Here is a 51,464-nt window from a genome sequence, read left to right as displayed (position 1 = left end):
CCCCCCCCCCCCCCCCCCCCCCCCCCCCCCCCCCCCCCCCCCCCCCCCGGGGGGGCCCCCCCCCCGGGGGGGGCCCCCCCCCCCCCCCCCCCACGACCACGTGCCGGTCAGCTGGAGAGGGCCGCTTCGCGGACCGCTCGGATGGCCGCTGGGACCGCCGCGAGCAGGGCGGACGCCCCGATCGGTGCGCCCACTTCGCCCGGGGTGCGGCCGGGCGCGCCGTGGGCCGCGAGGTCGGCCGCGAGAGCGTGCACGTAGGCGGCGTAGCCGCAGGCCAGCCACGGCTCCACGTCGCTGGCCAGGAGCGCGCCGATCAGCCCGGTGAGCACGTCGCCGGAGCCTGCCGTGGCTGGCCAGGCGTGCCGCGAGTCGTTGACGAGCACTCGGCCGTCCGGCGCGGCGATGATCGTGGTGTTGCCCTTGAGCAGCACCACGGCGTCGAAGTGGGCGGCGACCTCGCGCGCCGCCGCTACCCGATCGGCGCCGAGCTCTTCGCGGGATAGCCGGGCGAACTCGCCCGCGTGCGGCGTCAGCACCAGCGGTGCATCCGGGTCCCGCGCATCCCACAGCGTCGCGTCGTTGGCCAGCAACGTGATCGAGTCGGCGTCCGCGCACACCGGCCGACCCAGTTCCAGCACGTGCTGCAGCACCTCCCGGCCGCTGGCGCCGATACCGATCCCCGGTCCCACCGCCCACGCCTGCACCCGCCCGGCGTCGGTGACCGAGCCGGTCACCACCACCTCCGGCCAGCGCGACCGCACCGCGTCCGCGGCCGGACCCGCGTAGCGCACCATGCCAGCGGTCGCCTGCACCGCGGCTCCGCTGGCGAGCACCGCCGCGCCGGGGTAGGTCGCCGACCCGGCGGCGACGCCGACCACGCCCTGGCTGTACTTGTCGTCGGCCGGTCCCGGCACCGGCCAGCCAGCGCCGATCTCGGCGGCTTGCAGCAGGTAGAGATCGGGATCGGGGAGGTCGTCGGTCAACCCGATGTCGATCACCTCGACATCCCCGGAATGCACCGCACCCGCGCCCAACACGTGGCACGGCTTGCGCCCGCCGAAGGTCACCGTGAGATCCGCCCGCACCGCCGGGCCGTCGACCGCGCCGGTGACCGGGTCGACGCCGCTGGGCAGGTCGACGGCGGTGATCGGCACGGTCACCCGGCGCACCAGTTCCGCCGCCGCCGGTCGCAGCGCACCGCGCGCGGACAGGCCCACGATCCCGTCGATCACGGCGTCGGCACGCTCGACCGCGTCGGCGGCCTCGGCCCCGATCCCCGCGGTGTCCGGACTCGGGCCCTCGGCCGGTACCGCTCGCCCCCCGGCGCGCCGCAACGCGGCGAGGCCCGCGGGGTGCGCCTTGTCCGGGGCTAGCAGCACTGCCGTGACGCCGACTCCGCGACGCCGGAGGAACGCCCCCGCCCACAGCGCGTCGCCACCGTTGTTGCCCGCGCCGACGAGCAACGCGACGCGCCGACCGGCAACGCCGCCGGTGAATTCGGCGAGCACGCGCGAGGTGTGGACGGACACGGCGTACGCGGCGCGCCGCATCACGGCCGGTTCGGGGGTCCGGGTGAACAGCCGCTGCTCAGCGGCGCGGATCTGATCCGGCGTCCACACTCCGTGCATAGCGTCCTCCCTCGGAACTGACGTCGAACTCGTGCTGCCCGGCGGTAGGGGTAGAGCCTGCCTTGCCCCTGTGCGGTGTCCCGGTGCGGGTCGCGGAACTGCCGATTTCCCGAAATCAGCGGTGGTCGAGCCCCGCACAACCGCTTCGACGAGCACCCATCACCGGTCGGCGGTTTCTGCACAGTCTGCCCGCTCCGCCGCGCCGATGATCGACGCCACCCGAGCCCGAGGCACGAGGCGGCAGCCCGCCAAAACCTCGCCTTCCGCCATCCGGAGTACGGGTGAGGGGCACCTGTGCCCAAGTAAGTTGGTCACAGGTGCCCCTCACCTGGAAAAGTTCACTCGACCGTGACGGATTTGGCGAGGTTCCGGGGTTTGTCGACGTCGTAGCCGCGGGTTCGGGCGATCTCCGCCGCCAGCACCTGCAACGGGACCGTGGACACCAGCGGCTGCAGCAGGGTCGGCACCGACGGGATGGTGACCAGTTCGTCGGCGAACGGGCGGACCTCGTCGTCGCCCTCCTCCGCGATGACGATCGTCCGGGCGCCGCGCGCCTGGATCTCGCGGATGTTGGAGACCATCTTGGCGTGCAGCAACGCCCGTCCGGTGGGCGAGGGCATGACCACGACCACCGGCAGGTCGTCCTCGATCAGCGCGATCGGCCCGTGCTTGAGCTCACCGGCGGCGAAGCCCTCGGCGTGCATGTAGGCGAGTTCCTTGAGCTTGAGCGCGCCCTCCAGCGCCACCGGATACCCGACGTGCCGCCCGAGGAACAGCACCGCCTTGGCGTCGGCCATTTCGCGCCCCAGCCGCCGTACCTGCTCCACCGTGGACAACGTCCGGCGGACCGCCTCGGGCATCGCGGCCAACTCGGCGAACTCCCGCGCCACCTCGTCGGAGTACTTCGTGCCGCGAGCCTGCGCCAGGGCCAGTCCGACCAGGTAGCTCGCCGCGATCTGGGCCAGGAAGGTCTTGGTCGCCGCGACTCCGATCTCCGGCCCGGCGTGGGTGTAGAGCACCGCGTCGGACTCGCGCGGGATCTGCGCGCCGTTGGTGTTGCAGATCGCCAGCACCCGCGCCCGCTGGGTACGCGCATGCCGCACCGCTTCCAGGGTGTCGGCGGTCTCGCCGGACTGCGAGATCGCCACCACCAGCGTGTCCCGCCCCAGAACCGGGTCGCGGTAGCGGAATTCGCTGGCCAGCTCCACCTCGACCGGCACCCGGCACCAGTGCTCGATGGCGTACTTGGCGAGCAGCCCCGAGTGGTATGCGGTGCCGCAGGCGACCACGAAGACCTTGTCCACATCGCGCAGGTCCTGCTCGGTGATCCGGAGTTCGTCGAGCACGATGCCACCATCGACGAAGTGCCCGCGCAGCGTGTTCTCCAGCGCTTCGGGCTGCTCGTCGATCTCCTTGAGCATGAAGTAGTCGTGGCCGCCCTTCTCGGCGGCCGACAGGTCCCAGTCAACGCTGAACGGCTTGGCCTCGACCTCCTCGGCGGCGAAGTCGGTCACCCGGTAACCGTCGCGGGTGATGGTGACCACCTGGTCCTGGCCGAGCTCCACGGCGTTGCGGGTGTGCTCGATGAACGCGGCGACATCCGAAGCGACGAAGTGCTCTCCGTCGCCAACCCCGACGACCAACGGCGACGAGCGCCGGGCGGCGACGATCTTGCCCGGCTCGGCGGCGTGCGTGACGACCAAGGTGAAGGCGCCCTCCAGGCGTCGGGCCACCGCGCACACGCTGGCGGTCAGGTCACCGGCGGTCGGACCGCTGGCGTAGGCGGCGGCGACCAGGTGCGCCGCGGTTTCGGTGTCGGTGTCGCTGGCCATCTCGACGCCCGCCGCTTCCAGTTCGGCGCGCAGCGCGGCGAAGTTCTCGATGATGCCGTTGTGCACCACCGCGACCTGTCCGCTGGCGTCGCGGTGCGGGTGGGCGTTGCGGTCGGTCGGCGCCCCGTGGGTTGCCCACCGGGTATGCCCCATACCGCTGTGTCCCGCGAACGCATCGCCGTCGACCTCGGCGAGCCGTTTCTCCAGGTTCGACAGCGCACCCGCGGCGCGCTCCACCGCGAGGCTGCCCGCACCGTCGAGCAGCGCGACCCCGGCCGAGTCGTAACCCCGGTACTCAAGTCGTCGAAGTCCGCCCAGCACGACTTCCAGCGCCTGGCGATGTCCTACGTAACCCACGATGCCGCACACCCGGAACAGCGTAGCTACTCCACATGGTCTGAACCTGTCGGCATTGGGTGGATCGGAAGCTCCCGCCCAGGCGGCTACCGCGCGCGCAGGCGCAGGTCCGCTACCGTTGCTGACCATGGCGCGCACTGCCAAGAAGGCCCCTTCCGCGAAGAACGCGTTCAACGAGTTGTCCCGACGCGGACCGCACGACGTGTTGCACGGTGACCTGGCCCTCGTCGGCCTGCCCGGCATCGTCTGCACCCCGCGCAGCGGCCTCGGGCTACCAGCGATCGCGTTCGGACACGGGTGGTTGCAGCCGCCTCGGCGCTACCTCGGTCTGCTCCGGCACCTCGCCTCGTGGGGCATCGTGGTTGCCGCACCCGCCACCCAGCGCGGGCCGCTCGCCTCGCACCGGCTGTTCAGCACAGATCTGCGGACCGCGCTGGACATCTGCGTCGGAGTCCGGCTCGGCGACGGAGAGATCAGCGTCGATCCGAAGCGGCTCGCGGTCGCCGGACACGCCATGGGCGGCGGCTGCGCGGTGCTGACAGCGGCTGAGGACGCCCGGATCCGTTCAGTCGCCACGCTGGCGGCGGCCGAGACCATGCCGTCGGCGTTCGACGCGGCGAGCCAGGTCAAGGTGCCCGGCCTGCACCTCGCCGCAGGCAACGACCTGCTGGCCCCAGCGGTGGCCAACGCCGAGCCGATCGCCCGAGCATGGGGTGGTCCGGTGCAGCTGCGAACCGTGAAGAAGGCGAGCCACCTCGGCTTCACGGAGGGGCAGCACTGGACGCGAATGGTGTTGCACGGCAAGTCCGAGTACGCAACGCAGCGCGTGGCCAAGGCGCTGCTGACCGCGTTCTTCCTCCGCACACTGACCGGAGACCGGCGCGGCGAAGCACTGCTGCGCACCGACATCGGCGGCAGCGCCATCGACCACGCACACACCCGCGGCGAGCTAGCCGCAGCGTGACTCACACCCCGACGCAATCTCCTTAGCGAACTTCTCGCCACCCGCGTCCGCCTCGTCGACCGGATCGCCGCAGAACTGGCCGCGATGAGCAGGGCGCGGCGTTTGAGCTCGCTGCGGCTGCATTGACACACGGCGGGAAGCAGCCCACGCACCCGGCCCGGTGCGACACAATCGGCAACTATGACCTCGCCGCAACCACCCTACGGCCAGCCCCAACAACCGGGACCGCCCGGCTACCCAGCACAACCGGGCTACCCCCAACAACCTCCGCCGCAACAGCCGATGCCGCCGCCCGGCTACCCACAACCAGGCTTCCAACAACAGCCGGGATATCCGCCGCAGCAGCCGGGATACCCGCAGCAGCCCGGTTATCCCCAGCAGCCGCAGAGCTCCGGAGCTTCCCCGATCTTCGCAATCATCGTCGGCGCCATCTCGATCATCGTCGGCTTGATCGTCTTCATCGACTTCGTCGACTCCTCACTGGTCAACCTGCTCCTCTGCGTCCCAGGTGCCTTGGCGTTGATCGCTGGCGGTGTCCTGCTGATCCTCCGACTCCGAGTCGCGCCGTGGGTGATCGTCGGCGCGACCGTGCTGTTCTTCGGCTATCTGGTGAAGGAAATGGTCTACGGCTACCTGAACATGGAGCCGGAGCGCGGCGAGACGCTAGCCGACGCGCTCTACTCCTGGTCGGGCATCGTGACGCTGGTCCCGGCCGCGATCCTCACCGGACTCGTATTCCTGCCGTTCGTTCGGAAGGGGCTCAAACCGAAATCCGGCAGCGTGCCACCGCCAGGCGCATACCCGGTCCAACCGGGCGGCTTTCCCCAGCGCTGACATTTCGGGCTGTGATCCGGCGGATCACAGCCCGAAATCTTTCACCGCAACCAGCTCTGGTTTTCGTAATCGTCGTCATCGTCGACCGCTGGCCGCCGCCGAGGGGCGGGCTTGGGCGGTGCCGGTGGTGGTGGCGGCGCGGCTGGCGGTGGGGTCGGCTGCTGGTTGCGGCGGCCGAACCGGCCAGCTTGGACGTTCCAACCGCTGTTCTGCTCCGGGGCGGGGCGGGCCGGTTCCGGCGGCGCGGCGGCGGGCTGGCCGAACCGCCCGCTGCGAGCCTGCCATTCCGGCTGTGCCGACTGCGCCGACTCTGCCGTGGTCGCCGCCGGTTCCTCCGCCGCGGCCTTGCTCTGCTGCTGCGCGTAGAGGTGCTGGGAGAAGCGCTCGACTTCGGGGTCGGCGTCTTCGGTCTCCGGTTCCTCGCCGACGGCGATTTCCTGGAGCTTGGCGCTCTCCTCGGCCTTGCGCATGTTCGCGGCGCGCTCGCGAATGCGCTCGACGAGTTTCTGCCCCTTCTCGGAGAGCTCCTTGGAGCTCTTGTCCGCGGCCTTGGCGGAGTCCTGCCAGCTCTCCTCGATCACGCGTCTGCTGGCCGCGTTCTCCCGGACCATGCCTTCCATGTGGTTCCGGAAAGCCTTGGCGTTCTCACTGACGGCGGTCACCGGCCCACCTCTTCATCGCCTCGCCTGGCATGTCTCACCGCTCGCGGTCCTCGCCGAGCACCGACCGGAACCGCACGTTCGACGCGTCGACGCCGTCGTCGAACAGCTGGCCCTGGGTGCGCCACGGGCTGGAGTTGGTGCGTTCCTGTTCACCGCCCTGCTGGCCGCCCTGACCTCCCATGGCACCCATGCCACCCATCATGCCGCCGCCCATCGCGGCGCTCTGGCTGCCCTGGCCCTGGCCGCCCGGACCGGGCTGAGCACCTTGACCCTGGCCGCCGCCGCTCGGGTCACCGAACGACGACAGGCCGGTGGCTCCCTGCGGGCTACCTGCTGCCGAGTCGTCCAGTGACGGAAGCCCGACCGAACCGTCGGGACCTGGCTGGCCGGGGCCACCGGGCGTGCCCGGCTGGTCCGGCCCGCCGACGCCGAGCAGCTGGCCGGAGGCGCTGCCGAATGAGTTCTGCACGCCCTCGCCCGTGCCGCTGAAAGCACCGAAACCTGCCGACTGCGGCGTGGTGGAGGCCGGTGCACCTGCCGCCGCGGGTTGGGTTTCCGGAACTCCGCCGCTGGTGTCGTAGGCGGGCATGGTGCCCATCGCGGGTGCGGACATCGGGCTGCCGATGTCCGCCGCTGGCATGGTGCCCGCGCCTGGTCCGGGCATCGGCGCACCCGCATCGGGTGCGGGCATGGTGCCAAACGGCGGTTCCGCGCGGAACGACTCGCGGAACTCGCCCGGCCTACCCCCTTCGGACGGCGGCACCGGCTCCGGCTGGCCCAGGTTCGGCGGCGGTGGCTGACGCAGGTCGTCACCGAAGTCGACCGTCTGGTTCAGCGGCGGCTGGCCACCACCGTTGTCGACGTTCACCTTGACCTGGCCGTCGGGCGTCCGTTCCAACGTGATGGTGCGATCGCCCTCGTGGATCACGGCTTTGCCGTCCTCACCCGGCTGCACCGGGATCGGCGGCGGGCCACCGGGCGCGACGAGTCCGCCCGGCGGCTGGCCCGGCGCGGGCATCGTCTGCATGCCGCCTTGGCCGGGCATCTGCCCCGGCATGGGCTGGCCGGGCATGGGCTGACCCGGTTGACCCGGTATCGGCTGGCCCGGGGCACCGCCACCAGGACCGAAGTCGACCGCATAGGTCTTGGGCTGGCCGTCCGGACCCATCACCTGGACCTGCATCTTGCCGTCGGCACCGGGCTCCTGGAGGGTGACCGCGTTCTGGCCCTCGCCGAGCGTCACCTTCTCCTGGTCGCCCGGCGCACCAGGGGCGCCCTCGCCGAGCTGCGGCATGCCGGGAACCTCGGGCATTTCCGGTGGTTTCGGCATCTCCGGCGGCTTCGGCATCTCCGCACCGCCGCCACCAGTGCCACCGCCACCACCGCCGGAGCCGGAGCCGCCACCACCCCCGCCGGAACCACCGCCGCCCTTGTCGCCGCCGCTCTTGTCGCCGCCGCCCTTCTTGTCGTCGCCCTCGTCCCTGCCGCCGGGGTTCTTGAAGGGGTTCTCCTCAGCCTTGCCGAGCTCGGTGTTGAGCTTCTTCCAGGCGTCGTCGATGTCCTTCTTGGTCTTGTCGCACAGGTCGGTGAAGCCCTTGCACTGGTCTTCAACCGTCTTGGCGAAGGTCTGGCGGACGCCCTTGCGGCATTCGTCCTGGATCTTCTGCTTCGCCTCGTCGCTGAGGTCGCCGCAATCCTCGTCGATCTCGACCTTCCAGATCGAGCATGCCTTGCGCAGCGTGGTGTCGTCGTCAGTGCCGTTGGCGACCTGGATCGTGGTGTCCCAGTCCTGGGGCGCCTTTTCGCCCAGCCGCTCGGCGTACTTGTCGAGTTCGAGCACCGCGGACGCCTTGCCGCGCACCATCTCGGCCACCGCTTTGACGGTGTCCTGGGTCATCGACGCCGCGTCGCTGACGGTGGTGATGACGCGTTCCTGCGCGGTCGGGGTGAACTTCGACGAGAAGAAGTCCTGCGAGGCGTCCGATGCGCCACCGGTCCAGCTCTTCCACAGCCCGCCGAGCTTGTCGGACATGGTCTGCAGCGACTCCCGCATGCCCTTCTCGCCAGCTTTGAGGTCGTCGATGTTCTTGGCGAACTTGTCGAAGTTCAGCTGGCGCTGCTCGTCGTAGCGCTCCTTGATCTTGTCGACCTTGAGGACCTTGCTCTTGTCGTTGTAGTCGTGCTCGATCTTCTCGTACAGCGGCACCCAGTTCTCGAAGAACAACAGGCCGGGCTTGCCGGCGTCGAGCAGTTCGTCCCCCGACTTGGCACCCGCGCCGCCGTTCTCCCCGTTCTCGGCCTTGCGCTTGCTGTCTTCGAGGGCGTTCTTGCCGTTCTTGACGTCCTGGTCGTGCTTCTTGTCCCGCTCGGCGCCCTTGTCGGCCTCACCCTTGGCGTTGTTGTAGGCGTCCTTGAGGTCCTGGTCGTTGTCTCCCCAACTGTTCGCGCCCTGGGTCTTCCAGTACCCGTCGTCGTACTTGTCGAGGTAGGGCTCGACCTCATCCCGAATACCGAAAGCGCTCCAGTCGTCTTCGCCCGCGTAGGCGACCGCAAGCTCGCGCTTCTTGTCGTCCGAGACGTTCGGGTCATCGAGAAGTTTCTTGATGTCTTCCCACTTCGGGTTTCCCTCGTCCGACATCAGTTACCCCCAGACTTGCCGACGGTCTCGGCGGCGTCGGCGTCGGACCAGTTGTAGCCGGAGCCGGTCTTCTCCAGCTTTTCGGCGAAGTCGTCCATCGCGTCGGCCATGCTGGCCACGCACTTGGAGATCTTCGTCATCGCCTCCTGGTAGGGCTGGAAGTTCGCCCCATGCGCCTTGCCGAAATCGGCCTGCCCCATGCCGAGCTCGCCGATCTTCTTGCTGTGGTCGTCCCGGACCGGGTCCGCAGCCCCCCGGACACTTCCCGCTGTGGAGACGAATTCACCGGCATTTGCCCCGAACCCGGACACCGTTCCCCCTCCTCGTCGCTGAACCGCCCGCAACCCGAACGGTCGCGTCGGCAATCGTTCCGACGCTCGTCAAGACCATCTGGTTCCTTATCTTGACAGGTTCCGTTTCGCGAAAGGCCGAGTTCGAAGAGGTACTTGCATCCGCGAAGGGATGCGCGGCTCACTGCGGCGGGTACGGCCCTTGCGGGGGCTGACCAAAACCCTGCTGGGGCGGATACTGCTGCGGCGGGTATTGCTGGGGCGATTGCGGCGCGAAGCCCTGCTGCGGGTATGCCGCCGGTTGCCGTGCGCCGCTCCTGCTCTTGACGATCAGCAGCGCTGTCAACGCACCCGCACCGCCGCCGAACAGCACGCTGATCACCAGCGTGATCAAGAGATTCACTGCTTCCTCCTGCTAAACCTGCGTCATCACTGCCGGTAGGGCGGCTGTCCGAAACCCTGCTGCGGTGGGTACTGCGGCAGGGGCGGTTGCGGTCTGTTCTTGGTCGCCAGGGTAGCGACGAGCGCGCCGCCACCCGCACCGGCGAGCACGCTCACCACGAGCGCGATAAGGATTACAAAGATCACCGGGCCTCCCGCTGTTCAAGAGCCGAACCTATCTGAGCGCGCCCGGAACGGACAGCAGCCCGGCGGCAGATCACCGCCAGCGAAGCAGGGGCTCGGGAGCACCCCGAACACCAGGCACGCCGAGGCCGCCAAACAACCGCGAGGACGGACCAAAAACCGATCGAGATCACGGCACGCCAGTATTCCGAGCCGGGCGGGAACGTGGCGTGGGATCAGCCGAAGATCGTATGCAGGCCCCAACCCTGCGCCATAACGACGGCGAGCACGAATGCGGCTAGGAGCATGCACGCCAATGGCACGATCAGAACCACCAGCAGGTCACCGAAGAACCGGCCGCGCATCTCGCACGCTCAGCTTCGCCGTCGGCGGTTCACGAACCAGGATCGACTCTCGTGCGCGGCGTTGACGGCCTTGAGGCCAGCCAGCGCGAGCGCGGAGAAGATCACAAGAGCGACGACGAGCCCGATAGCGACGAGACCCACGACCATGGCGACAACGATGGCACCCATGTGAGCAGGATCTCACAGATCGTCACGTTATGAGAGGGTGAAATCACCAACGATCATCGGATCGCGGCAACGATTTCCACCAACCGCTCGGCGACGGCCTGCGCGCTCTCCTCACTCGGCGCCTCGACCATCACTCGAACCAGTTGCTCGGTGCCGGATGGGCGCAGCAGGATCCGACCGGTGTCCCCGAGTTCCGCCTCGGCCGCCGCCACCGCCGAGGCCACCTCCGGCGCCGCGACCACCGCCGCCTTGTCCACCACCCGCACGTTGACCAGCACCTGCGGCAGTCGGCGCATGACCTTGGCCAACGACGCGAGCGGCGTGCCGGTCGCCGCCATCCGGCCCATCAGCCGCAGCGCGGTGAGCAGGCCGTCACCGGTAGTGGCATGGCCCGGCAGGACGACGTGACCGGACTGCTCGCCGCCGAGCGCGAAACCGCCGGAGCGCAGCTCCTCCAACACGTATCGGTCACCGACGGCCGTGGTGCGCAGCGCAACGCCGTGCTCGCGCATCGCCAGGTGCAGACCGAGGTTGCTCATCACGGTCGCGACCAGCGTGTTCTCCGTGAGCTCGCCAGCGTCGTGCATGGCCACCGCGAGGATCGCCATGATCTGGTCGCCGTCCACCACAGCTCCGCTGGCGTCCACCGCCAGGCAGCGGTCCGCGTCGCCGTCGTGCGCGATGCCGAGATCCGCGCCGTACTCGACCACTGCGGCCTGCAGCCCGTCGAGGTGCGTCGATCCGACGCCGTCGTTGATGTTGATGCCGTCCGGCTCGGCGTTGATCGCGATCACCTCGGCACCGGCCCGGCGATATGCCTCGGGCGCGGCAGCGGCAGCGGCGCCGTTGGCGCAGTCCAGGACGACCTTCAAGCCACCCAGCGACTGCGGGGCCGCCGCCAGCAAGTGAGCTACGTAACGCCGCGCCGCGTCGGGAACGTCGCGAACCCGGCCGACGTGCACCCCGGTGGGTCGGTCGACCTGTTCGTCGAGGCGCGCCTCGATCTCGTCCTCCACGGCGTCCGGCAGCTTGTGCCCGCCCGCCGCGAACAGCTTGATCCCGTTGTCCGGCATCGGGTTGTGCGACGCGGAGATCATCACCCCGAGGTCCGCGCCCAGCTCGGCGACCAAGTGCGCCACCGCCGGGGTGGGCAGCACACCGACCCGCAGCACGTCGGCACCGGCCGAGGTCAGGCCCGCCGTGACGGCCGCCTCCAACATCTCGCCGCTGGCCCGCGGATCGCGGCCCACCAGCGCCACCCGGCGCTGCGAATCGTCCCGGTCGTAGAGCACCCGCGCCGCCGCTGCGGCCACCGACATCGCCAGCTCCGGCGGCAGATCGGCATTGGCCAACCCGCGCACCCCGTCGGTGCCGAACAACCGAGCCATCAGCAGCACATCCTCCTTGTGTGAAGCGGAAAACTCCGCGGACGCGCGAGGCGGACGCACCGCGGGTGCTCGTCCTCGAAGCGGTGCAGCCGCTCAGCCCACCCACGCGAGATGACCACCTGCCACCGGGGAGAAACCTACGCGCACCTGTGTCAGGCACAAGTCCGGGGCCAGCCGGTGCATACGACTGCGGGAGCAGTCCCGTCCGCTGTGGACGAACGACTGCTCCCGCAGATCGGATGTAGTTCGGGTCAGCGCTTGCTGTACTGCGGCGCCTTGCGGGCCTTCTTGAGGCCGTACTTCTTGCGCTCCTTCTCCCGCGCGTCGCGGGTGAGCATGCCCGCCTTCTTCAGCGCCGGGCGGTCGTCCGCGTCGTAGGCGACCAGCGCACGGGCGATCGCCATGCGCAGCGCACCGGCCTGCCCGGAGGGGCCGCCGCCGCGCAGCGTGGCCAGCACGTCGAAGCTCTCCACGCGCTCGACGGTGACCAGCGGCTCCTTGATCAGCTGCTGGTGCACCTTGTTCGGGAAGTACTGCTCAAGGCTCTTGCCGTTGAGCTTGAAGCCACCGCTGCCCGGCACCAGCCGGACCCGGACCACGGCTTCCTTGCGGCGACCCACGGTCTGCACCGGGCGGCCGGTCGGCACCGGGATCGGGGCAGGGGCAGGGGTCTCGACGGCTGCCTCGACGGTCTCCTCCGCAGCCTGCTCCGCCGGAGCCTGCTCCTCCGCCGGGTTGCTCACTTGCTCTTCCTGCTGAAGTTCGTCAGTCACTTCTCGACCTTCGCGTTGATCTCGAACGGCTGCGGGTTCTGGGCCTGGTGCGGGTGCTCCGGACCGGCGTAGACCTTGAGCTTCTTGCCCATGGCCCGGCCGAGCTTGTTCTTCGGCAACATGCCCTTGATCGCCTTTTCGAGCAGCCGCTCGGGGTGCTTCTGCAGCACCTCACCGAAGGACTGCTTGCGCAGACCACCGGGGTAGCCGCTGTGCCGGTAGTGGAACGCCTGCTCGCGCTTGTTACCGGTGAGGGCCACCTTCTCGGCGTTGACGACGACGACGAAGTCGCCGGTGTCGATGTGCGGTGCGTAGGTCGGCTTGTGCTTGCCGCGCAGCAGCGTCGCGGCCTGAGTTGCCAACCGGCCGAGCACCACATCCTCGGCGTCGATCACATGCCAGGCGCGGGTCACCTCGCCGGGCTTCGGGCTGTACGTGCGCACGGGTCTACCTCGTCGTCGTTCGCGTCGGAATCGTCAGTGCGGAGCCCGTCTCGATCACGCCGGTCGGCCCCCTCGGGAACTCCCTGGGGACCGGCACGCCCGCCAGCACCGCCGCCAGGATCGCGATCCGATCCGCTGGCGCGAACTGCAGCCGCGCACCGCACAACAAAGAATCAGGGTACTTGGTGGTTCTTCGCCCGGTCAAAACGGGTCCTCGGTACTCGCTCGGACGTTTCTGACCTGGCATGTCGCCGCGAACAGAATAGCGAATGCCGAGTGCGGTACCCGCGCGCCCCCGGACAGCGCTGCGGCCCCGGCGATCGCCGGGGCCGCGGTCGGCTTTCAGCAGGTCGGCTCAGCCACCGAAACGGCCAGCGTTCTTCTTCTCACCGGCCTGGAAGGACTCGTTGGCGGCGCCAACGGCCATGCCCATCTTGGCGGCGGTCTCCTGCATCCGAGCCGCCTCCTCGTCCCAGGTCTTCTGCGCCTCCTGGTAGGCGGCCACGGCCTCGCCTTCCCAGGTGGCGACCAGCTTCTGGATCTTGCCCTCCAGGTCGTCCAGCTCGCCCTGGATCTTCTGGGCGGCGGACTGGAGGTCGTCGGAAGCCTGCTGCAGCTCCGCGAAGTTGACCTGAATCTCGCTCATTGCTTATCCCCTCGAATGCGTGGTGGTCCAGAATGTGGTTACTGCGATCAGTGACTGTCGGGTCAGCCTTCGAGCATGCTCGTGATCTTGGAGATCTCCTGCGCCTGCTCCTCCTGGACCTGGGCGTAGTCCTGACCGGAGCTCTGCACGTTCTGGCCCAGCTCGTCCAGCTTCTGCAGGATCTTCTTGCCGCTCTCCTCGTACTGCTCCATCAGCTTGCGGAAAACGTCCGCAGCCGCGCCCTTCCAGTTCGCGACCGGGCCCTCCAGCTGGCCGCTCAACTGCTGGAGCGCGGCCTCGACGGCGCTGCGCGCCTCGTCGATGTCGACCGACGCCTGCTGAATCGCCTCAGTGTCTGCACCAATTCCAGCCATCTGTGGATGACCCCCTTCAAACTCGTCATCAAGTTCGGATGAACCTGCGACGCAGACATTGCCATGTCCGGTTCCACGTTGTCCTGGATTTCCGCGCAACCCGTTGCTGATGTAAACGTTGCGCGCGGAACCCCCAGGTCACCGCATGATTCGCGCTTGCGAAAAGTCCAGATCGCTGCCATCAGAAGGCGTTTGCTCTTGCGATTTCCCGGCCGATGACTCGGGCCGCGCCGGATCCGCATTCGGTTCTGCCGCGGCGAACTCCTCGACTGCCAGTCCCATCCGGGTGCGGTAAGCAACCGCCATCTCCCGTTGTTGGGTGTTGGTGGCCGACTCCGACGGTTTGCTCTTGGCGAGTTCCTTTGTGTGCCTTTGGAAATCCTCCGCGCGGTGGTGCGCTTCGCCGCGCGCCCGGCGGCTGCGGCTGACCGCGTCGGCGAGTGCGGCCCGGAATCGTCGGACGGAATCTGCTCGATCTGCCATGCCAATGCCTCCTCGCCCGACAACCACGAGCGAAATCCATTCCGCAGCGGCGAATTCACCGCTGGTTCAACGCACCTTGACCGAACCGATGACCTGTTCGCAGGCGCGCACCACGTCTTCCTTGCCGACCGCGCCGTACTTGCAACCCACGCTGACCCGGAATTGTCCTTGGTGCAGCACGTACCACTCGACCGTCGCGTCCGGCAGTTGTTCCCGGTAGTACACCACGTCCCGACCGGCAAAACTGGTGGATCCGTTGAACAGCGAGAATTGTTCGCCTTGGTCGACACGTTTCTGGTACTCGGCGCGCAGTTGCTGCACTGCGCGGTTCCGATCGGTGTCGGTGTCGAAGTTGAGCTTTCCCTCTTCGACGGCGACCAGCGCGCCTTGCGTGTCGTCCTGCGGCCCGATCAGCGTCTGCCACTTCCGCGGGTCGCCGCCGATCTGCTTCCAGTCGGCGGGATAGGAGAACTCGTAGTCGTACTGCGCGATCCGGCGGGGCGGATCATCGGGCTGCGCTTGCGGCGCGCCGCTGTTGGCCACGACCAGCGCCACGACCACCCCCGCGGCGAGCACGACCGCCACCCCGGCCCCGATGAGCCACGGCAGCTTGCGCCTCCTGGGGCGGCTGCGCTGCGCGACCGGCTTGGTCTGGTCGCTACCGCCGATCACGATGGTGCGAGCCCGGCTCAACGAGTCACCAGCGGTCACGCTCGGGCCGGTGGGATAACCGCCGGAGGGCGGCGCGGCCACCGGGTAGGAACGCACCGTCGAGGCACCCGCCCAAGCCCCAGCGGGCGCAAGTCCGCCGCTGCGGTCTGGATCCAGCCGCACCGCGCGCAGCGCGCCGCGCGCCACCACGGTCTCCGGCTGGTCCAAAGTGGTCGGTACCACGCCGGTGCTTTCGTGGATCAGCCTTGCCACCAACGGAATCCGGCTCGAACCACCGACCAGGAACACCCCGGCCAGCTGCGGCCGGGTCACACCGCCCTCGCGCAGCGTGGTCAGCACCAGGTCGGCGGCCTTGGCCAGCGGCCGGGCGATCAGCGCTTCCAGGTCGACGCGGGTGACGTGCGCGTCGGAGAACGGCGGTGGCATCGGCACGTCGGTGTAGGTGTGCCGGGACAGGGTTTCCTTGGCACCGCGGACGTCCTGCCGCAGCACCCGGCGGCGACGGCGATCGGCCATGTCGCGGCCTTCGACGAGCTTGCGCCACGCCTCGGGATCGGTGCCGGAGACGAGCGCTCCGATGTGGTCCAGCAGCGCCTGGTCGATGTCCGCGCCACCGAAGTTCGGTTCGCCGCGGGTGGCCAGCACCTGGAACGACGAGCCCTGCTTGCGCACCACGCTGGCGTCCACGGTGCCGCCGCCGAGGTCCAACACAGCCAGCGCCCCGCCGTCCGGCAGACCGTGACCGGCCGAGTGGAACACGGCCGCCGCAACCGGTTCCGGCACCATGACCAGTTCCTTGCCCAACCCGGAGGCCGCCTGGCGCAACTCCGCGGTGCGCACCGTGCCCCAGTCCGCGGGATGCGTCAGGACCAGCAGGTCGACGGCGGCGCCACCGGCGAAGCGGCGGGCCTCGCTGACCGCGCGCTGCAGCACAGCGCGGATCACCTCGCCGACCTTGAGCACGCTGCTGCCCAGCAGCAGTTCGCCCTCGTCGATGCGGCGCTTGGGGTGCGGCTCGAAGCGAGCCGGGTCGACCGCAGCCTGCCGTTCGGCCTCGTGCCCGACGAACAGCGTGCCGTCCGGTGCGGCGAACACCGCCGAAGGCACCAACGGCTGCCCGTCGATGACCACCACCTGTGGCTCGGCGCCGCCGACGGACACCACCGTGCATGTGCTCGACGTGCCGAAGTCGATCGAGACGTGCAGGGACACCCAGTACTCCTTCACCGTCACCGAAGTGCGTTCCCCGGCGACGTACGTCGTCCGACCGCCGATCGCGCGGCGCGCCGACTCCCCCCGAGCACCCTAGAGGTTAAGGGTGCGAGCGCACCAACAGTCTGCCCCTGATCGGTCGATCGGCGCGAGAACCCACCACCGAATGTAGCCTGCCGCCCGCAATTCGTGAGCGGAAACCGCCGGTCCCCACTCACGACGACGAACCGGCGCGGACTTCGCCGATCCGGTTGTCCAGGCCCGCGCCGATCTCGACTGGCCCGAGCGGCTCGATCTACCGCACGAAAAAGCCTCCCCCGCCGGAGGGGGAGGCTTTTCGCGGTCAGGTCACTCCGGTTGGATGAACGCTGTTTGGATCATCTGCGGCCCGCCGCGCAGGCTGCGGCTGACCAGGGTGCCTCGGCCGGGTGGCAGCTGGCGGGACTTGATGTTCGCCACCAGCTGGCCGTCGTCCTTGTTCGCGCTCATCGCCAGACCTGGTGCCGAGGTCTCGCGCATCTTGCCGATGATCGGCTCGTACAGCGCTCGACCGGCGCCACCGGAGTTGCGGGCCAGGATGATGTGCAGGCCCACGTCGCTGGCCTGCGGCACGAACTCCGCCAGCGGCGCGAGCGGGTTGTTGCCCTGCGGCGCCACCAGGTCGTAGTCGTCGACGATGACGAACAGCTCCGGGCCCTTCCACCAGGAGCGGTTCTTCAACTGCTCCTGCGTGACGTCCGGGCCGGGCATCCGCTTCTTCAACGCCCCGGCGACGTCCTTGACGTTGCCCTTGAGCTGGTCCGCGCTGACGGCGTACTCCAGCAGGTGCCCCGTGTCGAGGAACCCGAGCATGGTGCGCCGGTAGTCGACCAGCAGGATCAGCGCTTCCTTGTTGGTGTACCGCTCGGTGATGCCGCGGACGATGGTGCGCAGCAGCGAGGTCTTGCCCGACTCCCGCTCACCGAACGCGTAGAAGTTCGGCTCCGCGGCGAAGTCCAGGTAGACCGGGTGCAGGCCGTCCTCGTTGATGCCGATCGGCACCAGCTTCGGGTTCGGCTGCTGCTCCGGACGCGGCAACTGGTTGTGCGGCAACAGCTCCGGCAGCAGCCGGACCTGCGGCGCCGGACGTCCCTTCCAAGAGCTCTTGACCCGGTTGATCAGGTCGGCGACGCCCTCGGACACGTCGTCGTTGTACAGCTCCCAGCCCATTCGCGGCGCGCGGCGCTCGTTCTCCGCAGCCTCCAGCTCGGCGCCCACCCGGTCGCCGATGTTCTCGCTGTCCACGCGGGGCAGCGCGGTCAGGAAGTGCAGCTTCGACGCGTGCATCCCGCGACCCGGTCGACCGCCTGGCACCTTCACCGCGAACTTGCGGTCGATCTCCGACTCGCTCGGGTCACCGAGCCGCAGCTCGATCCGGGTCTGCATCAGGTCCTTCAGCGCTGGCCGGATCTCCGCCCAGCGGGCTGCCGAGACGAACACGTGGATGCCGAAACCGAGACCGTTGGAGGCCAGGTTCAGCACGTCCGGTTCCAGCGCCTCGAACTCCTCGCGGAACGCCCGCCAGCCGTCGATCATCAGGAACACGTCGCCGTACGGGTCGTCGTCGAACTCCCCGCGCCGCTTGCGGTTCCGGTAGTCGTTCATGCCCTCGACGCCCAGCTGCTGGAAGCGGCCTTCGCGCTCCGCCAACAGCGTCTTGAGCTCGGCGATGGTCCGGCGCACGGTGTCCGGGTCGCGGCGGCTGCCGAAGCCGCCGAGGTGCGGCAGGCCGCGCAGCGCCGCCATCGAACCACCACCGAGGTCGACGCAGTAGAACTGCACTTCCTGCGGGGTGTGCGTCAACGCCATCGACGCGATCATCGCGCGCATCGCGTTGGACTTGCCGGAACCGACACCGCCGACGACCGCGCCGTGCCCGGCCTGCCCGCTGAGGTCCAGCATCATCGGGTCCTGGCGCTGGTGGTACGGCACGTCGATCAGACCCACCGGCACCTGCAACCGACCGCTGCCCGCATAACCGGCCGCGGTGTAACCCCGGTCGTCGGTCTGCTGCAGCGGCGGCAACAGGGTGTCCAATGTGGGCGGTGTGTCCAGCGGCGGTAGCCACACCGAGTGCGCCGGTGGCCCTTGGCCGCGGATCTTGTCGATGACGATCTGGAAGTCGGTCGGCGCGAGGTCGTCCTTCTCCTCCTTGACCTCCGCGACGACCGGCTGCTCCGGTTCCGGCGGCTTCTCGATGAAGTCCGGGATGAAGAACCTCGGCATCTTGTCACCGGTGACCGGGGACGCGCCGCCCTTCAGCGACGGCCGCCGCCCGCTGGTCTGGTGCAGGTGCCCGGAGACGAACGCGGCGCGGAACCGCTCCATCCCGTTGGGGTGCTTCAGATATCCGTGACCACCGGTGGCGGGCAGGTCGGCGGCGTCCGGAACACCGATCGCCGCACGGGATTCCGCCGCGTTGAAGGTCTTCAGACCGATCCGGTACGACAGGTGCGAGTCCAGGCCGCGCAGCTTGCCCTCTTCCAGCCGCTGGGAGGCCAGCAGCAGGTGGACCTGCAACGAACGACCCAGTCGACCGATCATCACGAACAGCTCGGCGAAATCCGGCTGCTGGGACAGCAGTTCGGAGAACTCGTCGATGACCACGAACAGCGCGGGCAGCGGCTCCTGGCAGCGCTCGTCGCCAGCCTCGCCCATCTTCCGGTAGTCCCAGACGTTCTTCGCGCCCGCCTTGTTCAGGACTTCCTGGCGGCGGTTCATCTCACCGGCCAGCGCGTCCTGCATGCGGTCGATCAGCGAGCCGTCGCCCTCCAGGTTCGAGATGCTCGCCGACACGTGCGGCGCGGGCTCGAACCCGTTGAACGTCGCACCACCCTTGAAGTCGACGACCACGAAGTTGAGCATCGACGACGAGTGGGTGGCCATCAGGCCGAGCACGATGGTGCGCAGGAACTCCGACTTACCGGAACCGGTCGCACCGATGCACAGCCCGTGCGGGCCCATCCCGCCGGAGGCGGTCTCCTTGATGTCCAGGTGCACGATCTCGCCCTGCTCACCAGGACCGATCGCGACCCGGTACAGGTCGCTGATGGGCTTGACCCGCCACGCCTCGTTGAGGTCGAAGGTGACCACGTCACCGGCCAACCCCAGCTGCTCGACGTAGTTCAGGGGCGTGGTCAGCGGCTCGTAGCCACCGGTGTCGGTGTCCGTCGAAACCCCGCCGGCCACCCGGTACGGGGCCAGCTGGCGGGCCAGCGAGGTGGCCTCCTCGATGGTCAGCGAGTCGGGCTTGCCGAACCACTCGACGCCGCTGCCGCCGCGGGCACCGATGCGGTCCTCCTCGACGACCATCCGCATGCCGCGGCGCGCGGTGAGCTGGCCGAGCAGGTCGGACAGGTCGATCATGGTGACCCCGGCCAGGCCGCCCTCGACGAAAAGCGTTTCCTCGCGGCTGATTTCGGCATCGTCGATGATGATCACGATGTGCGGCTGGCCGTCCGGCGGTGCCGCGTTGCGCTGGAAGCGCGGACGCTCGGCCAACTCCTCGGCCAGCATCTGCTCGACAGCGCTCAGCGATCCGGCCATCAGCCGCATCTGGCCGATGCCGTCGGTCTCGGTCGGGTGCTGGGCGTGCGGCAGCCACTTCACCCATTCCCACTCGGTGCGGGCGCGACCACTGCTGGCGATCGCGATCAGCACGTCGTCCGGGGTGTGGAAGGTGGCCAACTGGCAGACCATCGCCCGCGCCAAGGCGCGGACCTGCTCCCGCTCGCCCTGCAGGCCGACCGCGGCGAATCCGCGCAGCGACGTCGCGATCGGCAGATCCGGCACCAGCGAGTGCGCCCGCACGAACCGGCGCAGCGCCAGCGTGGTGATCGGTTCCAGCTCGTCGACCGGTCCGGTCTGCGGTGGCACCAGGCGGGTTTCCAACCGCTGCGAACCGCGGCCGACCCGGACCTGGCAGAAGTCGTTGTCGTTGGGGCGCCTCTCCCACATCCGCCGACTTCCGGCGGCCATCGACCAGAGGGTCTGCGGGTCGGGGTGCACCCATTCCCGAGCGAGCCGCTGCTCGTCGGCGGCCTCGCGCGCTCGATCGCGCATCTGCCCGAGGTACCGCAGGTAGTCCTTGCGGTCCTCGTTCATCTCGGCCTTCTTCTGGCCGCCTTCCCGGCCGCCACCAGCCATCATCCCGAACGTTGAGATGAGCATCATCATCGGCATCATCATCATCATCGGGTTGTTCTGCGCCCGCTGGAGCATGAAGACCATCATTCCCAGCGAGGCGACGATCATGAGGCCGGGAAGGACCTTCTGAACGATGTTGCCCGGAATCGTCCGCGGGATCTCCGGCGGTGGTTCGAGGTGCACCTCCCCGCCCGGTGGCCTGGGAGCGGCCAGGCGTGGCGTTCGCTTGAACTGCAGCGTGCTCACCGGACGCAACAACCTTTCCGTGTCAAACGTGCTCTCGAATGTCGCAGCAGCATTCTGTACCGCTGCGGCACCACCGGCGGCGGGGTGGGCGTCGGGCGTGACCAACCAGATATGAAGTAGTTGTCACCAGTTCCACCAAACCCGTCACCCGTCGACGGTCGGTGTGGCCATACTAGGGGCGCTCTCGGACCGGGCGGGTGGGTTTGGCGAAGAAAACTCGCCTTGGTTGGATCGAGCCCAGCGACACAAATGAATGCAAGGCAATCAACCTCAGGGAGTAGGGGGCCCAAGTGGCGACCGGGACCACGGTGTTCAGCCGCGTGACGGTGGTGGCGCCTACAACTCGTATCGACCTGGCGCTTCCCGCGGACGTGTCGGTGGCGGACCTGCTGCCGATGCTGCTGGATATGGCCCGCGAGATCACCCCGGACGGCGGTTCGCGGCACGGCGGCTGGTGCCTGGCCAAGCTCGGTGAGAGCCAGCCCCTCGATCCGAGCCAGACGCTGTCCTCGCAGGGAGTCGTGGACGGCGACATGTTGCAGCTGCGGCGCAGGTCGGATGACCCGCCACCGCCGCTGTACGACGACGTCGTCGACGCGCTCGCGGAAGCGGAGCCGGGCAGTTACCGCCCGTGGACCAAGGAAACCGCCGCGAAGGTCGGACACACCGCGGGCGCCCTGGCGCTGATCGCGGCGGCCATCGGGATGGGCTTGGCCGGTCCGGCGGGAATGCTGCACCCGGGTCTGGAGCCGACCTCGTCGATCGTTTACCAGATCGTGGCCGCCGTTACCACGGCGGTTGTGGCGATCTTCGCGATCGGTGTCGGTTCGATGGTCACCCGCGCCTACGCGGCACCGACCACCGGCACCGTGATCGCCGCTGCGGGCGGACTGCCGATGGCGTTCGTCGCGGGCTTCAACATCGTGCCGGGCAACACCCTCGAACCGAGGTTGTTGCTGGGCAGCGCACTGGTGTTTATCTTCGCGTCGGTGTCGATCATGCTGATCGGCGCGGGGATCGTGACCTTCATCGCGGCTGCCACCGCAGGCGCTTTCGGCACCTTGGGCTTCATGATCGCGACGCTACTGCCCAGCGCCCCCACGGCGGGCATCGCCGCGGGCGCCGCAGCCGTGGGCCTGGCTGGTATCTCGTTGCTGCCGCGCATCACCATCCAGCTCGCCAAGCTGCCGCTGCCGCACGTGCCCGGCAGCGCCGAGGACCTCAAGGAAGACACCGGTTTTCCGGACTACCGGATGATCGAGCGGCAGACCGGGCTCGCGCACCAGTACATGACAGGCCTGATCATCGGCTGCGGTCTGGTCGCCGCCCTCGGCGCGATCCTCGCGGCCGCGGCCAGCATCTGGGGTGCGGTGTTCGCCATCGTCGTCTCGGCGGTGCTGCTGCTGCGCGGCCGCAACTACGCCAACGGCAGCCAGGCGATCGCCCTGCTGCTCAGCGGTCTGCTCTCCTCGCTGGGCGTCACCATCGGACTGCTGGTGCAGGTGGCGACCATGCCGATCGCGGTCGCGTGGGTGTTCCCGCCGCTGCTGCTGCTCGGCATCCTGTCGGTCATCTTCGGCGTGGTGTTCCCGAACCGCCGGTTCTCCCCGGTGCAGCGCCGCATGGTGGACATCCTGGAAGCCGTGCTGATCGCGCTGGTGCTGCCCTTGGCGCTGGCCGCGATGGACCTCTACATGTACATCCGCGACCTCAACCTGAACTTCTTCTAGAGGGGCGGCGTGATGCGCTCTAGGTTCTACCGCTCTCGCGGTGTGCTGCGCGGATTCGCGCTGCTCACCGCGGTGGGCGCGCTCGCGCTGGGTGGACCGACGGCACCGGCGGTCGCGCAGGCCGTCGGCCCACCGCGGCTGGACCCGACCAAACAGGCCCCTGGTGGGCTGCGGACCTTCAACTTCCCGCAGCGCCAGGGCTGCATGCAGGGCAACACCGGCAACTCCGTGATCGAGGAGAAGCCGTGGAGCCAACTGGTGCTCGGCTACGAGCAAGCCCACGACCAAGGGCTGCGGGGTACCGGGAGGACAGTCGCGGTCATCGACACCGGCGTGAACCCGCACCCTCGACTGCAGCACGGACTCCGGGCCGGACTGAGCAGCGTCCCAGGCGGCGCGACCACGGACTGCGACGGTCACGGCACGATCGTGGCCGGAATCATCGCGGCGGCCGAGGATGGGACCGGCCAGACGGGCTACGTCGGGGTCGCACCGGATGCCTCGATCCTGTCGATCCGACAGGTCTCCAGCCATTTCGTGGACGATGCGACCAACGCGACCATCGGCAACACCGAAACGATGGCCCAGGCCATCAACCTGGCGGTCAACGACAACGTCGACGTCATCAACATCTCGCAGTCGTCCTGCCAGCCGATCGCGCAGGCCAGCAACTACGGCGACGCGGGCAACCAAGAACTGCACAACGCGGTCAAGCGGGCCTACGACGCCGGGATCGTGGTGGTCGCCGCAGCCGCGAACGTCGGCGGGACGTGCCAGAAGAACCCCGCCGGTAGTCCCACGACCGCGGTGCTGCCCGCCTGGTTCGACGACTACGTGCTCACGGTCGCCTCGGTGAACCAGCAGGGTGCTCCGTCGGAGTTCACCGTGCCGGGTCCTTGGGTGGACGTGGCGGCACCGGGCGAGAACCTGATCGCGCTCGACCCTGGCTCCGGCGGTAGGGGCCTGGCCAGCCAGATCGCCACCGGCGACAACGGGCAGATGGGTCCGATCCAGGGCACCAGCTTCGCCGCGCCGTACGTGTCCGGACTCGCAGTGCTGATCAAGGAGAAGTTCGCTCGCGAGAATCGGAACCTGACCGCCCAAGAGATCATGGACCGGATCAAGGAGACGGCGCTGCACCCCGGTGGCATCAACGGGCGCAACGACATCGTCGGATACGGCATGATCGACCCGATGGCCGCGCTGGGCGACGTGATTCCGGCCGAGCACGGCAAGGCGGCACCGCCACCGCGACCGAAGCGGCTGGAAGCGGACGTCATCCCGCAGCAGGACTTCCCGGCGCTGATCATCGCGATGGGCGGCGCGGGAGCGGGCATCGCGGCGATCATCTTCACGGCGTTCCTGACCAACGCGGTCCGCAACGTCCGAGCCCGAGCCCGGCAGGCCGAGGCGCAGTCGCGAAAGCAGCAGTAGCAGCTGGAACCCGAGCGGCCCGGCATCTGTCCCCAGTGGACGGATGCCGGGCCGCTCCGCGTTCGACCGAGCCGCTCAGTTCCTCGGTTTCGGCGGCGGCGCGTCACCGACGGACGCTGTGCCGGTCTTCGGTTTCGAAGGTGGGGTGTCGGCGACCGGCGGTGTTGTCGGCTTCGGGTGGAGGGCGTCGTCGATGGAGGGGCGCGGTTTCGCGGGTTCCACGACCGATGGGATGCCCAGCGCCGGGCGAGCCGCTTGGGGCTGGGTGGGCTTGGCCGGTTCCGGGGCCTGGCCCTCGGGTTTCGCGCCGAAGACCGCCGGGGCCGCGTCGGGCGGGGTGCCGAACAGCTCCTCGGGCTTGGACTTCAACCGCGACTGGTTCCGGCGCTCCTGACCGCCCTGTTGGGCACCGCCCATCATCCCGCCCATCATGCCCATCGGCATCATGCCGCCGGACATCCCGGCAGCGGCCGCACCACCGGCCACCGCGCCGCCACCAGCGGCCGCCGCGGCGGCGGGGGGCAGCGCCGACGGCTCGGCCGCCCGCGACGTGCCACCTGGGGCGAGTTCGGCGTCGCCGCCAGGTTCCGAAGAAGCGCCCGCAGCGCCGACTCCAGCCGCGCCGCCCGCTGCGCCGCCACCAGCACCGGCCGGAGCTGCGCCAGCCGGTTCCGCGGCAGCTGGCGGCGCTGCCGCAGTGGGAGCACTGAAGTCCCAGGTCTGCGTGGGCATTCTGCGGTCGAACTGGACCGAACCGGTCGACCGGCCCGCCTCCAGGTCATCGCAGAACCGCGTGAACGCCCGGTAGGTGTCCAAAATGGACCCCGCCAGCTCACGGGCCGGTTGGGCGAGGTCAGCGAGGTGCTTGCGGGCCCGCGTGGCTCCCTCGACGGGCGCCACCAGCGCCGCCGACACCGAATCCGCTGCCTCCGCGACCAACTCGCCCAGGTCGTCCAACTGCGCCTGCACCGCATCGACGGTGTGCTCCAACGCGTCCGCCAGCGCGCGCATCGAGTCGACCAGATCGTTGCCCGCCAGGCCGACTTCCTGGATGTGCGCGAGGAACGCATCGGCGTCCGCGCCCTGCCACACCGAATCGATGCCGCCGAGCCTGCCCTGCACGTCCCCCGCGGCCTGCTCCGCGGTGTCGGCGCCCTTGCGCCACACCTGGGCGGCTTCGCGCAGGTCCTCGTGGTGCCCGACCAGATCGGCCAGGTCGGCGGGGATCGAGTGCGCGACCTCCAACTCGTCGGCGATGCGGGACAGGTAATCGAGGTGCTCGGCCACCTCGGAGCTGTTGCGCGCCACGGTCATGCCTCCTGCTTCCGCATCTCGCTGGCACTGTCGTCATCGCCGACGGTGTGGAAGTCCACGACCTCGCGCAGTTCGTCACCGGCGCGGGTCAACGTCTCACCGGCGCGGCGGTTCTGGTCCAGCAGGAAGGCGCAGACCCGCTGGTAGGCCGCCGCCGTCTCGGCCTTGCGACCGAGCTCGCCGAACACCTCCGGCGCGAGTTCCGCAGCCGCCAACTCCTGCTGCGCGGCGGTGATCTCCTCGCCAGCGGCGCGCACTTCGCGCGCATACGTCGCCAGCCATTCGATGTCGATCCGGATCCCCGACATCCGGCACCTCCCGGGTTGGTCGCTCGTGATGCTCTTCCCGCCAACGAGCCCAGAAACTGGCCTCTTATGACGATCCGCCCGCAGCTTCACCGTGTGCTGCGGGCGGATCGCTCGTTCCTCGGACGTTGGAGCCGACCAGTTCGGTTCCCGGTCGTGAGTGGCTTCGGCTGTTCTCGCGGCCGGAACCACTCACGACCGCTAGTTACCTGTCTGGGCTGCTCCAGATTGCTGCTGTTGTTGCGGGTTCTGCGGCGGGCGGTTCACGCCACCCGGCGCGACCGGGACCGAGTCGTAGGTCAGGCTCGCGTTCGCCGGGTCGAGGAAGTCGCCCTTCGGCAGGACCCGCATCAGCCAGGACGGGCCCGCCTTGATGTCTCCCGCACCACCGATCACGCCGAGCCCTTGCGCCGTCGCGACATCCTTGATGCCGTACTGCACGCCCTGGTCGGACACCAGGAAGATCGGACCGCTGTTCGCACCGGCCTCGTTCGACGCGCCGCGCACCACCGCCGCCTTGCCAGCGGGCATGTAGAAGTAGTCCACGTTCTGCCCCTGACCGTCGTACTGGGCCAGTTTGACCGCCTTGTTCGTCGGGGAGCCCTTGCGCAGGGTCACCGTGACGTTCTGGTCGCCGTTGACGTTCTTCCAGCTCAGGCACGAGGTGTCGGACTGCTGGAAGGTCACCGGCTTGGGCACCGCCATCGGGAAGTTGGTCAGGTTGAGCTGCTCCTCCTGCGGAGCGACGTCGGCTTCGGTGACCGCGCCGGTGGCGTTCGGGATGTCCCGGCTGTCGTTCTTCGCGGCGTGCAACACCGCGGCCGCACCCTCGTTGATCTCCTGCTTCCCGTTCTGCAGCAGCAGGAAGAACTCGTCCGGCTGGCCGGGAATGGTGCGCCGGACCACATCGCCAGCCTGGTACCGGGACATGTACGACAACTGCGTGCCCTGGCCTTGGACGTTGGGCACCTGCAGCGCCGGGACCTCCGGAATCGCGTTGAGCATGTTGGTGCTGATCGTCCGCGGCGTCGCACCGTTGAGCCCGAAGATGTCCAGCACGGTGCTCTGCGTGCCATCCACCTTCGACTTGACCGCGTGGGTGTGCGGGCGGCCAGGCAGGTCCTGGACCCGGTAGATCAGGTACTCCTGACCGGAGGTCTGGTCCCTGACGAACAGCGACTGGTTGGGCGCGAGTTCGGTGCCGTGGTTGCCGTCACCACCGATCACCGTCGTCTCCACCTTCGTCGCGGCCTCCACCCGAGCGGAGTTGAGGGTGTCCTGGACCTGGCCGACATCGCAGACCGCCCAGGACGGCTCCGCGGCGTTGTTGGCCTTCGGCAGGTACGTCGGCGCGTTGACCATGCCGGTCAGCGCACCGCGCGGAAAGTCGGCCAGCGCGGCCTCTTTCACCGTGGTGGGCTCGACCGGACCGCCGCCCTGCCCGCCGCCCTGCGCCATGACCAGCAGTTTCGCCGAAGCCATGTTGAGCATCGGGATCAGTCGTTTCTGCGCCTGTTCGTCAGAAGTGACGACGAAAACACTGCCGCTTTCCTTGGCGATGATGATCGACCCCGGTTCCGGGACCGAGCCCCTGCCGCCGAACAGGCCCCAAACGAGGAACCCGATTATGCCGACGGCGGCGAGCACCGCACCCGCGACCGTGGCCCGCTTGTGCGAGCCCATCGGATCGTGGAGCATCACCGCGTCTTTTCGCACCAGAGCCGACTCCATGCGGCGCAGCACGAACCGATACGCCTGAACCTGTGACTTGGTCGTGGGTGTTGATGCCATTCTTCGCCTACAGCTCTCCCGTCCGAGGTACGGTTTCGCAGGATAGTCGCAGAGAGATACCAAATGGGTGCGGTTCGACCGAGTCCGTCAGTATTCTCATCACGCGGCTTGTCGAAGAACGCGTCCCGCGCGCCGAGTGCCGCACCTGACCTGCGAGGGGGAGAGACCGAACGGATGTCCGTGACCACGCAACATCCGGCCCAGCCGACAGCTCCCGGGCCCGCCAGCCCGCCCCGCGCCCGAATCCGCGCGCGACGGCGACGCATCAACGGCGTAACGCTCGGCGGCATTCCGGCGGCCAACATCGTGCTCATCGAGGTCGGCCTCGCCATCGGCCTGATCCTCTTCCTGATCAACCAGATCCTGCTGCCGGTCGGCGCAGGGGTCGCGGTGCTGGCGCTGATCATCGCGCTGCTGCGCCGTCGCGGCCGGTGGTTCACGCAGTGGTTCGGGCTGGTGCTCGAATACCGCGGCCGCAACCACACCCGGGTTTCCCACCCGGCCAACGTCGACGCCATGGAACCGGCTGAGGACAAGGACGGCGACGGCATCATCGGCCCGGACGAGAACCACCGGGTCGCCCTGCTGCGCCTGGTCGTCGAAGACCTGGTGATCGCCCGCACCCAGGACCACGACCGCAACCCGGTCGGCATGGCCTGGCACAACGGCAAGTGGACCGCGGTGCTGATGGTCGAGCCTGCACCGTCGCTGCTGAACCCGGTTGACAACGCACCGAACCTGCCGCTGGGCGTGCTGGTTCCGTGTCTGGAAGACCGCGGGGTGGTGCTCGACGCGATCCAGGTCATCTGGCACTGCTATCCGGGAAGCGCGGCGCTGCCGTCGAATTCGCCCGCGCTGAACTCCTACCTCGAAGTCCTCGGCCGACTGCCCGCGGCCGCGCGGCGCACCACCTGGATCGCGGTCCGCCTCGATCCGCAGCGCTGCGCCAAGGCGATCGGCGAGCGCGGCGGCGGTGTTCTCGGCGCGCAGCGGGCGCTCATCGGGGCGCTGTCCCGAGTCCGCAACGCGTTGGAGCGGCGGGGCGTGCCGAGTCGCCCGCTGGACCCGGACGAACTGCTGCAGGCCGGGATCTCTTCGGCGGAGCTGCACAACGTGCTCGGCTCGCAACGACCGGTAGGGCTCAAGGAGCGGTGGGACGGCGTGACGGCCGGAGGTGTCGGGCATTCCAGCTACGCCATCACCACCTGGCCGCACCAGATGAACGACAGCCTCAACGCGCTCACCGGTATCCGCGCGCTGTCCACCAGCATCGCGCTGTCCATCTCGCCAGCAGGCGAGGAAGGTGAGGTCGGGTTGCGCGGGCTGGTCCGGGTCAGCGCCCGCACCCCCACCGAGCTGGACGCCGCCGACGAGCGGCTGAAGGCGATCAGCCACCGCCTCGGGTTGACCCTGACACCGCTGCGCGGCTCGCAACTGGCCGGTTACGCAGCGACGCTGCCGCTGGGAGGTGCGGCATGAGCCGAAGCAGAACGATCGATGTGCCCGGCAGCCAGGGCGCCGCACCGGAGTTCCTGGTCACCCCGGAAACCCTGGACACCATCAGCCCGTCCGGCGACCGCGGTGGCGTGATCATCGGTTCGGACCAGCAGGGCGAAGCGCAGGCCGCGTCGATGCTGCGGCCGTCCCCGACCCGCATGGTCACCGTCGGCGGCCTGTACCTCGCCCGGCAGCTCGCGTTGCGCGCGATGGCCACCGGCGCCTGGGTGATCGTCGCCACCGGACGACCGGCGGCGTGGAAGATGCTGGAACGGGCGGCCGGGCAGACACCGGACGGAAAGCCGGTGCCACTGGCGCAGATTCGACGGCTAGCGCCGTTCGACCTGCCCCGGTCCACTGAGGACACTCCGCTGCTGGTGGTGCACGACGGCGGCGCGGTGCCGCAAGAGCTGTTCCCGCCGCGAGCGCCGTGGCAAACCACCATGTACGTGCTGCCCTACCTGCACCCGCAGGTCAGCAGCGGTACGGCGGCGAACACTGCGGATCTGGTCCTGCTGCAACGCCTGCCGCTGAACCAGGCCCAGCTCGCCCAGCGCATCTGGAGCCTGCGAGGCCACCAGGTCCAACAGCTGACCCAGCTCAAGGACGACTCGGTGATCGCCCTCGGCAACATGACGTGGACGATGATCCGCCTGGTGACGAACAAGAAGGAACAAGAAATCCTCGGCCCAATCCGCCGAGGCGACTGATCCCCGCACACACCGCGCGCAAAAGCCCCGACCACTAGAAGCCAAGCAACGGTCGGGGCTTTTCCACGTCGGGCACCTTCTGCGCCACGATTTCGGGGTGAGGGGCACCCGTGACCCGGTTACTCGGTCACGGGTGCCCCTCACCCGGTCGCCGACGCAGCGCAGACGGCGCGGACTGCTTGGTCGGCCCGAGCTGTCTGATCGTCATCGCGGCATTGCTCTACTTCGTCGAAGTGATCTTCAACCTGCGCGTTGCGGAATCCAGCAAGTCGGTGACGATCACGCTCTCGATGTCCGTCCTGGTGTTCATCGCGATCGGATTGGCCCGCGATCCCGCTGCTGAACGTGTTGCAGGCGCACCTCGCCGAGCGGCTGCTGCGCCCCGCTTCGCCGTTGGCCGAGCGGGTTCGGGAGCTGTCCGAGTCCCGAGCCGCAGCCGTCGATGCGCAGGCTTCCGAGCTGCGCCGCATCGAGCGCGACCTGCACGACGGCGCGCAGGCGCGGCTGGTCTCGGTGCGAATGCACTCGCCAGGAGCACCGGCGATCCCGACCAGGTGCGCGAACTGGTCCGGGCATGTCCGATGCCGCGATAGCCGCGCGCCTGCTGGTCACCGACAAGGCGATCGGCAAGCACACCAACAACATCTTCGCCGAGCTCGGCCTGCCGCCATCCGACGACCACAACCGCCGGGTGATGGTGGTGCTGGCCTACCTCGAAGCCGAACCCGGCCGATCCCGGCGCACGGGTTGACACCTGTCACCGGAGGGTGCGCACGGCTCGGGTTTGGGTGGCTCTTGCTTCGAGTTCTTCGTCCGGGGGGTAGTCGATCGCCGTCAGGGTGAGACCGTGGGCTGGTGCCACCGCTGTGGTGCGGGTGGTGGACTTCAGGATTTCCGCTGGCCAGGGCGGGTTTCGGCGGCCGTCTCCGACCATCAGGAGGGTGCCCACCAGGCTGCGGACCATCGAGTGGCAGAACGCATCCGCGGTCACCTGCGCGACGATCAGGTGCCGCCCCACGCGTTCCCATTCGAAGCGCTGCAGTTCGCGCACCGTGGTGGCGCCGTCTCGCGGTTTGCAGTACGCCGCGAAGTCGTTGAGCCCCAACAACTCCTGCGCCGCCGTGTTGAGCGCGGCCACGTCCAGCGGGCGGTTCCAGGCGAGCGTGTCCCTGCGCCGCAACGGATCCACGCCCCACGGCGCGTCCGACACCTGGTAGCGATAATGCCGACGCAGCGCCGAGAACCGCGCGTCGAACGCCGGTGGCACCACTCTGGCGCCCAGCACCCGCACGTCCGGCGGCAGGATCCGGTTCCACCGGTGGACCATCCGCGCGAGGTCCGGAATCCCCTGCGCATCAACGGAAAGCCACCCGCTGTCGGTCGGGCCGTAGGGCGCCACGTCGAAGTGCACCACCTGACCCGATGCGTGCACACCGGAATCCGTCCGCCCGGCGACAACCACTGACCGCGGCACCGACCGTCCCGGCGGCTGCTTCGCCAGCGCGTCCTCCACGAGGCCCTGCACCGTCCGCTGGCCCGGTTGCCGCGCCCACCCGCAGAAATCCGTGCCGTCGTAGCTCAAGTCGAGGCGGATGCGAACGAGCCCGCCCTCCCCAGCGGGAGCGACGGGCTCGTTCGCGGCAGAACCAGGAATCAGGACTCGTCCTTCTTCTCGGCGTCCTCGGCCTTGGCCTCAGCGGTGTCCTCCGCCTTGGCCTCGGCAGCGGTGTCCTCGGCCTCGACGGCCTCCGCCGGTGCCTCGGTCACCTCGGCCTCCGGAGCCTCGGTGACCTTCGGCTCGTCCTTGGCGAACTTCGTGCCGCGAGCGGCCTCCGCCTCGGCGGTGGCGGTCTGCTCGGTCACCAACGCGATGACGGCCATCTTCGCGTTGTCACCCCTGCGCGGCATCGTCTTGATGATGCGGGTGTAACCGCCGGGGCGGTTGGCGAAGAACGGGCCGATCTCGGCGAAGAGCTTGTGCACGACGTCCTTGTCGCGGATGGTCTTCATGACCTCGCGACGGTTGTGCAGGTCGCCCTTCTTGGCCTTGGTGATCAGCCGCTCGGCGATCGGCCGCAGCCGCTTCGCCTTCGCCTCGGTCGTGGTGATCCGGCCGTGCTCGAACAGCGAAGTGGCCAGGTTGGCCAGAATGAGCCGCTCGTGCGCGGGCGACCCGCCGAGACGCGGACCCTTTGTCGGGGTGGGCATCGGTTTGCTCCTCTCAGGGCGCGCCGGTACCCCGGGCGCGCAAACACAGCTCTACAGCTGCTCTGTCTCCGCGTAGTCCTGACCGTCGTCGTAGCCGTTGTCCTCGACGGGTCCGACCGCACCGACGGTGGCTCCCTCGGAGGACCAACCCTCGGACGGGTACTCGGCCGCCGCGGCGGACGGGTCGAATCCGGGCGGGCTGTCCTTGAGCGCGAGCCCCAGCCCGGCCAGCTTCATCTTGACCTCGTCGATGGACTTCGCACCGAAGTTGCGGATGTCCAGCAGGTCGGCCTCGCTGCGCGAGACCAGCTCGCCGACGGTGTGGATGCCCTCCCGCTTGAGGCAGTTGTAGGAACGCACCGTCAGGTCGAGGTCCTCGATCGGCATCGCGTAGGCCGCGATGGTGTCGGCCTCGGCGGGCGACGGGCCGATCTCGATGCCTTCGGCGTCGACGTTGAGCTCGCGGGCGAGCCCGAACAGCTCGACGAGAGTGCGCCCAGCCGATGCCACCGCGTCGCGCGGGGTGATCGACGGCTTGCTCTCCACGTCGAGGATCAGCTTGTCGAAGTCCGTGCGCTGCTCGACCCGGGTGGCCTCGACCTTGTAGGTCACCTTCAGCACCGGCGAGTAGATCGAGTCGACCGGGATGCGGCCGATCTCGGCACCGGTCTGCTTGTTCTGCATCGCGGGGACGTAGCCGCGACCGCGCTCGACGACGAGCTCGATCTCCAGCTTGCCCTTCGCGTTGAGGGTGGCGATGTGCAGATCCGGGTTGTGCACCGTGACGCCAGCGGGCGGCACGATGTCGGCCGCGGTGACCTCACCCGGTCCCTGCTTGCGCAGGTACATCGTCACCGGCTCGTCTTCCTCGGAGCTGACGACCAGCTCCTTGATGTTCAGGATGACGTCGGTGACGTCTTCCTTCACACCGGGAATCGTGGTGAACTCGTGCAGCACACCGTCGATGCGCAGGCTGGTGACCGCCGCCCCTGGGATCGAGGAGAGCAGGGTACGACGCAGCGAGTTGCCGAGGGTGTAGCCGAAGCCCGGCTCCAGCGGCTCGATGACGAACCTGGAACGGGTCTCCGACACCGCCTCTTCGGACAGTGTGGGTCGCTGGGAGATGAGCACTTCGTTTTCCTTTCCTCACGGCGCCCGCTATTTGACGCCGATGGAATGGCGTGCCCGCACGGGGCGGGCCGGTGGCGGATTCCTGCACCGCCACCGCTGGGCGAGCCGTCGGCGACCGAACGGGCCGCCGACGGCTGCGCGTCACTTCGAGTAGAGCTCGACGATGAGCTGCTCGGTGACCGGGGTGTCGATCTGCGCGCGCTCCGGGCGCTGGTGCACCAGGATCCGCAGGTTCGAGGGCACGACCTGCAACCAAGCCGGGACCGGCCGCTCGCCGAGGGTCTCCTTGGCGATGATGAACGGCGTGGTGGGCATCGACTTCGGCTTGACGTCGATGATGTCCCACTTCGAAACCTGGAAGCTGGGGACGTTCACCTTCTTGCCGTTGACCGTGAAGTGGCCGTGGCTGACCAGCTGCCGCGCCATCCGGCGGGTGCGGGCCAGGCCAGCGCGGTAAACCACGTTGTCCAGCCGGGATTCCAGCAACTGCAGCAGGTTGTCACCCGTCTTGCCGGGACGCCGGTTGGCTTCCTCGTAGTAGTTGCTGAACTGCCGCTCCAGCACGCCGTAGGTGAACTTCGCCTTCTGCTTCTCCTGGAGCTGCAGCAGGTACTCGGTTTCCTTGATGCGCGCGCGGCCGTGCTGCCCCGGAGGGTACGGACGCCGCTCGAACGCCTGGTCACCACCGACGAGGTCAACCTTCAGACGGCGGGACTTGCGGGTCGCGGGACCGGTGTAACGAGCCATCTTTGTCTACTCCTTCCCGCGGCTCAGACCCGACGACGCTTCGGCGGGCGGCAGCCGTTGTGCGGCTGCGGGGTGACGTCCTGGATGGTGCCGACCTCAAGACCGGCGGCCTGCAGCGAGCGGATCGCCGTTTCCCGGCCCGAACCCGGACCCTTGACGAAGACGTCGACCTTCTTCATGCCGTGCTCGGCGGCCTTGCGGGCCGCGTTCTCGGCGGCCATCTGCGCGGCGAACGGGGTGGACTTGCGGGAGCCCTTGAACCCGACGTGCCCGGCCGAGGCCCAGCTGATCACCGCACCGGTCGGGTCGGTGATCGAAACGATGGTGTTGTTGAACGTGCTCTTGATGTGCGCCTGACCGTGCGCGACATTCTTCTTTTCCTTGCGCCGCACCTTCTTGACGGCGCCAGCGCGAGACTTGGGTGGCATGGTTTTAGCTGACTCCTAGCGAGGCTTACTTCTTCCCGGCCTTCTTCTTGCCGGCGACCGTCTTCTTCGGTCCCTTGCGGGTGCGGGCGTTGGTCTTGGTCCGCTGCCCGTGCACCGGGAGGTGGCGGCGGTGCCGCAGCCCCTGGTAGCACCCGATCTCGATCTTCCGGCGGATGTCGGCCTGGACCTCGCGGCGGAGGTCACCCTCGACCCGGTAGCTGCTCTCGATGAAGTCGCGCAGCTTGGTGAGCTGCTCGTCGTCGAGGTCGCGTGGGCGGGCGTCGGGCGAGATGCCGGTCGCGGAGAGGATCTCCTTCGACCGGGTCTTGCCGATCCCGTAGATGTAGGTGAGCGCGATCTCCATGCGCTTCTCGCGCGGGAGATCAACGCCGACGACCCGTGCCATCTGGCCGGTTCTCCTTCTGTTGTCCAGGTCTGCTCCCACACCGCCCCCGCGACTGGTCGCGGAGCCCCGGCCTGGTCCGGGGGTCAGTCGGCCCACTCGCGGGTCGACAGGTCGTGGGAGTTCCTACTTATCGTTTCGCGACGCTGCGCCTCAGCCCTGCCGCTGCTTGTGGCGGGCGTTGTCGCAGATCACCAGCACCCGCCCGTGACGGCGGATGACCTGGCACTTGTCGCAGATTCGCTTCACACTCGGCTGGACCTTCACGGTCGTGCTCTCCTGCTCGGACGCGTGTCCGGGTTCAACCGGACACCGTGGAGGTCACTTGTAGCGGTAGACGATGCGCCCACGGGAAAGGTCGTACGGCGAGAGCTCAACCACGACCCGGTCCTCGGGCAGGATGCGAATGTAGTGCTGGCGCATCTTGCCACTGATGTGTGCGAGGACCTTGTGGCCGTTCTCCAACTCGACTCGGAACATCGCGTTGGGAAGCGGTTCGATCACCCGACCCTCGACCTCAATGGCCCCGTCCTTCTTGCCCATGTCCTCCGCGTTTCGTGACGGTGACGGTTTTCGGACCCTTCAGGTCCCTGCCGCTGGCACCGGAGGCCCCGGCACCCGCGACGGGCACACCGCGGCCCGGCTCGAAACACCAAGTGCTTGACCCGATCCGGATACTCGAACACGGGTACTCAAGGCACAACGAACCGACGCCACTCGTGCGCCGATGTTCCATCGTACGCGCCGCTGAATCGGCACTCCACATCGGGGCAGCTCAACACGCCTGCGGACACGCTGCGCAACATTGCCGTTACGCTCCAGAACCAGCTCTCATCGGCGGCTTGCGCGGGCCCTGAGGAGCTCACTACTTTCGATCACACGCTCGACGCCGAGGTCGAGAGCCCAGACCGGGGGACAACCGAGGAGAAGCGTGACACCCCAGCAGGACCAGCGCGGTTCGAAGACCGCACCGTGGCTCGGCAAGGCCACCCAGAACGCGGCCAGCAGGCTGGACGAGTACCGCACCTTCTTCAACACCGCGGTGCGCAACCCGAGGATGGTCGGCGCGGCAACACCCACCTCGGCCGCGGTGGCCGCGACGGTTGCCCAGGTCGTGCCGACCACCGGCGCACCGGTGGTGGTCGAACTCGGTCCCGGCACCGGTTCGTTGAGCGACGGCATCCACCGACGACTGCCCGAGGGCGCTCGGCACATCGGCATCGAGCTCGGCAAGGGCATGGTCGAGCACCTGCGGACGCACAAGCCGTGGATGGAGATCGTGCACGGCGACGCCGGTGACCTGCAGGCGCTGCTGGACAAGTACGGCGTGGATCGCGTCGACGCGATCATCAGCAGCATCCCCTGGTCGCTGCTGCCCAGCGACGCCCAGGACCACATCCTGCGCCAGGCGGCCGAGGCGCTCGCCCCGCAGGGCGCGTTCACCGCGCTCACCTACCCGCCCGCCGACCAGACGCCGGGCGGTCGGCGCTTCCGCGCCCGCCTGGCGCAGACCTTCGACGAGGTCCTCACCCACACCACCTGGCGCAACCTCCCGCCGATCCTGCACTACATCTGCCGCCGCCCGCTGGCCTAGAAACCGGTCCGGAAATGGTTTGCGCAGCCGAATCGCGGATCCCGCGCCGGGGCGAGCTGAGTGCCGCCCCACCCGGCGGGTACCGCCGCTTGCCGGAACGGATCCCGACTGGCCCTGGGCCCGGTTGGGGCGACCCCGGGACGAGATCCGGGCTTTGCCCCGAGGCCCCTGGCAAGACGACAGGGCAAGCTGGGCTCATGAGCCTGCGCGACGATCTCACGGCCCCGACCTCGACCACCCGGTGTGACCGCCCGAAATCGCACGCCCGCGCGCTGCGACCGGCGAGCCGCGGTTGCACGCTGCGATGAACGGACCAGTTGACGTCGCCGCGTCCGCCGGATGGGCAGGAGTAGCCGTGAGCAAGCGAAAGAAGCTGGGCGAGTACTGGACCTTCCTGACTCGCGCACTTCGTCGGCCATCGACGGTGGGCGCGGTGCTGCCGACATCCCGGCACGTCGCGGCGGCGGTGGCCGCCGTGGTGCCCAGCTACGGAACTCCAACCGTGTTGGAGCTCGGTCCGGGCACCGGCGCGCTGAGCGGGCCGATCCAGCGGCGGCTGGCCGAGGGAGCTCGGCACCTGGCGGTCGAGATCGACCCCGAGATGGTGCGCTACCTGCACCGCGCCAAGCCGTGGCTGGAAGTGATCGAGGGCGACGCCACCCACCTGCGCAAACTGCTCGACACGGCCGGGGTCTACCGGGTCGATGCGGTGATCAGCAGCATCCCGTGGACCCTGCTGCCGCCGGACAAGCAGCGGGAACTGCTCCAGGAGGCCGCCTCGGTCATGGCGCCGGGTGGCGTGTTCACCACGGTCACCTACCTGACCACGCTGTGGCGACCGGCCACCCACGCGTTCGTCGAGGCGCTGCACGACACCTTCGACGAGGTGCTGCCGCGAACCGCGGTCTGGCGCAACGTACCGCCAGCCCGCATCTACGCCTGCCGCCGCCCCAGGTGAATCAGAGCGAGGTGAGGGGCACCCTTTGCCAACTAACTTGGTAAAGGGTGCCCCTCACCCCTCACTCGAATGGTGGGTGGAGAGCTGTGCGCACCGGGACGAGCACGGGAGAGCGGGCCTTCAGGCTTCGGGAGCGGTGAGGACCCACGGGCCGTCTTCGGCGATGGCGACCGTGTGCTCCCAGTGCGCGGCACGGGAACCGTCGGCCGTCACGACGGTCCATTCGTCGTCGAGTTCCTCGGTCTCCGCCGAACCGAGGGTGAGCATCGGCTCCACCGCGATCGCCATGCCGACCCGCAGCCTCGGACCGCGCCCCGGCTTGCCGAGATTCGGCAGGAACGGCTCCATGTGCATCTGGGTGCCGATGCCGTGCCCGCCGTACTCCGCGATGATCCCGTACTCCACACCATCGGTCTCCGCGGCCGAGCGGGCGGCGGTCTCCACCGCGTGCGAGATGTCGGTCAACCGGTTACCAGCCCGGACCTGCTCGATACCAGCCCACATCGCGGCCTCCGTCGCCGCCGACAGCGCGCGGTCCTTCGGACCCACCGCACCGATCGCCAGCGTTACCGCGGAGTCGCCGTGCCAGCCGTCCAGGATCGCGCCGCAGTCCACCGACAGCAGGTCGCCGTCGGCGAGCACCTCGGCGCGGGACGGGATCCCGTGCACCACCTTCTCGTTCAGCGACGCGCAGATGGACGCCGGGAACCCGTGGTAGCCCTTGAACGACGGCACCGCGCCAGCGTCCCGGATCACCTGCTCGGCGATCGCGTCCAGCTCACCGGTGGTGCCCCCCGGCTTGGCGTGCGCGGCCACCTCGCCGAGCGCGCGGGCCACGACCAGGCCAGCGGCGCGCATCGCCTCGATCTCACCCCGCGACTTGAGCTCGATGCCCTTCCCCCGACGCAACAACGCACTCACCTTCAAGTTTCTTTCTTCGGACTAGGGTCTGTTTTCATCAAGCGGCGTAGCCGCTTGCGGTGCGGGACTCAGCTCGCACCGCTGCGGGTTCTCAGGAGTCGCCTCGTGAGGACAGCTCCGACGTGGCGTTGGCGTCGGGGATCCCACAGCGAGGGCGGCTGCTGCAATTCCCGCAGGGGGCCGCCACCCGCACCCCTACGCAAACCACTTCTCGAACAGTCCCTCGCGATAGTCCCCGGCCGATGGCTACCGGCCGGGCCAGCTCAGGCTCGGGTGCGCAGCGCTTCCAGCGCGCGGGCGGAGATCTCGTCGATCGAGCCGACGGCGTCGATCTTGATGATCTTGTCCCGGTAGTACTCCAGCAGCGGTTCGGTCTCCGAGTGGTACACCGCGAGCCGACGGCGGATGACGTCCTCGGTGTCGTCCGAACGACCGCGCGCCAGCATCCGCTTGACCAGCTCTTCCTCCGGCACGTCGAACTGCAGGACAGCCGTCAGCTCCACGCTCTGGTCTTCGAGCATCTCGCCCAGCACTTCGGCCTGCGCGGCGTTGCGCGGGTAGCCGTCCAGCAGGAAGCCCTTGGCCGCGTCCTCATCGGTGAGGCGGTCGCGCACCATCTCGTTGGTGACCTCGTCCGGCACCAGCTCACCGGCGTCCATGTAGCTCTTCGCCTTCTGGCCCAGCGGCGTGGCGTTGCCGATGTTGGCGCGGAACAGATCTCCGGTGGAGATGTGCGGGACGCCGAGCTGCTCGCTGAGCACGGCTGCCTGGGTGCCCTTGCCCGCACCCGGCGGGCCGACGAGAACCAATCGCACCAAGGGTCTGCCTCCGAATCAATCCGATCGCGCGCCACCTGCTGGCGAGCACTCCGCCTGCCCTCCGCCTCCGGGCAACCGCGGTCCGACCTGTGGTGGGCCACACCCAGCCCACCAGCAACAGCGGTTTCCGGGCGCGACAAAATCGCGCCCGGACAGTTCAGCTTACCGGAGGAAACCCTCGTACTTCCGCTGCGTGAGCTGGCTCTCGATCTGCTTCACGGTGTCCAGGCCGACGTTGACCATGATCAGCACCGCGGTACCGCCGAACGGGAAGTTCTGGTTCTGCCCCTGACCACCGGTGATGCCGAGGAAGAAGTTCGGCAGGATCGCGATGATGCCCAGGTACAGCGAGCCGGGCAGGGTGATCCGGGAGAGCACGAAGTTCAGGTACTCGGCAGTCGGTCGGCCGGGCCGGATGCCTGGGATGAACCCGCCGAACTTCTTCATGTCGTCGGCGCGCTCTTCGGGGTTGAAGGTGATCGAGACGTAGAAGTAGGCGAAGAAGACGATCAGTGACATGTACAGCAGGATGTGCACCCAGCTGGACGGATCGACGATGTAGGTCTGGATGAACCGGGCCCACCAGGTGTCCTGGTTCCCAGCCAGCTGGCCGATCAGCTGCGGCAGGTACAGCAGCGAGGACCCGAAGATGACCGGGATGACACCGGCCTGGTTCACCTTCAGCGGCAGGTAGGTGGAGGTGCCGCCGTACATCCGACGGCCGATCATGCGCTTGGCGTACTGCACCGGGATCCGGCGCTGGGCCTGCTCGATGAAGACCACCGTGGCGATGATGGCGACCGCGAAGGCGCAGACCACGGTGAACACCAGCGGGCCGTGCGAGGTGAGGATCGCACCGCCCTCGGCGGGGATCCGCGAGGCGATGGAGACGAAGATCAGCAGCGACATGCCGTTGCCGATGCCGCGCTCGGTGATCAGTTCACCCATCCACATCAGCACTGCCGCACCGGCGGTCATCACGACCACGATGGTGATCAGGTTCAGCACCGAGTCGTCCGGGATGACCGACACCGAGCAGCCCTGGAACAGCTGGCCGCGCACCGCGAGCGCCACGATGCCGGTGCCCTGCAGGATCGCCAGCGCGATGGTCAGGTACCGGGTGTACTGGGTCAGCTTCGCCTGCCCGGCCTGGCCTTCCTTCTTCAGCTGTTCGAAGCGCGGGATGACCACCTGCAGCAGCTGGATGATGATGCTCGCGGTGATGTAGGGCATGATGCCCAGCGACAGCACCGACAGCTGCAGCAGCGCCCCGCCGCTGAAGAGGTTGAGCAGCGAGTACACGCTCTGCGAACCGCTGCCCTGGATCTGCTCGATGCACTGCTGGATGTTCGGGTACGACACCCCCGGCGAGGGGATCGTGGCGCCGAGCCGGTAGAGCACGACCATGCCCAGGGTGAACAGGATCTTGCGGCGCAGGTCCGGCGTCGCCAGAGCCGAGCGGAAGGCGCCGAGCACGCGAACCTCCTGTACACGAGCCGGTCTGAACCGGCCGGGGAAAGTTGGCCGACCACTGCGGTCGGCACGGCGGCAAACTCCTGTGCAGCGCCGTGGCATCCGCGGCACTACGGCGCGACTTTAGCAGGCCGCGTAGCGGACACGGACAGCGACCGAAGCCGCACGACTGATCAACGATCCGCGACCTCCGGCCGAACAGCGGCAACCGCGCTCCACCGAGCGCGGTTGCCGTTTTTCACACCGGTACAACGACATCCTCAACCACAGTTGGCCTGGTGTTCCTGTTCGGTCATCGGCTGCGTGGACTGCGTGACCGTGCCGCCCTGCTCATCGGCCGGACCGCTGGCCTCCATGTCCACGTACCAGATGTAGTGGTCGTGGAACTTGTCCGGGAAGTGCAGCTCGTAGGTGCCCGCCACCTTCTGCATCTTCGCGCCGTGGTAGACGCGGCCCACCTCGCCCGGCCGGACCTCCAGGAAGGTCGTCTGCGATTCGGTGTGCTCCGAACGCCACTCGTGGCCGTAGCTGGCCTTGAAGGTCACCTTGAAGACCTCGCCGAAGCTGGTCGACATCGACAGGCCGAGGCTGTTGCTCTCGGCCGTGCTGTCCGACCAGCCCACCGCCATCTGCTGCGGCTTGTCGGTGCAGTTGAACACCGGGCTGCCGACCTGCTGGGAGGTGTTCTGGTAGTACTCCGGCTGCCCCTTCGGGTGGAACACGCAGCTGTCGGTGCCGTTGTTGCACTTCTCCAACAGCTCCCGCGCCGTGGGCCCGTCGTCGGCCAGTGCGGGCGGTGCCAGCGAGAACGTCGCCGCCAGCGCCGACGCGAATGCCGTCGCGATGCCAAACCTCATCGTCTGCGTCCTCTCCGCGCGCCCCGCGCGAACGGGGCGGTTCGCCGTCACGGGCAGTTCGCCTGCTCCTCGTCGGTCATGTCCCGGACGTGCTGGCTCACGGCCGCCGAGGAATCCGGTGCGGGGCCGCTGATTTCGAGGTCGACGTACCAGATGTAGTGGTCGTGGAACTTGTCCGGGAAGTGCAGCTCGTAGGTGCCCGCCACCTTCTGCATCTGCGGCGCCCGCTCAACCCAGCCGACCTGGTTCGGGCTGGTCTCGACGAAGGTCGTCTGCGACTCGGTATGCGACTCCTCCCAGGTGTGCTGGAAGGTCTGCTCGTAGGAGACCGCGAAGACCCTGCCGAATCCGGCTTCAGTGGTCATCGACACCCCGGCGCTGTTGCTCTGCGACGTCGTGTCCGACCACGCCACCGACGAGCGCTGCGGGTCCGACGTGCAGTTGTAAACGGGGTCGCCCACCGCGTGGCGCTCACCGGTGAAGTACTCCGGCTGCCCCTTCGGGTGGAACACGCAGCTGTCGGTGCCGTTGTCGCACTTCTCCAGCAGCTCGCGGACGGTCGGGCCGTCGGATGCGGACGCCGCGGTCGGGACCGCCAGCGCGCCCAGCACGCTCGCCGAGGCGAACAGGGCACGGGCAACTCCTGCGCGCATGTGCACTCCCTTCAGCTCAGGCCGATCGACTGGGTGCGGTCGTTCATCAGGTCCCCGACGTAGCCGGTGTTCTCCTCGAACGGCCCGTCGCGCTCGCCGCCCAGGTCTGGCTCCGGGTAGAGCCAGATCGCGCAGTTCGCCCACGGCTGCGCCGAGGAGATCCGGTTCTTCCAGTCATCCGGCAGGTTGAGCTGGTAATTGACGACGCCGTCCTTCTCACAGGGCGCCTCGCCGTACACGGTGAAGCTGTCCCCGCCGAAGTTCTGTTCGTCGAACAAGGTCGCTTGGATGACCTCGCCCGCTTCGGCTCGCTCGGCCGCCTGCTGCCGGGTCGCGAAGCAGAAGTACTCACCGCTGCTCAGGTGGAAGCTGCAGTGCCGCTTGCCCGGCGGAGCGGCCTGGGCCAGCGCGGTTCCCGGTATAGCCGCAGCCAGCACCACGGCGATCATCAGGGCGGCTCGCCGCCCGTTTCTTCGTGGTCGCATTCCCGTCCCTCCGCCACTCGCTGCCACCGTCCCCGTCGGACGATGTCGATCAAACGTAGGAGTGGGGCGGAACGGACAACACCGACGAAGGCGAGCGCTGACCTGCCACCTTCGTCGGAAGTCGGACGGTGGAGTGCAAATTGCGCCGAGCTGACCAACCTCGAACGCGCCGAGGGCCGGTCGACGCGTAGGTCGACCGGCCCTCGGTTGGGTCAATCTTCGTCAGCGGTCCAGCTTGGTGACCGAACCGCCCGCTCCGGTGATCTTCTCCTGGGCGCTGCCGGTGAACGCGTGCGCGGTCACCTCCAGCTTGATGCCCTCCAGGTCCCCGTCACCGAGGATCTTCACCAGCTCGTTCTTCTTGACCAGGCCAGCGGCGATCAGCTCGTCGATGCCGACGGTGCCGCCCTCCGGGAACGCCTTGGCCAGCCGACCGACGTTCACACCCTGGTACTCGGTGCGGAAGCGGTTCTTGAAGCCCTTCAGCTTCGGCAACCGCATGTGGATCGGCATCTGCCCACCCTCGAAGCGAGGGGAGACGTTCTTGCGGGCCTTGGTGCCCTTGGTACCGCGACCGGCCGTCTTGCCCTTGGAGCCCTCACCGCGACCGACGCGGATCTTGTCGCGCTTGGCGCCGGGGGCCGGACGCAGGTCGTGCAGTTTGATGACCATGTCAGTCGACCTCCTCGACCGTCACCAGGTGACGGACGGCGTTGATCATGCCGCGCACGTTGGGGTCATCCGGACGCACCACGGACTGGCGGATCTTGCGCAGTCCGAGGGTGCGCATGGTGTCGCGCTGGTTCTGCTTGGTGCCGACCAGCCCGCGCACCTGGGTGATCTTCAGCTGTGCCATCTCGATCAGACCCCCTGCCCCGCAGCACGGGCCCGCAGGATGAACGCCGGAGCGACGTCTTCCAGCGGCAGACCGCGGCGAGCCGCGACCTCCTCGGGACGCTGCAACTGCTTCAGCGCGGCGACCGTGGCGTGCACGATGTTGATCGGGTTGTCACTGCCCAGCGACTTGCTCAGCACGTCGTGGACACCAGCGCACTCCAGCACCGCGCGCACCGGGCCACCGGCGATGACACCGGTACCGGCGCTGGCCGGGCGCAGCAGCACGACGCCCGCGGCGTCCTCGCCCTGCACCGGGTGCGTGATGGTGCCGCCCAGGCGCGGGACGCGGAAGAAGTTCTTCTTCGCCTCCTCGACGCCCTTCGCGATCGCCGCCGGGACTTCCTTGGCCTTGCCGTAACCGACGCCGACCATGCCGTCGCCGTCACCCACGACGACCAGCGCGGTGAAGCTGAAGCGCCGACCGCCCTTGACGACCTTCGCGACCCGGTTGATGGTCACGACGCGTTCGAACTGCGGGGTCTTTTCTTGGGCCGCCCCGCCACGGCCACCGTCGCGGCGGTCCCGGCGGTCCTTGCCGCCGGACTCCCCGCCATCACGCCGAGTGCGTCCAGGCATCAGGCGTCCCTTCCGTTCGTCTTACCCACTTGTCAGAACTCCAGTCCGCCGTCACGGGCGGCGTCGGCCAGCGCAGCCACTCGACCGTGGTAGGCGTTGCCGCCGCGGTCGAACACGACCTTGTCGATCCCGGCGTTCTTGGCACGGGCCGCGACGAGCTCGCCGACCTTGGTGGCCTTGGCCTTCTTGTCGCCCTCGAAGGACCGGAAGTCGCGCTCCAGGCTCGAAGCGGCGACCAGGGTGTGGCCCTTGGTGTCGTCGATGACCTGGGCGACGATGTTGCGCAGCGACCGGGTCACGACCAGACGCGGGCGCTCGGCGGTGCCGACGATCTTCTTGCGGATACGCGTGTGCCGCTTGCTGCGGGCAAGCCGACGCTTGGTCGAGATGTCCTTGCCAACCGGCTTGCGCTTCGTAGCTGTCGTCTCGCTCATGGTCACTTACCCGTCTTTCCGACCTTGCGGCGGATGTTCTCACCTGCGTAGCGGACACCCTTGCCCTTGTACGGGTCGGGGCGGCGCAACTTGCGGATCCTGGCCGCGATCTCGCCGACAAGCTGCTTGTCGATGCCCTTGACCGACAGCCTGGTCGGACCGTCGACAGCGAACTGGATGCCTTCCGGCGGTTCGACCACGATGGGGTGGCTGTAGCCGAGGGCGAACTCCAGGTTCGAACCCTTCTGCAGCACGCGGTAACCGACGCCGTGGATCTCCAGGTCCTTCTGGTAGCCCTGGCTGACGCCGACCACCATGTTGTTCACCAGCGTCCGGGTGAGCCCGTGCAACGAACGGCTCTCCCGCTCGTCGTCGGGGCGCTTAACCAGGACCGCACCGTCTTCGTCCCGCTCGACGACGATCGGCTCGGCGACCTGGTGCTGCAAGGTGCCCTTCGGGCCCTTGACCGTCACCGCCTGGCCGTCGATGGTCACCTCGACGCCGGAGGGGACGGTGATCGGCAGCTTTCCGATGCGCGACATTGCCGCTCCTCCTCCCTTACCAGACGTAGGCGAGGACTTCCCCGCCCACGCCCTTCTTCATGGCCTGCCGGTCGGTCATCAGACCGCCGGAGGTCGAGATGATGGCGACGCCCAGACCACCCAGCACCTTCGGCAGGTTCGTGGACTTGGCGTAGACCCGCAGACCGGGCTTGGAGACCCGGCGCAGGCCCGCGATGCTCCGCTCGCGGTTCGGGCCGTACTTGAGCTCGACGACGAGCTCCCTGCCCTTCTCACCCTCCTCAATGCGGGAGCCGGACACGTAGCCCTCCCGCTTGAGGATCTCGGCGATGTTCGCCTTCAGCTTGGAGTGCGGCATCACGACCTCGTCGTGGTATGCCGAGTTCCCGTTGCGCAGACGCGTCAGCATGTCTGCGATCGGATCGGTCATCGTCATGACCTGCTCAACCTTTCTCGTCTGGTTCCGATGGGCCCCGACCGTGCACCGCCGGATCGGGCGATGCGTCTGGACCCTGGCCTGGACGAAGTTCGGGGTTGCCTGCCGAACGGGCAGGTCCCTTGTCAATTCGCGTGCAAGCACGGCGTTCGCCGCGGAGCGCGGGCATCAGCCCTGGTAACGCCTGCTGAGGGTACCGGTAATCGGCATCACCCCAGCAGGCGGGAGGTCACCAGGAGGACTTGCTCACGCCGGGCAGCTCGCCCGCGTGCGCCATCTCGCGGAAGCACACCCGGCACAGCCCGAACTTGCGGAACACCGCCCGCGGCCGCCCGCAGCGCTGGCAGCGGGTGTAGCCGCGAACCTTGAACTTCGGCTTGCGCGCCGCCTTGATAACCAGCGCCTTCTTGGCCATCGCTCAGTTCTCCTTGAACGGGAAGCCCAGGTGCCGCAGCAGCGCCCGACCTTCCGCATCGTTGGTGGCCGTGGTGACGACGGTGATGTCCATGCCACGCGGCCGGTCGATCTGGTCCGGGTTGATCTCGTGGAACATCGACTGCTCGTTGAGACCGAACGTGTAGTTGCCGTTGCCGTCGAACTGCTTCGGCGACAGACCGCGGAAGTCCCGGATGCGCGGCAGCGCGATGGTGACCAAGCGGTCGAGGAATTCCCACATCCGGTCGCCGCGCAGGGTGACCCGCGCGCCGATCGGCATGCCCTCCCGCAGCTTGAACTGCGCGATGGACTTGCGGGCCCGGCGGACCTCGGGCTTCTGCCCGGTGATGGTGGCCAGGTCGCGCACCGCGCCCTCGATCAGCTTGCTGTCCCGAGCGGCGTCGCCAACACCCATGTTGACCACGACCTTCACCACGCCCGGCACCTGCATCACGTTGGCGTAGTGGAACTCCGAGTCGAGGGCCTGGCGAATCTCCTCGCGGTAACGGGTCTTCAACCGCGGGACGATCTTCTCAGCAGTGGTCATGATCAGATGTCCTTACCGTTCCGACGAGAGATGCGGACCTTCTTGCCGTCCTCACCGATGCGGTAGCCGACGCGGGTGGGCTTGCCGTCGGAGTCCACGACCATCACGTTGCTCACGTGGATCGGCGCTTCCTGGGTCACGATGCCGCCGGACTGCGCACCACGCTCGGTCCGGGAGACCTTGGTGTGCTTCTTGATCCGGTTGACACCCTCGACCAGCACGCGCTGCTCCTTGGGCATGGCCTTGATGACCTTGCCCTTGGCACCCTTGTCCTTGCCGGAGATGACGACGACCGTGTCGCCTTTCTTGATCTTCATCACAAAACCTCCGGCGCGAGCGAGATGATCTTCATGAACTTCTTGTCTCGCAACTCGCGGGCAACCGGTCCGAAGATACGGGTGCCCCGCGGCTCGCCACCGGGCTTGACCAGCACCGCGGCGTTCTCGTCGAACCGGATGTAGGAACCATCCGCCCGACGCTTCTCCTTCTTCTGCCGGACGATGACGGCCTTGACCACATCGCCCTTCTTGACACCGGCTCCGGGGATGGCTTCCTTGACGGTCGCCACGATGATGTCCCCGAGGCTCGCGTACCGCCGACCCGACCCACCGAGGACCCGGATCGTGAGGATCTCCTTGGCCCCGGTGTTGTCGGCGACACGCAGTCGCGACTCCTGCTGGATCACGTCTGACTCCTGACCCTAAGTACTCGGACCGAGCCCGAGCACACTCTGGCACGCCAAATTTCCGACCTGACGCGCGCGGTCACTTCCGGCACGCGAACCGACCGACCGGTCCGCGCACCACGTTCCTGGGCTTGCGCAAGCGGTCGAGCCGCCTGCGCAAGCGCATTTACTTGGCCTTCTCCAGGACCTCGACGAGCCGCCAGCGCTTGGTGGCCGACAGCGGTCGAGTCTCCATCAGCAGCACCCGGTCGCCGATACCGGCCGTGTTGGCCTCGTCGTGCGCCTTGACCTTGGTGGTCTGCCGCATGACCTTGCCGTAGAGGGCGTGCTTCTTGCGGTCTTCGAGGGAGACCACGATCGTCTTGTCCATCTTGTCCGAGACGACGTAACCCTCGCGGACCTTGCGGCTGTTGCGCTCCACGCCCTGTCCTTTCTCACTCATGCCGCGCCCTCCTCAGCGCCCTCGGGGGAAACCGTCAGGCCCAGTTCGCGCTCGCGCATGATGGTGTAGATCCGGGCGATGTCCTGCCGAACCGTGCGCAGCCGCCGGTTGTTCTGCAGTTGACCGGTGGCCATCTGGAAGCGGAGGTTGAACAGCTCCTCCTTCGCTTCCTTCAGCCGCTGGACGAGCTCCTCCTCGTTGAGTTCGCGGAGCTCAGCTGCGGTGACACCCGCTGCCATCAGAAGTCACCACCCTCGCGGGACACGATCTTGCACTTCATCGGGAGCTTGTGCGCCGCACGGGTCAGCGCTTCGATCGCCGTCTTCTCGTTCGGGAAGGTCAGCTCGAACATGATGCGTCCGGGCTTGACGTTGGCGACCCAGGACTCCGGCGAACCCTTACCGGAACCCTGCCGGGTTTCGGCTGGCTTCTTGGTCAGCGGGCGGTCCGGGAAGATGTTGATCCACACCTTGCCGCCACGCTTGACGTGCCGGGTGATCGCGATACGGGCCGACTCGATCTGCCGGTTGGTCACGTAGCCGTGCTCGACCGCCTGAATGCCGTACTCGCCGAAGTTGATCCGGGTGCCACCCTTGGCGAATCCCTTGCGCTTCGGCGCGTGGCTCTTGCGCCACTTCACCCTGCGTGGGACGAGCACGTCTCAGCCCTCCGTCTTCTCTTCGGTCGCAGCGGCCTGCGGCTGCTCGCCCTCCGCGGCCTTGGCGGCCTTCTCGGGCTTCTCCGCTGCACCGCGGTCCGCGCCACCGGCACCCCGGCGACGGCCACCGCGCTCCGATCGGCCACCGCGCTCACCGCGCTCACCGCCGCCGCGCGGCGGACGAACCTCGGACTCCTGCTGCTTCTGCTTCAGGCCACCGACCAGCTCGCCCTTGTAGATCCACACCTTGACGCCGATGCGGCCGAACGTGGTGCGGGCCTCGAAGAAGCCGTAGTCGATGTCCGCGCGCAGCGTGTGCAGCGGAACCCGACCCTCGCGGTAGAACTCCGAGCGGGACATCTCGGCACCGCCCAGGCGACCCGAGCACTGCACCCGGATGCCCTTGACCTGCGGCGAACGCATGGCCGACTGGATGGCCTTGCGCATCGCGCGCCGGAAGGACACGCGGTTGGACAGCTGCTCGGCCACGCCCTGCGCGACCAGCTGGGCGTCCGCCTCGGGGTTCTTGACCTCAAGGATGTTGAGCTGAACCTGCTTGCCGGTCAGCTTCTCCAGCGAACCGCGAATCCGGTCCGCCTCGGCACCGCGACGGCCGATGACGATGCCCGGCCGAGCGGTGTGGATGTCCACCCGAACCCGCTCGCGGGTGCGCTCGATCTCCACCTTGGAGATACCCGCGCGCTCCATCCCGCGAGAGAGCTGTCGGCGGATCTTGACGTCCTCCGCGACGTACTCCGAATACTGCTTGTCGGCGTACCAGCGAGACTTCCAGTCCGTGGTGATGCCGAGTCGGAAGCCGTGCGGGTTGATCTTCTGACCCACTACCGGGCACTTCCCTTCTGGCTCTTTCGGGACTTGCTGGCCGCCGCCTTCGGCCGGGACTCGACCTCGACGGTGATGTGGCTGGTCCGCTTGCGGATCCGGTACGCACGGCCCTGCGCGCGCGGCCGGAACCGCTTCAACGTCGGACCCTCGTCCACGTACGCGTGGTGCACCCACAGCGTCTCGGGATCGAGGGAAAGGTTGTTCTCCGCGTTGGCGATCGCACTGGCGAGCACCTTCGACACCGGACCGCTGGCGGTCTGCGGCGCGAACTGGAGCACGGCCAGGGCATCGCTGGCACTCCGGCCCTTGATGAGCTCGACCACGCGGCGCGCCTTCATCGGCGACACGCGGACGAACCGGGCCCGCGCCACTGCACGCGGGGTTTCCTCCGCGGCAGTGTCGTCGGAACGGGCTGTCATCCTGCTACCCCTTGCTCTTACTCGTTCGTGTCACAGACCCGCTCAGCGGCGGCGCGACTTCCGGTCTTCCTTGACGTGGCCCTTGAAGGTGCGGGTCGGGGCGAATTCGCCCAGCTTGTGCCCGACCATCGACTCGGTGACGAACACCGGGACGTGCTTGCGGCCGTCGTGCACCGCGAAGGTGTGGCCCAGCATGTCCGGAATGATCGTGGACCGACGGGACCAGGTCTTGATCACGGTCTTCTTGCCCGACTCGTTGAGCGCGTCCACCTTCTTGAGCAGGTGGTCGTCCACGAACGGGCCCTTCTTCAGGCTGCGTGGCATGTTTGCTTACCTCCCTGCTCAGCGCTTCTTGCCGGTGCGACGACGGCGGACGATGAGCTTGTCACTGGGCTTGCGGAGGCGGGTGCGCCCCTCCGGCTTGCCCTTCGGGTTGACCGGGTGACGACCACCCGAGGTCTTGCCCTCACCACCACCGTGCGGGTGGTCCACCGGGTTCATCACGACACCGCGGACGGTCGGGCGCTTGCCCTTCCACCGCATGCGGCCCGCCTTGCCCCAGTTGATGTTGGCGTGCTCGGCGTTGCCGACCTCGCCGACGGTGGCCCGGCACCGCGCGTCCACGTTGCGGATTTCGCCCGAGGGCATCCGCAGCTGGGCGTACGGGCCGTCCTTGGCCACCAGCTGGACCCGAGCACCGGCCGACCGCGCGATCTTGGCGCCGCCACCGGGGCGGAGCTCGATCGCGTGGATCACGGTGCCGGTCGGGATGTTGCGCAGCGGCAGGTTGTTGCCCGGCTTGATGTCCGCACGCGCACCGCTCTCGATCGGGTCGCCCTGCTTCACGTTGTTCGGCGCGATGATGTAGCGCTTCTCGCCGTCGGCGTAGTGCAGGAGCGCGATCCGAGCACTGCGGTTCGGGTCGTACTCGATGTGCGCGACCTTGGCCGGCACACCGTCCTTGTCATTGCGGCGGAAGTCGATCACGCGGTACGCCCGCTTGTGACCGCCACCCTTGTGCCGCGTGGTGATCTTGCCCTGAGCGTTGCGGCCCGCTTTCTTGTTCAGCGGGCGCACCAACGACTTCTCCGGCTCCGTCCGGGTGATCTCGGCGAAGTCGGACACGCTCGCGCCGCGACGGCCCGGCGTCGTCGGCTTGTACTTGCGAATGCCCATTGTTAACGCAACCTCGTCCTAATCAGCACCGTCAGGCGGCCGGTCCACCGAAGATCTCGATCGGCTTGCTCTCCGGCGACAGGGTGACGATCGCCCGCTTCGTGTTCTTGCGCTTGCCGTACCCGGTGCGGGACCGCTTGCGCTTGCCCTGGCGGTTGATCGTGTTGACGCTGGTCACCTTGACGTCGAAGATCTTCTCGATCGCGATCTTGATCGCGGTCTTGTTGGAGCGCGGGTCCACCAGGAAGGTGTACTGGCCCTGTTCCAGCAGCCCGTAGCTCTTCTCGGAGATCACCGGCGCAAGGATGATGTCTCGGGGGTCGGCGCTCACTGCTCTGCCTCCTCTGCGGAAGACGCGGCGGCCTTGACCGACCGGCCCTTGACCGGTCCTGCGACGAAACGCTCGAACGCGGCCTTGGTGAACACCACGTCATCGCTGTTGAGCACGTCGTAGGTGTTCAGCTGGCCCGGGTCGATCAGGTGCACGTTCTGCAGGTTCCGCAGGCTCAGCCAGGAGTTCTCCTCCTCGTTGCGGTTGAGCACCACCAGAACCTTCTTTGCCTCGGTCCAGTTGCGCAGCGCGGTCTTGGCCTGCTTGGTGGACGGCTTCTCGCCGCCGACCACGCCGGTGACCACGTGCAGCTGACCGGCGCGAACCCGGTCGGAGAGGGCCCCGCGCAGCGCGGCGACCTTCATCTTCTTCGGGGTCCGCTGCGAGTAGTCCCGCGGCTGCGGCCCGTGCACGGTGCCACCACCGGTGAACTGCGGGGCCCGGATCGAGCCCTGCCGGGCGTTGCCGGTGCCCTTCTGCCGGTACGGCTTCTTGCCGCCGCCGGAGACCATGCCGCGCGTCTTGGTGGCGTGGGTGCCCTGGCGCGCGGCGGCCAACTGGGCCACCACGACCTGGTGCATCAGCGCCACGTTCGCCTGCGCGTCGAAGATCTCGGCGGGCAGTTCGACGGTGCCGTCGGTCTTGCCGTCCGGGGTACGGACGTCGAGCGTCAGGCTCATCACGCACCACCCTTCGCTGGGCTCTTGACCAGCACCAGGCCGCCCTTCGGGCCGGGCACGGCGCCCTTGATCAGCAGCAGGCCGGACTCCGCCTCCACCTTGTGGACCTTCAGGTTCTGGGTGGTCACGCGGTCCGAGCCCATCCGCCCGGCCATCCGCATGCCCTTGAACACCCGACCTGGGGTGGCGCAGCCGCCGAT

63 protein-coding genes (1 of these 63 running past the window's edge) are annotated in these 51,464 nt (G+C 68.4%); 9 read left to right on the top strand and 54 right to left on the bottom strand.

All coding sequences use genetic code 11. From position 1 onward, the window contains the following. Positions 1-107 precede the first annotated feature (107 nt). A complete protein-coding gene (locus tag MOQ72_RS07110) occupies positions 108-1,628 on the bottom strand; it encodes an NAD(P)H-hydrate dehydratase (RefSeq protein WP_242181315.1) in 1,521 nt (506 codons plus the stop codon). Positions 1,629-1,966: 338 nt separating this feature from the next. Continuing rightward, on the bottom strand, positions 1,967-3,829 hold the full coding sequence (gene glmS, locus MOQ72_RS07105; RefSeq protein WP_242181314.1) for a glutamine--fructose-6-phosphate transaminase (isomerizing): 1,863 nt from the start codon (positions 3,827-3,829) through the stop codon (positions 1,967-1,969). Positions 3,830-3,944: 115 nt separating this feature from the next. Here glmS and MOQ72_RS07100 point away from each other — a divergent pair, with 115 nt between their 5' ends. Further along, complete coding sequence (locus MOQ72_RS07100) at positions 3,945-4,781, top strand: dienelactone hydrolase family protein (protein ID WP_242181313.1); 837 nt, start codon at positions 3,945-3,947, stop codon at positions 4,779-4,781. Positions 4,782-4,961: 180 nt separating this feature from the next. Beyond that, positions 4,962-5,615, top strand: a complete 654-nt coding sequence (locus MOQ72_RS07095) for a hypothetical protein (protein ID WP_242181311.1) — start codon at positions 4,962-4,964, stop codon at positions 5,613-5,615. 41 nt (positions 5,616-5,656) lie between these two features. Here the strand turns inward: MOQ72_RS07095 and MOQ72_RS07090 are convergent, their stop codons facing one another. The 14 genes from MOQ72_RS07090 to eccCa all read right to left on the bottom strand — a co-directional run bounded on the left by MOQ72_RS07090 (position 5,657) and on the right by eccCa (position 20,724). After that, the gene (locus MOQ72_RS07090; RefSeq protein WP_242181309.1) at positions 5,657-6,277 is read right to left on the bottom strand and encodes a hypothetical protein; all 621 of its coding nucleotides are present in this window, start codon (positions 6,275-6,277) and stop codon (positions 5,657-5,659) included. A 34-nt stretch (positions 6,278-6,311) separates the two neighbouring features. Then, positions 6,312-8,915 carry a hypothetical protein gene (locus tag MOQ72_RS07085; protein ID WP_242181308.1) on the bottom strand — a complete coding sequence of 868 codons (2,604 nt, stop codon included), beginning with the start codon at positions 8,913-8,915 and terminating at the stop codon, positions 6,312-6,314. Further along, the gene (locus tag MOQ72_RS07080; protein WP_242181306.1) at positions 8,915-9,226 is read right to left on the bottom strand and encodes a hypothetical protein; all 312 of its coding nucleotides are present in this window, start codon (positions 9,224-9,226) and stop codon (positions 8,915-8,917) included. Before MOQ72_RS07080 ends, MOQ72_RS07085 begins: the two co-directional genes overlap by 1 nt. A 160-nt stretch (positions 9,227-9,386) precedes the next feature. After that, complete coding sequence (locus MOQ72_RS07075; RefSeq protein WP_242181304.1) at positions 9,387-9,608, bottom strand: hypothetical protein; 222 nt, start codon at positions 9,606-9,608, stop codon at positions 9,387-9,389. Between the two features lie 26 nt (positions 9,609-9,634). Continuing rightward, the gene (locus tag MOQ72_RS07070) at positions 9,635-9,793 is read right to left on the bottom strand and encodes a hypothetical protein (protein WP_242181303.1); all 159 of its coding nucleotides are present in this window, start codon (positions 9,791-9,793) and stop codon (positions 9,635-9,637) included. 350 nt (positions 9,794-10,143) lie between these two features. Further along, positions 10,144-10,302, bottom strand: a complete 159-nt coding sequence (locus tag MOQ72_RS07065) for a hypothetical protein (protein ID WP_242181302.1) — start codon at positions 10,300-10,302, stop codon at positions 10,144-10,146. Between the two features lie 53 nt (positions 10,303-10,355). After that, positions 10,356-11,690 carry a phosphoglucosamine mutase gene (gene glmM / locus MOQ72_RS07060; RefSeq protein WP_242181301.1) on the bottom strand — a complete coding sequence of 445 codons (1,335 nt, stop codon included), beginning with the start codon at positions 11,688-11,690 and terminating at the stop codon, positions 10,356-10,358. 251 nt (positions 11,691-11,941) lie between these two features. Further along, a complete protein-coding gene (rpsI, locus tag MOQ72_RS07055) occupies positions 11,942-12,433 on the bottom strand; it encodes a 30S ribosomal protein S9 (RefSeq protein WP_372495305.1) in 492 nt (163 codons plus the stop codon). A 26-nt stretch (positions 12,434-12,459) separates the two neighbouring features. Next, on the bottom strand, positions 12,460-12,906 hold the full coding sequence (gene rplM, locus MOQ72_RS07050; RefSeq protein ID WP_242181300.1) for a 50S ribosomal protein L13: 447 nt from the start codon (positions 12,904-12,906) through the stop codon (positions 12,460-12,462). A gap of 355 nt (positions 12,907-13,261) precedes the next feature. Continuing rightward, positions 13,262-13,552 carry a WXG100 family type VII secretion target gene (locus tag MOQ72_RS07045; RefSeq protein WP_242181299.1) on the bottom strand — a complete coding sequence of 97 codons (291 nt, stop codon included), beginning with the start codon at positions 13,550-13,552 and terminating at the stop codon, positions 13,262-13,264. Positions 13,553-13,614: 62 nt separating this feature from the next. Beyond that, complete coding sequence (locus MOQ72_RS07040; RefSeq protein WP_242181298.1) at positions 13,615-13,926, bottom strand: WXG100 family type VII secretion target; 312 nt, start codon at positions 13,924-13,926, stop codon at positions 13,615-13,617. 138 nt (positions 13,927-14,064) lie between these two features. Next, positions 14,065-14,409 (bottom strand): hypothetical protein, encoded by a 345-nt coding sequence (locus tag MOQ72_RS07035; RefSeq protein WP_242181297.1) that lies wholly within the window; start codon positions 14,407-14,409, stop codon positions 14,065-14,067. Positions 14,410-14,475: 66 nt separating this feature from the next. After that, a complete protein-coding gene (locus MOQ72_RS07030; RefSeq protein WP_242181333.1) occupies positions 14,476-16,308 on the bottom strand; it encodes a type VII secretion-associated protein in 1,833 nt (610 codons plus the stop codon). A 333-nt stretch (positions 16,309-16,641) separates the two neighbouring features. After that, the gene (eccCa, locus tag MOQ72_RS07025; RefSeq protein ID WP_242181296.1) at positions 16,642-20,724 is read right to left on the bottom strand and encodes a type VII secretion protein EccCa; all 4,083 of its coding nucleotides are present in this window, start codon (positions 20,722-20,724) and stop codon (positions 16,642-16,644) included. Between the two features lie 290 nt (positions 20,725-21,014). Between eccCa and eccD the strand changes: the two genes are divergently transcribed. Together eccD and mycP are read left to right on the top strand one after the other, a co-directional pair. Next, a complete protein-coding gene (gene eccD / locus MOQ72_RS07020) occupies positions 21,015-22,454 on the top strand; it encodes a type VII secretion integral membrane protein EccD (protein WP_242181295.1) in 1,440 nt (479 codons plus the stop codon). Between the two features lie 12 nt (positions 22,455-22,466). Continuing rightward, a complete protein-coding gene (gene mycP / locus MOQ72_RS07015; RefSeq protein ID WP_242181294.1) occupies positions 22,467-23,888 on the top strand; it encodes a type VII secretion-associated serine protease mycosin in 1,422 nt (473 codons plus the stop codon). A 75-nt stretch (positions 23,889-23,963) separates the two neighbouring features. Here the strand turns inward: mycP and MOQ72_RS07010 are convergent, their stop codons facing one another. The 3 genes from MOQ72_RS07010 to eccB form a co-directional block, all read right to left on the bottom strand. Next, positions 23,964-25,196, bottom strand: coding sequence for a WXG100 family type VII secretion target (locus tag MOQ72_RS07010; RefSeq protein ID WP_242181293.1), 1,233 nt, complete (start codon positions 25,194-25,196; stop codon positions 23,964-23,966). A gap of 2 nt (positions 25,197-25,198) precedes the next feature. After that, the gene (locus MOQ72_RS07005) at positions 25,199-25,510 is read right to left on the bottom strand and encodes a DUF2563 family protein (protein ID WP_242181292.1); all 312 of its coding nucleotides are present in this window, start codon (positions 25,508-25,510) and stop codon (positions 25,199-25,201) included. Positions 25,511-25,708: 198 nt separating this feature from the next. After that, positions 25,709-27,298, bottom strand: coding sequence for a type VII secretion protein EccB (eccB, locus tag MOQ72_RS07000; protein WP_277953648.1), 1,590 nt, complete (start codon positions 27,296-27,298; stop codon positions 25,709-25,711). A 174-nt stretch (positions 27,299-27,472) separates the two neighbouring features. Between eccB and eccE the strand changes: the two genes are divergently transcribed. Continuing rightward, positions 27,473-28,777, top strand: a complete 1,305-nt coding sequence (eccE, locus tag MOQ72_RS06995; RefSeq protein WP_242181290.1) for a type VII secretion protein EccE — start codon at positions 27,473-27,475, stop codon at positions 28,775-28,777. Beyond that, positions 28,774-29,505, top strand: a complete 732-nt coding sequence (locus MOQ72_RS06990; RefSeq protein WP_242181289.1) for a hypothetical protein — start codon at positions 28,774-28,776, stop codon at positions 29,503-29,505. Before eccE ends, MOQ72_RS06990 begins: the two co-directional genes overlap by 4 nt. A gap of 306 nt (positions 29,506-29,811) precedes the next feature. Here MOQ72_RS06990 and MOQ72_RS06985 read toward each other — a convergent pair whose 3' ends face one another. Then, positions 29,812-30,030: a hypothetical protein gene (locus MOQ72_RS06985; protein ID WP_242181288.1), complete on the bottom strand. Its 219-nt coding sequence runs from the start codon at positions 30,028-30,030 to the stop codon at positions 29,812-29,814. A 49-nt stretch (positions 30,031-30,079) separates the two neighbouring features. Here MOQ72_RS06985 and MOQ72_RS06980 point away from each other — a divergent pair, with 49 nt between their 5' ends. After that, positions 30,080-30,256, top strand: coding sequence for a hypothetical protein (locus MOQ72_RS06980; protein WP_242181287.1), 177 nt, complete (start codon positions 30,080-30,082; stop codon positions 30,254-30,256). A 6-nt stretch (positions 30,257-30,262) separates the two neighbouring features. On the opposite strand, the gene truA is transcribed toward MOQ72_RS06980, so the two are convergent. The 8 genes from truA to infA all read right to left on the bottom strand — a co-directional run bounded on the left by truA (position 30,263) and on the right by infA (position 34,965). Continuing rightward, a complete protein-coding gene (gene truA, locus MOQ72_RS06975; RefSeq protein ID WP_242181286.1) occupies positions 30,263-31,087 on the bottom strand; it encodes a tRNA pseudouridine(38-40) synthase TruA in 825 nt (274 codons plus the stop codon). A 71-nt stretch (positions 31,088-31,158) separates the two neighbouring features. Further along, positions 31,159-31,713 (bottom strand): 50S ribosomal protein L17, encoded by a 555-nt coding sequence (gene rplQ, locus MOQ72_RS06970; RefSeq protein ID WP_242181285.1) that lies wholly within the window; start codon positions 31,711-31,713, stop codon positions 31,159-31,161. A gap of 51 nt (positions 31,714-31,764) precedes the next feature. Then, positions 31,765-32,844 carry a DNA-directed RNA polymerase subunit alpha gene (locus MOQ72_RS06965; RefSeq protein ID WP_242181284.1) on the bottom strand — a complete coding sequence of 360 codons (1,080 nt, stop codon included), beginning with the start codon at positions 32,842-32,844 and terminating at the stop codon, positions 31,765-31,767. Positions 32,845-32,985: 141 nt separating this feature from the next. After that, the gene (rpsD, locus tag MOQ72_RS06960; RefSeq protein ID WP_242181283.1) at positions 32,986-33,591 is read right to left on the bottom strand and encodes a 30S ribosomal protein S4; all 606 of its coding nucleotides are present in this window, start codon (positions 33,589-33,591) and stop codon (positions 32,986-32,988) included. A gap of 23 nt (positions 33,592-33,614) precedes the next feature. After that, positions 33,615-34,019 (bottom strand): 30S ribosomal protein S11, encoded by a 405-nt coding sequence (gene rpsK / locus MOQ72_RS06955; protein WP_009948668.1) that lies wholly within the window; start codon positions 34,017-34,019, stop codon positions 33,615-33,617. A 25-nt stretch (positions 34,020-34,044) separates the two neighbouring features. Further along, positions 34,045-34,425, bottom strand: coding sequence for a 30S ribosomal protein S13 (gene rpsM / locus MOQ72_RS06950; RefSeq protein ID WP_242181282.1), 381 nt, complete (start codon positions 34,423-34,425; stop codon positions 34,045-34,047). A gap of 150 nt (positions 34,426-34,575) precedes the next feature. After that, the gene (gene rpmJ / locus MOQ72_RS06945; RefSeq protein WP_010315372.1) at positions 34,576-34,689 is read right to left on the bottom strand and encodes a 50S ribosomal protein L36; all 114 of its coding nucleotides are present in this window, start codon (positions 34,687-34,689) and stop codon (positions 34,576-34,578) included. A gap of 54 nt (positions 34,690-34,743) precedes the next feature. Beyond that, positions 34,744-34,965 (bottom strand): translation initiation factor IF-1, encoded by a 222-nt coding sequence (infA, locus tag MOQ72_RS06940; RefSeq protein ID WP_009948665.1) that lies wholly within the window; start codon positions 34,963-34,965, stop codon positions 34,744-34,746. A gap of 388 nt (positions 34,966-35,353) precedes the next feature. Between infA and MOQ72_RS06935 the strand changes: the two genes are divergently transcribed. Together MOQ72_RS06935 and MOQ72_RS06930 are read left to right on the top strand one after the other, a co-directional pair. Further along, a complete protein-coding gene (locus MOQ72_RS06935) occupies positions 35,354-36,016 on the top strand; it encodes a class I SAM-dependent methyltransferase (protein WP_242181281.1) in 663 nt (220 codons plus the stop codon). 355 nt (positions 36,017-36,371) lie between these two features. Further along, the gene (locus MOQ72_RS06930) at positions 36,372-36,974 is read left to right on the top strand and encodes a class I SAM-dependent methyltransferase (RefSeq protein ID WP_242181280.1); all 603 of its coding nucleotides are present in this window, start codon (positions 36,372-36,374) and stop codon (positions 36,972-36,974) included. A 120-nt stretch (positions 36,975-37,094) separates the two neighbouring features. Here the strand turns inward: MOQ72_RS06930 and map are convergent, their stop codons facing one another. The 26 genes from map to rplC all read right to left on the bottom strand — a co-directional run. Next, positions 37,095-37,886 carry a type I methionyl aminopeptidase gene (map, locus tag MOQ72_RS06925; protein ID WP_277953687.1) on the bottom strand — a complete coding sequence of 264 codons (792 nt, stop codon included), beginning with the start codon at positions 37,884-37,886 and terminating at the stop codon, positions 37,095-37,097. 272 nt (positions 37,887-38,158) lie between these two features. Continuing rightward, a complete protein-coding gene (locus tag MOQ72_RS06920; protein WP_242181279.1) occupies positions 38,159-38,713 on the bottom strand; it encodes an adenylate kinase in 555 nt (184 codons plus the stop codon). Between the two features lie 162 nt (positions 38,714-38,875). Then, positions 38,876-40,189 (bottom strand): preprotein translocase subunit SecY, encoded by a 1,314-nt coding sequence (gene secY, locus MOQ72_RS06915; protein ID WP_242181278.1) that lies wholly within the window; start codon positions 40,187-40,189, stop codon positions 38,876-38,878. 257 nt (positions 40,190-40,446) lie between these two features. Beyond that, positions 40,447-41,043: a hypothetical protein gene (locus MOQ72_RS06910; protein WP_242181277.1), complete on the bottom strand. Its 597-nt coding sequence runs from the start codon at positions 41,041-41,043 to the stop codon at positions 40,447-40,449. Positions 41,044-41,090: 47 nt separating this feature from the next. Next, entirely contained in the window at positions 41,091-41,696 is a 606-nt protein-coding gene (locus MOQ72_RS06905) for a hypothetical protein (RefSeq protein WP_242181276.1), read from the bottom strand. Between the two features lie 11 nt (positions 41,697-41,707). Next, positions 41,708-42,181, bottom strand: coding sequence for a hypothetical protein (locus MOQ72_RS06900; RefSeq protein ID WP_242181275.1), 474 nt, complete (start codon positions 42,179-42,181; stop codon positions 41,708-41,710). A gap of 222 nt (positions 42,182-42,403) precedes the next feature. Continuing rightward, a complete protein-coding gene (gene rplO, locus MOQ72_RS06895) occupies positions 42,404-42,853 on the bottom strand; it encodes a 50S ribosomal protein L15 (RefSeq protein ID WP_242181273.1) in 450 nt (149 codons plus the stop codon). 1 nt (position 42,854) lies between these two features. After that, the gene (gene rpmD / locus MOQ72_RS06890) at positions 42,855-43,037 is read right to left on the bottom strand and encodes a 50S ribosomal protein L30 (protein ID WP_242181271.1); all 183 of its coding nucleotides are present in this window, start codon (positions 43,035-43,037) and stop codon (positions 42,855-42,857) included. A gap of 5 nt (positions 43,038-43,042) precedes the next feature. After that, a complete protein-coding gene (gene rpsE / locus MOQ72_RS06885) occupies positions 43,043-43,654 on the bottom strand; it encodes a 30S ribosomal protein S5 (RefSeq protein WP_242181270.1) in 612 nt (203 codons plus the stop codon). A gap of 32 nt (positions 43,655-43,686) precedes the next feature. After that, positions 43,687-44,088: a 50S ribosomal protein L18 gene (gene rplR / locus MOQ72_RS06880; RefSeq protein ID WP_242181269.1), complete on the bottom strand. Its 402-nt coding sequence runs from the start codon at positions 44,086-44,088 to the stop codon at positions 43,687-43,689. Between the two features lie 2 nt (positions 44,089-44,090). Further along, on the bottom strand, positions 44,091-44,630 hold the full coding sequence (rplF, locus tag MOQ72_RS06875; protein WP_242181268.1) for a 50S ribosomal protein L6: 540 nt from the start codon (positions 44,628-44,630) through the stop codon (positions 44,091-44,093). Between the two features lie 16 nt (positions 44,631-44,646). Next, positions 44,647-45,045: a 30S ribosomal protein S8 gene (gene rpsH / locus MOQ72_RS06870; RefSeq protein ID WP_242181266.1), complete on the bottom strand. Its 399-nt coding sequence runs from the start codon at positions 45,043-45,045 to the stop codon at positions 44,647-44,649. 229 nt (positions 45,046-45,274) lie between these two features. Beyond that, positions 45,275-45,460 (bottom strand): type Z 30S ribosomal protein S14, encoded by a 186-nt coding sequence (locus MOQ72_RS06865; protein ID WP_242181264.1) that lies wholly within the window; start codon positions 45,458-45,460, stop codon positions 45,275-45,277. A 3-nt stretch (positions 45,461-45,463) separates the two neighbouring features. Then, positions 45,464-46,027: a 50S ribosomal protein L5 gene (rplE, locus tag MOQ72_RS06860; protein ID WP_242181263.1), complete on the bottom strand. Its 564-nt coding sequence runs from the start codon at positions 46,025-46,027 to the stop codon at positions 45,464-45,466. Positions 46,028-46,029: 2 nt separating this feature from the next. After that, a complete protein-coding gene (rplX, locus tag MOQ72_RS06855) occupies positions 46,030-46,344 on the bottom strand; it encodes a 50S ribosomal protein L24 (RefSeq protein WP_242181262.1) in 315 nt (104 codons plus the stop codon). Continuing rightward, a complete protein-coding gene (gene rplN, locus MOQ72_RS06850; protein WP_242181261.1) occupies positions 46,344-46,712 on the bottom strand; it encodes a 50S ribosomal protein L14 in 369 nt (122 codons plus the stop codon). The genes rplX and rplN overlap by 1 nt, the downstream gene beginning before the upstream one ends. 166 nt (positions 46,713-46,878) lie before the next feature. After that, complete coding sequence (gene rpsQ, locus MOQ72_RS06845) at positions 46,879-47,154, bottom strand: 30S ribosomal protein S17 (RefSeq protein ID WP_242181260.1); 276 nt, start codon at positions 47,152-47,154, stop codon at positions 46,879-46,881. Next, on the bottom strand, positions 47,151-47,393 hold the full coding sequence (gene rpmC, locus MOQ72_RS06840) for a 50S ribosomal protein L29 (protein WP_242181259.1): 243 nt from the start codon (positions 47,391-47,393) through the stop codon (positions 47,151-47,153). The genes rpsQ and rpmC overlap by 4 nt, the downstream gene beginning before the upstream one ends. Continuing rightward, on the bottom strand, positions 47,393-47,812 hold the full coding sequence (gene rplP, locus MOQ72_RS06835; protein ID WP_242181258.1) for a 50S ribosomal protein L16: 420 nt from the start codon (positions 47,810-47,812) through the stop codon (positions 47,393-47,395). Before rplP ends, rpmC begins: the two co-directional genes overlap by 1 nt. Positions 47,813-47,815: 3 nt before the next feature. Then, on the bottom strand, positions 47,816-48,655 hold the full coding sequence (gene rpsC / locus MOQ72_RS06830) for a 30S ribosomal protein S3 (protein WP_242181257.1): 840 nt from the start codon (positions 48,653-48,655) through the stop codon (positions 47,816-47,818). Then, positions 48,655-49,077 (bottom strand): 50S ribosomal protein L22, encoded by a 423-nt coding sequence (gene rplV, locus MOQ72_RS06825; RefSeq protein ID WP_242181256.1) that lies wholly within the window; start codon positions 49,075-49,077, stop codon positions 48,655-48,657. Before rplV ends, rpsC begins: the two co-directional genes overlap by 1 nt. Before the next feature lie 42 nt (positions 49,078-49,119). Then, on the bottom strand, positions 49,120-49,401 hold the full coding sequence (gene rpsS / locus MOQ72_RS06820; protein WP_242181255.1) for a 30S ribosomal protein S19: 282 nt from the start codon (positions 49,399-49,401) through the stop codon (positions 49,120-49,122). A gap of 18 nt (positions 49,402-49,419) precedes the next feature. Next, positions 49,420-50,253, bottom strand: a complete 834-nt coding sequence (gene rplB / locus MOQ72_RS06815) for a 50S ribosomal protein L2 (RefSeq protein WP_242181254.1) — start codon at positions 50,251-50,253, stop codon at positions 49,420-49,422. A 31-nt stretch (positions 50,254-50,284) separates the two neighbouring features. After that, positions 50,285-50,584 carry a 50S ribosomal protein L23 gene (gene rplW, locus MOQ72_RS06810; RefSeq protein ID WP_242181252.1) on the bottom strand — a complete coding sequence of 100 codons (300 nt, stop codon included), beginning with the start codon at positions 50,582-50,584 and terminating at the stop codon, positions 50,285-50,287. Further along, a complete protein-coding gene (gene rplD, locus MOQ72_RS06805) occupies positions 50,581-51,264 on the bottom strand; it encodes a 50S ribosomal protein L4 (RefSeq protein WP_242181251.1) in 684 nt (227 codons plus the stop codon). Before rplD ends, rplW begins: the two co-directional genes overlap by 4 nt. Further along, positions 51,264-51,464 carry the final stretch of a 50S ribosomal protein L3 gene (gene rplC / locus MOQ72_RS06800; protein ID WP_242181249.1) on the bottom strand. The gene runs 450 nt beyond the window's last position, so the window shows 201 of its 651 coding nt (coding positions 451-651); its start codon lies off the right edge, out of view — the gene reads right to left on this strand; it ends in the stop codon at positions 51,264-51,266. Before rplC ends, rplD begins: the two co-directional genes overlap by 1 nt.

Source organism: Saccharopolyspora soli, from assembly GCF_022678645.1.
Lineage (GTDB): Bacteria > Actinomycetota > Actinomycetes > Mycobacteriales > Pseudonocardiaceae > Saccharopolyspora > Saccharopolyspora soli.
This window is presented reverse-complemented; position numbering and strand designations above follow the sequence as displayed.

What these genes read in the sequence shown, in the direction of transcription:
- MOQ72_RS07110 (WP_242181315.1), bottom strand. Translation starts at nt 1,628, where the DNA reads ATGCACGGAGTGTGGACGCCGGATCAGATCCGCGCCGCTGAGCAGCGG.
- MOQ72_RS06905 (WP_242181276.1), bottom strand. Translation starts at nt 41,696, where the DNA reads ATGCGCGCAGGAGTTGCCCGTGCCCTGTTCGCCTCGGCGAGCGTGCTG.
- rpsM (WP_242181282.1), bottom strand. Translation starts at nt 34,425, where the DNA reads ATGGCACGGGTCGTCGGCGTTGATCTCCCGCGCGAGAAGCGCATGGAG.
- rpsS (WP_242181255.1), bottom strand. Translation starts at nt 49,401, where the DNA reads ATGCCACGCAGCCTGAAGAAGGGCCCGTTCGTGGACGACCACCTGCTC.
- rplX (WP_242181262.1), bottom strand. Translation starts at nt 46,344, where the DNA reads ATGAAGATCAAGAAAGGCGACACGGTCGTCGTCATCTCCGGCAAGGAC.
- rpsK (WP_009948668.1), bottom strand. Translation starts at nt 34,019, where the DNA reads ATGCCACCCAAGTCTCGCGCTGGCGCCGTCAAGAAGGTGCGGCGCAAG.
- MOQ72_RS07095 (WP_242181311.1), top strand. Translation starts at nt 4,962, where the DNA reads ATGACCTCGCCGCAACCACCCTACGGCCAGCCCCAACAACCGGGACCG.
- MOQ72_RS07040 (WP_242181298.1), bottom strand. Translation starts at nt 13,926, where the DNA reads ATGGCTGGAATTGGTGCAGACACTGAGGCGATTCAGCAGGCGTCGGTC.
- MOQ72_RS06910 (WP_242181277.1), bottom strand. Translation starts at nt 41,043, where the DNA reads ATGAGGTTTGGCATCGCGACGGCATTCGCGTCGGCGCTGGCGGCGACG.
- rpsD (WP_242181283.1), bottom strand. Translation starts at nt 33,591, where the DNA reads ATGGCTCGTTACACCGGTCCCGCGACCCGCAAGTCCCGCCGTCTGAAG.
- rpmC (WP_242181259.1), bottom strand. Translation starts at nt 47,393, where the DNA reads ATGGCAGCGGGTGTCACCGCAGCTGAGCTCCGCGAACTCAACGAGGAG.
- rplB (WP_242181254.1), bottom strand. Translation starts at nt 50,253, where the DNA reads ATGGGCATTCGCAAGTACAAGCCGACGACGCCGGGCCGTCGCGGCGCG.
- MOQ72_RS07045 (WP_242181299.1), bottom strand. Translation starts at nt 13,552, where the DNA reads ATGAGCGAGATTCAGGTCAACTTCGCGGAGCTGCAGCAGGCTTCCGAC.
- rpsE (WP_242181270.1), bottom strand. Translation starts at nt 43,654, where the DNA reads ATGCCTGGACGCACTCGGCGTGATGGCGGGGAGTCCGGCGGCAAGGAC.
- glmM (WP_242181301.1), bottom strand. Translation starts at nt 11,690, where the DNA reads ATGGCTCGGTTGTTCGGCACCGACGGGGTGCGCGGGTTGGCCAATGCC.
- MOQ72_RS06980 (WP_242181287.1), top strand. Translation starts at nt 30,080, where the DNA reads ATGTCCGATGCCGCGATAGCCGCGCGCCTGCTGGTCACCGACAAGGCG.
- rplQ (WP_242181285.1), bottom strand. Translation starts at nt 31,713, where the DNA reads ATGCCCACCCCGACAAAGGGTCCGCGTCTCGGCGGGTCGCCCGCGCAC.
- MOQ72_RS06865 (WP_242181264.1), bottom strand. Translation starts at nt 45,460, where the DNA reads ATGGCCAAGAAGGCGCTGGTTATCAAGGCGGCGCGCAAGCCGAAGTTC.
- infA (WP_009948665.1), bottom strand. Translation starts at nt 34,965, where the DNA reads ATGGGCAAGAAGGACGGGGCCATTGAGGTCGAGGGTCGGGTGATCGAA.
- mycP (WP_242181294.1), top strand. Translation starts at nt 22,467, where the DNA reads ATGCGCTCTAGGTTCTACCGCTCTCGCGGTGTGCTGCGCGGATTCGCG.
- eccB (WP_277953648.1), bottom strand. Translation starts at nt 27,298, where the DNA reads ATGGCATCAACACCCACGACCAAGTCACAGGTTCAGGCGTATCGGTTC.
- eccE (WP_242181290.1), top strand. Translation starts at nt 27,473, where the DNA reads ATGTCCGTGACCACGCAACATCCGGCCCAGCCGACAGCTCCCGGGCCC.
- rplE (WP_242181263.1), bottom strand. Translation starts at nt 46,027, where the DNA reads ATGACCACTGCTGAGAAGATCGTCCCGCGGTTGAAGACCCGTTACCGC.
- MOQ72_RS06990 (WP_242181289.1), top strand. Translation starts at nt 28,774, where the DNA reads ATGAGCCGAAGCAGAACGATCGATGTGCCCGGCAGCCAGGGCGCCGCA.
- MOQ72_RS07035 (WP_242181297.1), bottom strand. Translation starts at nt 14,409, where the DNA reads ATGGCAGATCGAGCAGATTCCGTCCGACGATTCCGGGCCGCACTCGCC.
- rplD (WP_242181251.1), bottom strand. Translation starts at nt 51,264, where the DNA reads ATGAGCCTGACGCTCGACGTCCGTACCCCGGACGGCAAGACCGACGGC.
- MOQ72_RS07085 (WP_242181308.1), bottom strand. Translation starts at nt 8,915, where the DNA reads ATGTCGGACGAGGGAAACCCGAAGTGGGAAGACATCAAGAAACTTCTC.
- rpsH (WP_242181266.1), bottom strand. Translation starts at nt 45,045, where the DNA reads ATGACGATGACCGATCCGATCGCAGACATGCTGACGCGTCTGCGCAAC.
- MOQ72_RS07065 (WP_242181302.1), bottom strand. Translation starts at nt 10,302, where the DNA reads ATGGGTGCCATCGTTGTCGCCATGGTCGTGGGTCTCGTCGCTATCGGG.
- rpsQ (WP_242181260.1), bottom strand. Translation starts at nt 47,154, where the DNA reads ATGAGTGAGAAAGGACAGGGCGTGGAGCGCAACAGCCGCAAGGTCCGC.
- rplF (WP_242181268.1), bottom strand. Translation starts at nt 44,630, where the DNA reads ATGTCGCGCATCGGAAAGCTGCCGATCACCGTCCCCTCCGGCGTCGAG.
- rplV (WP_242181256.1), bottom strand. Translation starts at nt 49,077, where the DNA reads ATGACAGCCCGTTCCGACGACACTGCCGCGGAGGAAACCCCGCGTGCA.
- MOQ72_RS07100 (WP_242181313.1), top strand. Translation starts at nt 3,945, where the DNA reads ATGGCGCGCACTGCCAAGAAGGCCCCTTCCGCGAAGAACGCGTTCAAC.
- rpmD (WP_242181271.1), bottom strand. Translation starts at nt 43,037, where the DNA reads ATGGCACAGCTGAAGATCACCCAGGTGCGCGGGCTGGTCGGCACCAAG.
- rplO (WP_242181273.1), bottom strand. Translation starts at nt 42,853, where the DNA reads ATGGTCATCAAACTGCACGACCTGCGTCCGGCCCCCGGCGCCAAGCGC.
- rplR (WP_242181269.1), bottom strand. Translation starts at nt 44,088, where the DNA reads ATGAGCGAGACGACAGCTACGAAGCGCAAGCCGGTTGGCAAGGACATC.
- MOQ72_RS06900 (WP_242181275.1), bottom strand. Translation starts at nt 42,181, where the DNA reads ATGCGACCACGAAGAAACGGGCGGCGAGCCGCCCTGATGATCGCCGTG.
- MOQ72_RS07005 (WP_242181292.1), bottom strand. Translation starts at nt 25,510, where the DNA reads ATGTCGGGGATCCGGATCGACATCGAATGGCTGGCGACGTATGCGCGC.